This is a genomic window from Methylobacterium sp. WCS2018Hpa-22, from assembly GCF_031843785.1.
Taxonomy (GTDB): domain Bacteria; phylum Pseudomonadota; class Alphaproteobacteria; order Rhizobiales; family Beijerinckiaceae; genus Methylobacterium.
The window spans coordinates 1-55,390 of record NZ_JAVTJA010000021.1; the positions used below are offsets into that span (position 1 = coordinate 1).

The following is a 55,390-nucleotide window of genomic DNA, read 5'->3' on the forward strand; positions in this document are numbered from 1 at the left end:
GCCACCCCCACTCCTAGCCTCTCCCCACAAGGGGGAGAGGGACGCGCTCTGCCTGCACGAGCAGATGTGAGAACCCAGCAGCCCCGCGCTGCCCGCGAGAGGTCCGAAGCCCGGCCCCTCACACCGCGAAAAAAATCGACATCGCCCCGGAACCACATCCTACTATCGGCGTTATGCGCGTGCGAGGCCCGGATGGGCTCGCATTCTGGCGCCGGACACGGTGTCCGGCGCGCTTTGTCATCACGTTGCTCTTCAGGAGGATGTGGTCATGAGGACTTTGGATTTCGCACCGCTCTATCGCTCGACCGTCGGTTTCGACCGCATGATCTCGCTGCTCGACCAGGCGACCCGAATCGAGCCGTCGACCACCTGGCCGCCCTACAATATCGAGAAGGTGGCCGACGATGCCTATCGCATCACCATGGCGGTGGCGGGCTTCACCCCGGATGAGATCGACCTGACGCAGCACGACACCGTGCTTCAGGTGACGGGCCAGAAGGGGGGCCAGGACGGAGAGCGCGCCTATCTCCATCGCGGGATCGCGACCCGGCCCTTCCGGCAGACCTTCAACCTCGCCGACCACGTGAAGGTCACCGGAGCCAGCCTCGACAACGGGCTGTTGACCGTAGACCTCGTGCGCGAGGTGCCGGAGGCCTACAAGCCCCGCCGCATCGCCATCGGCGGCGCGGCTCAGGCGGTGGGCCAGGACAACGCGCCCGCCCAGGTCGAGGACCACGCCGAGGCCGCCTGATCGCCGACGCCGATCATGAGAGAGACCCTCGGGGGCCTTCAGGCCCGCGAGGGCCGCATCCCGTTCTCAGTCCTGCCTCACAGCCATAGGGAGGATCGATCATGTCGATGAGGGAAACGCACTTGTCCCGTTCCGGCGCCGGGCGTTCCGGCCTCATGAACCCCGCCGCCACGCAGCCAGCCTCGTTCGAGGCCTGGCAGGCCGTGGTCGCCCCCGGGGACGTGTTTCGTCATCCGCGCGAGGTGCTGGCGCACCCGCTCCTGAACCGCGAGGAGAAGCGGACGATCCTGGCCTCGTGGGTCTCGGATGCCTGCGCCCTCGAGAGCGCGCCGGGCCTGCGCTGCCTCACCGGGGCCAGGGCCGAGCCGGTCACCGTCGATGCCCTGCTCGCGGCGCTCGCCGAACTCGACGGCCCCGCCGCCCCGGAGAATACCGCCGCCGACGCGCCCCGGCCCGCGCCGCGCCGCCGGCCGCGCCTCGCGAACCTGCACCGCTATCTCCGCCCGCGCCGTCGAAACAACGACGACGACGACCCGCCGCCCTGCCCGGCGACGATCATGCCCCGCCCCCGGACGCCACCCAGCGCGGACGCGATCCCGGCTTGAGGGTGGAGGGCTGACGCGCGCCGCCGCCGGATTGACAGGCGCCACCGCCGCCACTGTCGAGAGGGCGGTGGCACACGGCGGGCGAGGTCGAGGCGGGAGAATGAGACTTCGTGAAGAGCGACTGTACAAGCGCAACTCAGTTGCAGCCTCTGCTCAAACCCTTGTTGCTTCTAACCAATAATTCTCTGGACACTTGCAATTGCATCCGCCCTTGTTTCCGAAGTCAGCCCGCGCTGTCGGCGCCACCCTGACGCGACCTGCTTCTCGACATGAAAGTGGCCACCAAACTGTATAATACGGTATGTACGATTGCGGTCGCGCAGTGTCAGGACGTCGTCATCGATTCGCCAGTCGAAAACACGACGCCTGATGTTGTTCAATGTCGCAAGCAAGTCAGCCGCGGTGGGATAGCGGCTGCCCTTATCTAAGTGGCACGCCTTTCGGATAACCCGTTTCAACAAGTCGGGGACATAATCTTGCAGACTGTCGAGATTCAGAACCCTACCTCTGCAGATGCGAGCCTCAATCGCTGAGTTGTAGAAAGCATTCCTAGCGGACCAGTCCATAGTCGCTCCTTCAGCGATCTGCCGTGGCGTCAGCCAGCTTTCGATCTCATAGGGGAGATCACCTCCCAATAACTGATAGAGGACCATCCCGAGTTGATAGATGTCTCCCTGCCGATAGAATCGGTTCCCGACGAAGTCTTCGGGAGGACGATAAATGATAGAGTGCTTGGAGAGGCTGTTAGCGAAATCCTCTCCGCCGATCTGCACAACCGACCCAAAGTCGCCAATCACCCTGTGGCCTTCGTCGGTCACGAACAAATTGGACGGCTTGAGATCACGGTGAACATACCCCTCACCATGTAGATAGCTGACCCCAGCACCGAACTGGAGAAGTGCGTCGATTGCCTCGACGGGCCCGAAAGATCGGGTTGCTAACTCATCATCCAGATCGCCCCTAGAACAGTATCTGGTAATGAAAAAAGCATCTTCCTCGTCTATCGCCTCGGCGTAATCAACCTTTAGGACATGAGTGGACTCCAGACGAGCTAGCATTGCTGGCTCGATATGGACGCCATCACCCCAATAGTAGAACTTAACCACCACTGCCCGGCCAAGAAGCCTATGGTGCCCGATCAGGACGTGACCGTTTGCTCCTTTCTCGATGCTATCGCTGAAGGTGATGCTCTCGCCCAACCGCGCCGCCGTCGATTGCAAACTGGCCGGCAAGGCCGTGATCTCGTACGGCACTAGCTGGCTCCGAGCTTCTTTAGCTGGAAAGCGCCAGAACGATAAGCTTCTGCGAGATAACCCTGCAGACCATTCGGCAGCCCCGCGACGTTAGTCTTTGCAAATTTCGAGAGCGCGACTGGATTCGCAAAATACGTTAAAACGTCAGGTACAAGTTGCATCATAGCCTCAACCTTAAAGGAAGGACCGCCAGCACTAAGGTTCCCGCGGGATGCACGCTGCTTTATACAGAAACCTTCTACCTGGTTCTCGTGGGCAAACGCCGTTATAGATTTAAGAAATACCCTTAGTGAGTCGCTAGACTTGTCGTTATCCAGCGTAATTTTCTTGGTATGACATGGATGATATATAACTCCGCCCGCGTCATCCGACGATACGACCGCAAGATTGGCGGTACTTCCGAGAATTTGAACGCCACAGATCCGCATATCCCCCCCACGCAGTGAAATGCATTTTTTGATTGAAACAACGCTGGTAGCAGGTTGTAGCTACGCGACTTCATGACATTTCGCCATGGGTAAACAGGAGGTGCGACACAACGAAGGAACTACCGGCGGTAGAGATTTTTCCGTAGCTCTGATTGAGAGCGTGCATCATGCGGGATATGGGCGGCTAACGTCCGTAATTAACGCGAAGCAGTCTGAGCTTCTCGATATAGGGCTGACTGATTCCCGTCAGCGCGATCACAATCGCTGTCTCACATGATGGCCTGAAAGCAGTCCTTCCCAGGGTCTGCCAAAGGCTATAACTAGGCGCGACCAAGCGTCAGGCGTCCCACCGCCTCCCCACTGGGCGTCCGCCTAAAAATCCTAAAATAGGAATTTATGATTGACAGCGTGACGCTCCTTCTGTATCAATGAGGACCGCTCAAGAAGTGTGACGAGAGGGGCAGCGAGATGGAGCTTCCCTTGGAGACACGAAAACTCGTCGAGCAGTTGATGCGGACGACGAGCATGACGAGCCGCGAGATCGCGGAGCGGACGGGGGTCCGCGCCCAGACGATCAGCACGTGGAACCGCCAGCATGGCTGGCGCGAGGGGGTGAGCGACGCGCAGCGTCGGCTCGACCCCGGGGCCTGGGCGCCCGCGCGGCGGCGTGCCGTGGAGACGCTCTACGGGATGATGGAGATCGAGCCCGCGATGCTGGCTCTGGCGCTGGGCGGCACCGTCGCCGGCGCGCCGGCCCTGTTCCGCGCCTGCGGCTTCGAGCGCAGGCCGCGCGCCCTCCCTGCGCCGCGCACGCCGAAGGCCGGGGCGGCGCCTCCGGCGGCGCGGGTGATGGACAATCTGGGCGAGGCCCTGCGCGCCCATATCGGCCGCCAGATCGCGCGGTTCGACGCGGCCTTGAGCGGCGAGACGCCGCCCGCGCTCGATTCCGCGAAGGTACTGCGCGACCTCGGCGGCCTGAAACGGCTGCTCGACGACCTCTCTAGCGAAGACCGGGAGCGGAGCGATGCGCAGCGCAACCTTGCGGACGGGGCTTTCGCAGAAGGGACCCGCGAGACGTCCCGCCCCCCGGCCGATGACAGCGACCTGCCCGCCCTGCGCGCGGCAATCGCGGCGCGCTATGCGGCATGCCTCGGCGAGCGGCCGGATGCCGGGTTTCCTGGCGAGCCTGCCGCCGCACCTGATCCGGGCGCTGGCCTCGGACTGGCTCCATAACGCCCGGACCGACCAGCTGCCGCCCTGCCCGTCGCGGGGGGACTGGACGACCTGGGCGGTGATCGGCGGGCGCGGCTCGGGCAAGACCCGCACGGGGGCCGAATGGGTGCGGGCGCTGGCCATGGGCGACCCCGCCTTCTGCGCCCGGGCGGTGGGCCGCATCGCCCTCATCGGCGAGACCTATGCCGACGTGCGCGACGTGATGATCGAGGGGCCGTCCGGCCTGCTGGCGCTCTCCGGGGCGCGGCCGCATTGGGCGCCCACGCGGCGGCGGCTCGAATGGGCCAACGGCGCGGTGGCGATGGCCTTCTCCGCCGAGGAGCCGGATTCCCTGCGCGGGCCGCAATTCGGCGCCGCCTGGTCCGACGAGATCGCCAAATGGCGCCGGCCGGACGCCACCTACGACATGATCCAGTTCGGCCTGCGCCTCGGTGAGCGGCCCCGCAACCTCGTCACCACCACGCCCCGGCCGATCCCACTGATCCGCCGCATCCTCGCCGATCCGCTCACGGTGGTGAGCCGCTCGCGCACCGCCGACAACGCCGCCAACCTCGCGCCCTCCTTCCTCGACGCCGTGGTGGGGCGCTATGCCGGCACGCGGCTCGGGCGGCAGGAGCTCGACGGCGAGCTGATCGAGGACCGGCCCGACGCGCTCTGGACGCGGGAAGGGATCGAGGCCGCGCGCCGGGACGGGATGCCGGAGCTTCGGCGGATCGTCGTGGCGGTGGACCCGCCCGCCTCCTCGAAGGCCGGGGCCGATGCCTGCGGGATCGTCGCCGCCGGGCTCGGGCCGGACGGGCATGCCTATGTGGTCGCCGACGCCACGTTGGGCCGGGCGAGCCCGCAGGCCTGGGCCGGCGCGGCCCTGGCGCTCTACCATCGCCTGGAGGCGGACAGCCTCGTGGTCGAGGTCAACCAGGGCGGCGAGATGGCCATCGCGGTCATCGCCGAGGTCGACGCCTCGGTGCCGGTGATCCCGGTGCGGGCGACGCGCGGCAAGTATCTGCGGGCCGAGCCGGTCTCGGTGCTCTACGCGCAGGGCCGCGTCCACCATGTCGGCAGCCTGCCGGCGCTCGAGGACGAGCTCTGCGATTTCGGGCCGGGCGGCCTCTCCAGCGGCGCCTCCCCCGACCGCCTCGACGCCCTCGTCTGGGCGTTGACTCACCTGATGCTGGGGCAGAGGGCCGAGCCGAGGATCCGACGGATGTGAGCGCATTCCCCTCTCCCCTCCGGGCGGGGAGACGGGGATGAGCGCCGGCCTTCGGGTCCAACAGCCTGAGGGCACGTCCCTATTCAAAAGAGGCTGATCCCCCTCTCCACGCCGGGCGGGGAGAGGACGTCGTCCTCCCCCTGTCGGGAGGCGACGTGAGCCCGCCAGGGCGAGGGTGAGGGGGTCTCTCCGGGTGTGGCTCATTCGGACGCGCCCCCTCACCCTCGGCTGCCGCCTCGCCGCGTCGACGACAAGGTCGTCGCGGCCCTCTCCCCGCATGCGGGGAGAGGGGACTGCGCACAGGCCTTTCGGACCAGAACTGATCGAGTCAGGACATCCCCATGCCGAACCTCCTCGCCCGCCTGGCGCGGGCCGCCTTTCCCGTGGCCGAGATTAAGGCGGCGCCGGTTTCCGGCCTCGGCATCGCCTTCTATGGCGAAGGCCGGGCGGTGTGGACCGCGCGGGATTACGGGGCGCTGGCGCGGGAGGGGTTTCAGCGCAACGCCATCGTCCACCGGGCGGTGCGGCTGGTGGCGGAGGCCGCCGCGGCGCTGCCCCTGGTGCTGACGGACCGGGCCGGGCCGCATCCGCTCCTCGCGCTGCTTGCCCGGCCGAATGCCCGCGAGGGCGGCGCCCGCCTGCTGGAGACGCTCTACGGCCACCTCATGGTCTCGGGGAACGCCTATCTCGAAGCCTTGAGCCTCGACGGCACCCCGCGCGAACTCCACGCTCTGCGTCCGGACCGGATGCGGGTGGTGCCGGGCCCGGACGGATGGCCCATCGCCTACGACCATACCGTCGGCGGGCGGGTCCTGCGGCACGACCAGACCCGCGAGGGCGTGCCGCCGATCCTCCACCTCACCCTGTTCCACCCGGCCGACGACCATTACGGCCTGTCGCCGATGGAGGCGGCGGCGGTGGCGCTCGACATCCACAACGCCGCCGGGGCCTGGAATAAGGCGCTCCTCGACAATGCCGCCCGGCCCTCCGGGGCGCTGGTCTACGCCACCTCCACCGGTGCGACCTTGAGCGACGCGCAATTCACCCGCCTCAAGGGCGAGCTGGAGGCGAATTACCAGGGCGCGGCCAATGCCGGCCGGCCGCTGCTGCTGGAGGGCGGCCTCGACTGGAAGCCGCTCTCGCTCTCGCCGAAGGACATGGATTTCGTGGAGGCGAAGGCCGCCGCCGCCCGCGAGATCGCCCTGGCCTTCGGCGTGCCGCCCCTGCTGCTGGGCCTCGCGGGCGACAACACCCACGCCAATTACGCCGAGGCCAACCGCGCCTTCTACCGGCAGACGGTGATCCCGCTGGCGCGCCGCACCGCCGAGAGTCTCGCCCAATGGCTGGAGCCCGCCTTCGGCCCCGCCCGCCTGGAGCCCGATCTCGACGCCATCGAGGCCCTGGCGCCGGAGCGGGAATCGCTCTGGCGCCGGGTCCAGGCGGCGGACTTCCTCACCGAGGCGGAGAAACGCGAGGCCGTGGGCTACGGGACGGCGTTATAGGTTCGTCAGTTCCAGGTGTGCAGCACCGTGCGCCAGTCCTTGCCCTCGCGCTCCAGGACGTTGACCCAGTTGCCCTCGAACGTCTTCTTCGCGCCCCCCTCGCCGGGGCCGGACATGGACCAGCGCCCGGTGACGAGGAGAACGTCCCCCTTCATCTGCGCCGAATTGACCTTGATCGCGTGCTCCTCGAACCCCTTCGCCTTCAGCCCGGCGAAGAAGGCGCCGATCTTGTCGGCGCCGGACACCGCTGCGCCCTTCGGGATCACCATCGCATCGGTGGCGTAGAGGGCCTTGAGGCCGTCCATGTCGCCGGAATTGTAGGTCTTGTCCCAGCGGGCCGCCGCGGCCTGGGCATCGGCAGTGGGATCCGCGGCCGAGGCCGGGATCGGACCAAGCAGGCACAGCAGAACGGATGCGATGCATAGCTTAATGCTCAAGCTCATGATGATCCCCCGTTTCCGATTCGCAGTCGATCGAAGTCGAATAATGTCACTGATCTGCGATCAGGAAAGCGAAATCTTGGTGTACCCGGGCGGATATTGCCAACCCGGACCATCGTCTCGATCGGGGCGCGACGGTTCGGGTGTCACGTCGACCGGCCGGTGGCTTATCCGGAAGGTCCGGCCCGAACGATATCCGTGAGGGTGAAATCCTCGCCCTTGAACAGCAGGACCGCCTGATGGGCTCTCGCGCAGGCATAGGCGTGGCAATCGCCCATGTTGAGGGACGCCGGATGCCGGCCCTTGCCGAAGCGCTCATAGGCTTCGACGGCGAGTTCGAACTCACGCCCGGCAATCGGAACGAGGCGGATTTCCGCCTCCTCGCAAGTCAGGCGAACCCGTTCGCGGGCCGCCTCGACCGTGAAGGCGTAGCTGCGCACGAGGCCCGCGATGGTTTCCCAGAGCGAGAGCGCCGAACACAGCCTGTCGGGATCGGTCTCCAGGATATCCGCGAACGCGTCGGCCTCCGCCTCGCCGGCGATGATCGCGATCAGGGCGGAGGCATCGACGAAGAGCGTCACTCTCCGCTCAGGTCGTCGAAGAAGGCCTTGTCGGCGGCCTGCCCCGTGGGCTTCGGCAGCGGATGACGGGCCCTCAAGGCGGCGAGGCGTTCGCGCAGCGGCACCGGAGGGGTCAGGCGGTTCAGTTCGGCTGTGACGGCCCGGCGCACGGCCTCGGATTTGGTGACGCCGGACGCCTTCGCGAGCTTCACCACCAGGCCCGCCGTCTCGTCGTCCTTGATGTAGAGCGGCACACGCACCTCCGGGATATCCTCGGCATGATGAGGATATCCCACCGCCTCACCCCAGTCACCCCACCCTTCGGGAGCCCGCCATGGACGGCTATTTCACCGGCTATGCCAGCCTGTTCGACGTGCCCGATCTCGGCAACGACGTCGTGTCCGCCGGCGCCTTCGCGGCGAGCCTCGGCGAGCGCGGGGCCGCGGGTGTGCGGATGCTGTTCCAGCACGATCCGGCCGAGCCGATCGGGCGGTGGCTCTCCCTGCGCGAGGATGCGCGCGGCCTGCGGGTGGAGGGGCTGATCAACCTCGCCGTCCAGCGCGGGCGCGAGGTCGACGCGCTGATGCGCGAGGGCGGCCTCGACGGTCTGTCCATCGGCTTTCGCACCCTGCGGTCGAGCCCGCAGCGCGGCGGCCTGCGCCGCCTGCTCGCCATCGACCTCTGGGAGATTTCCCTCGTCACCTTCCCGCACCTGCCCGGCGCCCGCGCCGCCGCGCCGGACGGGACGGTGACGCCCCTCGCCCGCGAGTTGCGCGCCTTCGCGCACCGGCTCGCGCCGCGTGGCGCGCCGTCCCCCCGGACGGCCTCCGCCCCTTCCCCCTTCACCCAGCAGACGAGGTTCGCATGAGTGTTCACGTTTCGCCGAGCGCCCCGGAGACCAAGGCCGATCCGCACGGCTTTCTGGAAAACCACGCCCTTCTGGAAAACAAAGCGGCGCGCCCCGCCTCCGACGCCGAAATCGGCGCCGCCATGGGCGAACTCTCCCGCGCCTTCGAGGCCTTCAAGGAGACCAATGACGGCCGGCTCGCCGAACTCGAGGGGCGCCGCTCGGGCGATGTCCTCACCGAGGAGAAGCTCGCCCGCATCGACGCGGCCCTCGACTCGACGCGGACCCGCCTCGACCGCCTGACCCTGGACGGCCGCCGTCCGCCCCTGGGTGGTGATGGGCCGACCCGTCCGGACCCGGCTTCCGTGGAGCACAAGGCCGCCTTCGACCTGTATGTCCGGGCGGGCGAGAGCGGCGGGCTGAAGCGCCTGGAGGAGAAGGCGCTCTCGGCCGGCTCCGGCCCCGATGGCGGCTATCTCGTGCCGCAGGCCATCGAGCGGGACGTGCTGAAGCGGCTCGCCAACCTCTCGCCGATCCGGGCGCTCGCCACGGTGCGCACCATTTCGGGCGGGCTCTACAAGCGCGCCGTCTCCACCACCGATGCGGTCTCGGGCTGGGTCGCCGAGACCGCGGCGCGGCCGCAGACCGACGCTCCGTCCCTCTCTGAACTGAGCTTCCCGGCCATGGAGCTCTACGCCATGCCGGCGGCGACCCAGACGCTCCTCGACGACGCCATCGTCGATATCGACGCCTGGCTCGCCGACGAGGTGGAGACCGCCTTCGCCGAACAGGAGAGCGTCGCCTTCGTCACCGGCAACGGGGTCAGCCGCCCGCGCGGCTTCCTCAGCGTGGACAATGTCGAGAATTCCGCCTGGGTACCGGGCAAGCTCGGCTTCGTCGCCACGGGCGCGGCGGGGGCCTTCCCCAGCGCCAATTCGTCCGACGTGCTGTTCGACCTCGTCTATGCCCTGCGGGCCGGCTACCGCCAGAACGCCAGCTTCGTGATGAACCGCAAGGTCCAGAGCACGATCCGCAAGATGAAGGATGCCGACGGAAACTACCTGTGGCAGCCGCCGGTCTCGGCCGACAGGATCGCGACCCTCCTCGGCTTCCCCGTGGCCGAGGCCGAGGCGATGCCGGATGTCGCGGCCAACAGCCTGTCCATCGCCTTCGGCGACTTCAAGCGCGGCTATCTCGTGGTGGACCGCGCCGGCCTGCGCGTCCTGCGCGACCCCTACTCGGCCAAGCCCTACGTGCTGTTCTACACGACCAAGCGCGTCGGCGGCGGCGTGCAGGATTTCGACGCGATCAAGCTGCTGAAATTTGCGTGAGGCGGCAGAGGCTGGTCGCGCCGTCTACCGGGCGCGACCAGCCTCTGCCTCATGGTCGTGCGGTGACGACTGAGCCATAAGGCCGTCCGACGCGCGTGGCTGCCAAGGGGAATGAGCGCGATTCTCACGTTACCCCGGTGACGAGGGCGATCATCGCCTCGTCACCGGATTCGACCGGGCGGAGCTTGACGGGCTGCTGACCGTGGAATCGCCATGCCCGCCCGTCGCGGTTCTGCCGTCCATCGAACGTGGCTTCCGTGGTGCGATATCCGGACAGTGTCAGGACGACGCCATGATGTCCTTCCGGGCAGGGGATTGCTACGGTTCGCCCCGTATCTTCCTTCCACAACGCCACGGACCGGGACCCGTCCTTGCGTCCGGTACGGTTCGCACGCTCGATCAAGGCAAGAGACGTAAAGGTGAGGACGGACGACCCAGGGTCGTCGGCCAGCACGGTAGCGTAGCGTGCGGGCCATCTCTCCGGTACCTGCGGCCCATCCATGAGCAGCGCGAAGACGAGGCTCGGGCCGATGGAACGCAGGACGGTGTGGCAGGGATCGACCCTGGCCATGTCCTCGCAGATCATCGTCGTAAACGTCGATGCTTCGCGAAATACGTTCACGTGGATTTCGCGCTTGGGGACCATGGTCTTCTCCCACCACGTCACGCGAGGATCGAGGGCGGAGGCCAGGGCATAGGTCGAGATCTGCGATTCATCGAGGCGCCAGCGATGGTGCTTCGAACGACTGGTCGTGATCGTGCGCGCCAACCAATCGGGATTGTCTGCCTTGAACACGCTCGAGAGCGCGACATTCGCGACCTCACCCTTGCAGTTCATGCTCGATCCCGCGACCAGAAATTCGATGGATGGAAAGCGGGTGGCGATAGCCTCGACGATCCTTTCGTAGATCGGCCAGTCGAGCGCGAGCTCGGGAAAGACCACGCCGTGGAGACGGCCGACATCGTCCATCGAGCGTTCGATGAGCTTGACCGTGAAGTCGATCAGAAGGTCGCGCCGGGTCTTTCCTTCCAGCTGCGTGGGCTCATTCAACCATTGCTGCTGAAGCTCGAACCACCCCCAGGGCAACGTATTCGTCACAGCCGACCTGTCGGCCTCTTCGGGGGTCAAGCGAACATGCCCCTGGAACCACTGGGCCGAGACCTGGAACGGGTACGGGATGAGCAACAGGTTGAGCGCGTCGTTGTCGTCGGATCCGAGCGGCCCGGGCGGCCGTTGCCAGCACGCACGGACAATCCCGCGAGGCGGGAGCGTCGCGAGGTTGTGACTGAAGGTCCGGAGCGTGCAGCCCATCGGAGGCGTGCGCGATTTGGGTTGAACGCAGACCACGTCTGGATCGGCCTGCATGCAGACGGTCGAGTGCTGGGGAAAGTACGTGATGTGGGCTTGCGCCTCGCCTCCGGCCTTCTCCAGCAGGCTCCGGTAGATCTGCTCCTGCGAGCTGTACCAGGCATCGTAGACCCAGCTTGTCGCCGCGCTCCCGGAAGGGACGACCTCGCGGGTCGTTCCGTATCCGAGATCGGCACAGGCTTCGTCTGCGATGACGAGGAGACCGATGGCCGGAAGCCACCACTCGGCAGGGGGCGCATGAGGGCGATGCTCGACGAACACCGGGTGGCCGGCACATTTACCGACCTCGCTCCATAAGCGCGTCACCAGTTCCGGAACGGCGGCATGGTCCATCCACGTCTGCCCGGACTTCACCCATTCGGCATGCTCGTCGAGGTCCATCAGCAGGGCCGACGCACTCCAATTCGCAGGTTCGTCTCGGGGCACGAGATAGTGGTAGGCGCCCGCCGTCTCCAGCAGATAGGCGGCGACGGCAAACAGATCCGCCGGGTAGTCCGGCACGGCAGGCCATCCCTCATGTCCTTTGTCCGAAAAGAAGGAGCGCGTTCCGTTGGGGAAAATGCGCGCGACAATTGTGCCGACACTGAGCGAGGCTGACATCGTAGCGCACTTGCAATTCGAAGGGAGACGCGTGAATGCTACCTATGCGTGTCATGGCAGCCTCCGCAAGCGCATCTCTCGAATCCTTTGAAGCGACGCGACATCCCGTGTGGCGCATCGCCGGGGAGCTACCCTGACATTCGCGTCGGATGCGAGTCACCAGAGGGCAAGATGTTGAGGAGAAGGAACTTTTCCTCTATCGCCACGAACCAAACGGCGCTATCGAAAGAATGATTTAACCGATTATTCGCTTATCTCATGCGAACCGTGGATGGTACGCCCGGTTGTGATTTTCAGATACCCATCGTCACCATTGCCAGGGACGCTCCGAGACGTTCAGCCCTGCAACCCAGCATGGAGCCGCAAATGTCAGCCGTAAGCCCGATCGCCTACCTGAAGGCGCAGCACGTCGCATCACAGGAGGCCAGTGCGCGGCTCGTCGAGCACCTGACACGAGCGGGGATTCCTGCCGAGACCGCTCACCAAGTGGTGGCTCAGCACATCGCGGGATCAGCTGAGCGTCTGCACTCGGAGAACGAGTCCATCTTGGACGCCAATATCCATTGGACGCAGAACGGTCACAACTGATCCAAAGCCGGAGGGCTGCGGAGCGCCGAGGACAGGCACTGCGCCCGGCGAGGCCACCTAGACCGGTGACGGCCGAGGCCGTCCGCCCTCAAAGCCCACCTCCGTTGAGCGCGTCCGGGAGGCTCGTTTCAAGGCATGACGCCGACGAACGAACGCCGATTGTGAAGAGAATCGACGCTCCGCCCCTCATCGCCGACCCGGCCGCGCCATCCAATCGGAGCGGTTGGAGCGGCGGAAGCTCGCGGGGGCTTCGCTCGGGGAGAGCTGGGCCATCTCGGCGGCGCGGGAGGTGATCCAGCCGGCATGCTGGCCCGTCGGGGTCACCGCCGTGAAGCCGCCGCAGGCGGTGCGGGCACGCTTGTCCTGGCGCATGGCGCCGCTCGACCAGCTGACCACGCCGACGATCTGGTAGCCGCCCGGACCACCGCGCAGGATCGGCCCGCCGGAATCGCCGAGGCAGGCACCGGCTCCCGCCGTTTCGGCGAGCTTACGCCGGTCCGTCACCACCGTGACCGTGTTGGCGACCTGGAGTGAGCCGATGGAGACGAGATGCGCCTGCCGCAGGGTGCGGGCGGTGTTGCGACGATTCTCGGCCACGACGCCGAACCCGGCGATGTCCACCGACTCACCCGTGCCGATGGCCCCGCCGCCGCGCGGATCGAGGGGCTGGAAATCCGCCCCTAACGGCTCGGACAGTTTGATCAGGGCCAGATCGATGCCCGGCTGATCCTCCGGCGTGGTGCCGGGCACGAAATCGGGGTGCATCGACGCCGCGATGGCGGAGATGCGGCGCTGGCGGAACGACCGGTCGACGGCAACGACGCTGTAGCCGGCCTGGTGCATGACGCAATGCGCGGCGGTGAGGACGAGATCGGGACCGATGAGCGTGCCCGAGCAGATCTCGCCCTGGGTGCTCTCGATGCGCACCACCGAGGCGCGCAAACCATTGGGATCACGGGAGACTTCGCCGTTGATCACGGCGAGCGCCGGAGCCGGGACGAGACCGACCAGCGCCGTGACGGCGACCCTTCGCAGCGCGGTCGTGAACATCGTGTCTCTCCCGCGCCCGGCATGAGCCCCGGACGTCCCTGGAATGAAGCCTAGCGTAAGGCAATCCCTCGGCCAAGCTCCGGTTCCGTCGCTGAGGCAGAGCGGCGTCAGGGGGTGGACCAGCCTGCGGAGCGGCCCCAGCCCGCGAGGGTCCGGTCGATCCAGTCGCGCTGCGGCCCCAGCAGGACGCCTTGTGAGATGCTACCGCAGGCCCCGCCCCCGACCCAGGCGGAGACGGCCAGCGGCGGCGCACCGGGCGCATCCGCGATCGGCCCGCCGGAATCGCCCTGGCAAGCGCCGGATGCGCCGCCGGACGGCTTCATCCAGACCAGGATGCGGCTCTGCCCATAGGGCTCGACCACGGGGAGGACGGCGCTGCGGAAGGTGCCGGTGGTGCGCGGCTCGCCCGGTTTCGACACCCCGTAACCGGAGAGGACGAGGCTCTCGCCGGCGCGCGGCAGCGCAGCGCTCAACGGGATGGGGCGAAAGCGGCCGGGAAGCGGCGTGGCGGTGCGGACGAGGGCCAGATCGATGGAGCGCCGACGCCCGGCGATGGCGCCGGCGTCGTAGCCGGGATGAACCGCGCGGGCGGCGAGATCGACCAGCACCGGCTGGCCCGCCTCGTCGCGAAAATGCACCCGGTGCTCCGCGCCGCCCTGGCGGGGGCCCGCCGCCACGCAATGGCCCGCCGTCAGCACCGAATCCTGCGCCACGACGATGCCGGTGCACACGCCGCCGTTCGAGGACAGCACCATCACGGCCGAGCCGGCCGAATCCGGCGCCTCCCGGCCGCCGACCACGGCACCGGCCGGCGCGGCGGCGAGGCCGAGCAGCAGCGCGATGCCCGCAGACCGCATGTCGAGATCCATTCCGCCCATCCCCTTCACCGTCCCCCCCGGAGACGACGATGATCCCGATACGCGTCGATGCCGCCATCGTCGAGCCGGTCACGTTGGCCGACATGCGCGCCCACCTGCGGCTCGACCCCGACGACGATGCGGAGGATGCGCTGGTGGAGGGCCTGATCGCCTCGTCCCGCGCCATGGTGGAGCTCGCGACGCGGCGCATCCTGGCGCCCGGACGCTACCGGGTGATGCTCACGGCCTGGCCCCGGGACCGGTTCGTGCCCCTTCCCCTGAGCCCCCTCGTCGCCCTGGCGAGCGCCGGCTCGGTGGATGCGACGGGCACCGTCACGGACTTTGCCCCCGGCCTCGTCCGCCTCGCGCCGGACACGGTGGAAGCGCCGGGGCTGATCGTCTCGCCCGCCCTTCCCTCCCTGTACCGGGCCGCCGCCCTGATCGAGGTCGATGCCGGGTATGGCGGATCGGGCCCGCCGATCCCTCCTGCCCTCGCCCAGGCGATCCGGCTCGTGGCGGCGCACGGGTTCGAGAACCGGGGCGACCTGCCGGTGACCCTCACCCCGATGGTGGAGGCGCTCGTCGCGCCGCACCGGCGCATGCGCCTCTAACCGTACCGTCCGGAGCTCTGCCATGACGCACCCGCCCATCGGCGCGCGGCGACGCCGCTACGTGCTCGAACGCTTCGTCGACGACCCGGACGGGTTCGGCGGGCACCTTCGCCGGTTCGTGGCCGGCCCGCTCCTGTGGGGCACGCTGGATTCCACCGGCCATGCCGAGCGCATGCGCGGCGGCCGCTCGGATGCGGTGGCGACCCACCGCATCCGCCTCGCCTACCGGGCGGACGTGACGCCCGCCATGCGGCTCGTCTCCGGCTCGCGCCGCTTCGCCATCCGCGCGGCGGGCGATCCCGACGGGCGCGGGCGCGATCTCGTCTGCGAGGTCGAGGAGCTGATCGACACGACGGGGGGCCTGACATGAGCGACGCCCTGTCCCTTCCGGCCAACCCGCTCCTCGCCCTGCGGGCCGCCATCCTCACCGTCCTCGGCGGCGACGCGGAGCTCGGCCGGCTCATGGGCGGCGCAGTCCGCATCCATGACGAGCCTCCACGCGGCGCGGCACCCGTCTACGCGCTGTTCGGACCCGCCGAGATGCGGGACGATTCCGTCGACGGCGCGCTGCGCCATACCCATCGGATCGGGCTGATCCTCTTCGCCAGGCCCGGCTCCAGCCGCGGCGCCATCGAGGCTGCAGGCCGGGCCGCCGCCCTGCTGCACGAGGCGCTGCTCTCTCCCGCCGGCCATGCGCTGTCGGTCCTGCGGGTCGAATCCCTCGCCTGCGCCCGCGACGAGCGCAGCGGCGAGACCCGCGCCATCCTCACCCTCCAGGCTGTCACCGAGCGGCTGCCGGCCTCCTGAGCGAGTTCTGCCCCGCAGAACCGGCGACCTCTCTTGCTAACCCGCTTTAAGGAGCGACCCCATGAGTGCCCAGAAAGGCAAGGACCTCCTCATCCGGATCAGCGAGGGCACGGGGTTCACTGCGGTGGCCGGCCTGCGCGCCCGGCAGCTCGCCTTCAACGCCGAGACCGTGGACGTGACCTCGGCCGAATCCGTCGGGCGCTGGCGCGAGCTGCTGGCCGGGGCGGGGGTGCGCCGCGCGGCCGTCTCGGGCTCGGGCGTTTTTCGCGACGAGGCCTCCGATACGCGCCTGCGCCAGATGTTCTTCGACGGCAGCATCGACACGCTGCAGATCGTGGTGCCGGCCTTCGGCACAATCCAGGGCCTGTTCCAGATCACCAGCCTCGAATATCGCGGCGACCATGCCGGCGAGGTGACCTTCGACATGGCCCTCGAGTCGGCCGGGCCCCTGACCTTTACGAGCCTATGATGGCGAACCGCAGGCGCGGAGAGGTCTCCGTCGCGATCGGGGACCGGCGCTACACCCTGTGCCTCACCCTGGGAGCCCTGGCCGAACTGGAGGAGGCGCTCGGCGCCACCGATCTCACTGGCCTGGCGGGCCGCTTCGCCGAAGGCCGCCTCGCCAGCCGCGACCTCATCGCGCTCCTCGGCGCGACCCTGCGCGGCGGCGGCCACGATCTCGACGACGGGGCGGTGGCGCGGCTGCCGCTCTCCGGCGGGATCGAGCCCATCGCGACGGCCCTCGGCGAGGCCCTGGCCGCCGCCTTCGGGGCCGAGACGCCGGACCCTTGAGCCCCACGGGCGGGATCGGGCCGGAGGCTCCCTCCGCCTTCCCGTGGGACGAGGCCATGGCCCTGGGCCTGAACGCCCTGCGCTGGAGCCCGCGCGACTTCTGGGCGGCGACGCCCCGCGAATTGATGGCCGCACTCGGAGGTTCTAGCCGCCGCGACGCGGCCAGCGCCGCCGACCTGCGGCGGCTGATGAATGCCTATCCCGACCCGTCGTGACGTGGTTCGGCCTTCGATGAAGCCCGGCTCCCCGAGAGCCGCGCTGCCTATGAGGGACCTCTTTTCCAAAAAACCACCTCCTCCTGAGGTGCGGCGATAGCCGCCTCGAAGGAGCCCTCCAGCCCCCTCTGCGGCTTCTGGAGCCCTCCTTCGAGGCCTTCGCTGCGCTGCGGCACCTCAGGATGAGGTCGATGGATAGGATGGGGCGGGGAGAACCGAGCCCCTGAAAAGCGGATGACAGGAGCCGACCATGGCCGAGACCGAGATCGACCGCGCCATCGCCGCGCGGACCAAGCAGTTGAGCACCCTGGACAATCTGGCCCAGAAGTTCGGCGACAGCCTGAGCAAGGCCTTCATCAGCACGGTCGGCCCGGCCAAGCAGCTCGATGGGGCACTGACATCCCTCGTCACCAAGCTCGCCGGCATGGCCGGCAAGGCCGTCCTCGATCCGGTGAAGGGCGGCATCGAATCCCTGGTGAAGAGCCTCATCAATTCCGGCGCATCGAGCGCGGCCTTCGCCAAGGGCGGCGTGATCGCTGGAGGCCGGGTGCGCCCCTTCGCCAGCGGCGGCGTGGTGGCCGCCCCCACCTACTTCCCGATGCGCGACGGGACGGGCCTGATGGGCGAGGCCGGGCCGGAGGCGATCCTGCCCCTCGCGCGCGGCAGCGACGGGCGGCTCGGGGTCGCCGGTGGCGCTTCGGGGCAGCCGGTCTCCGTCACCGTCCATATCGCGACGCCGGATGCGGAGAGCTTCCGCCGCTCGGAGGCGCAGGTGGCCGCCGCCCTCGCCCGCGCCGTAGCGCGCGGAAGGCGCGCGTCCTGAGCGAGAACGACGCGGGGCCGGCGCGCATCCTGAACAACCACGGCATCCTGAACACCATCCGGGGAGGCGCGTCATGGCCGGTGATTTCCACGAGGTCCGCTTTCCCCTCGACGTGGCCCTGCGCGGCAGCGGAGGGCCGAGCCGGCTCACCGAAATCGTGACCCTCGCCTCGGGGCGCGAGCACCGCAACAGCCGCTGGGCCGATTCGCGGCGGCGCTACGATGCGGGCCTCGGCATCCGCACCCTCGACGCCCTGCACGCGGTCCTGGCCTTCTTCGAGGAACGGCGCGGGCGCCTCTACGGCTTCCGCTATCGCGACCGGATCGACCATCGCTCGGGGCCGCCGAGCCAGGCGGTGGGGCCGGGCGACCAGCCTCTCGGCCTCGGCGACGGCGCGACGCGGGTGTTTGCCCTCGCCAAGACCTACGGCACCGGGCCGCTGCCCTATCGCCGCCTCATCGCCAAGCCGGTGGCGGAGACGGTGCGGGTGGCGGTGGCCGGTGTCGAGCGGCCGGCCTCTTCCTTCACCTGCGACGGCACCACGGGCCTCGTGACCCTGGCGACGGCCCCCGCCCCGGGCGCGCCGGTGACGGCGGGGTTCTGGTTCGACGTGCCCGTCCGTTTCGACACCGACGATCTCAGCGTGGACCTCCAGGCCTTCAGCGCCGGCGAGATCCCGAACGTGCCGCTCATCGAGATCGTGCCCTGACCGGAGCTTGGATTCATGCGCGACATCCCCGCCGCCCTCGCCGCGCATCTCGCCGGCGGGTCCACCACCCTGTGCCATTGCTGGTCTCTGACCCGGCGCGATGGCCTCACCCTCGGCTTCACCGACCATGACCGCGACCTCGCCTTCTCCGGCATCACCTTTGCCGCGCGCTCGGGGTTAGAGGCCGCCGAGGCGAGCGCGGAGCTCGGCTTCGCGGTGGGCGGCGGCGAGGTCGCCGGGGCGCTGACCTCGCTCGGCATCGCCGACGCGGACGTGGCGGGTGGACTCTACGACGCGGCCGGCATCGAGACCTGGCTCGTGGATTGGACCGATCCGGCGACGCGCCTCCTCCTCGATGTCGGGACCATCGGCGAGATCCGCCGGGCGGGCACCGCCTTCGTGGCGGAACTGCGCGGGCTGATGGACCGCCTCGACGAGGAGCGCGGCCGGACCTTCCGCGCCACCTGCGGGGCGGATCTCGGCGATGCACGCTGCCGCGTCGACCTCGCCGATCCGCGCTACCGCACCACCGGGACCGTTCTCGCGCCGGCGACACCGGGCGACCTGCCAGCCACCCTGGCGGGGATTTTCGCCGAGGGCACCTTCACGGGCGGACGGCTCAGCTGGGATTCGGGCGCGAATGCCGGCCTCGCCAACGACGTTCGGGCGCACCGGCAGGCCGAGGGCGGCGTCCGGATCGAACTTTGGCAGGAGCCGCCCCGCGCCATGGCCGCCGGGGACCGGTTCACCCTGACGGCCGGCTGCGACAAGCGCCTCTCCACCTGTGCGGCGGTCTTCGCCAATGCGGTGAACTTCCAGGGATTCCCCCACATGCCCGGCAACGATTTCGTCATCAGCGCCATCCCCGGCTCCAGTACCGCCCTCGACGGCGGCAGCCTGTTCCGTTGAGCCGGCAAAGGACTTGCTTATGCCAAGCTCCGACCGGATCGTCGCCGAGGCACGGGCCTGGATCGGCACGCCCTACCGGCATCAGGCCTCGCTCAAGGGCGTCGGCTGCGATTGCCTCGGGTTGATCCGGGGAATCTGGCGCGGGCTCCTCGGGCCGGAGCCAGAGACCGCGCCGCCTTATTCGGCCTCATGGGCGGAATCCGCCCTCCCCGGCAGCGACCCGATGGCGGAGGCCGCCCGCCGCCATCTCGCCGCCGTGCGCGATCCTCTGAGCGGCTACACACCGGAAGCAGGCGACGTCCTGCTCTTCGCCTTCCGCTCTCATTTGCCAGCAAAGCACTGCGCGATCGCGAGCGGGGATGGGACGATGATCCACGCCCATGACGGCGCGGCGGTGACGGAAGTCACCCTCACGCGATGGTGGCGCCGTCACCTGGCGCATGTGTTCCGGTTTCCGAATGCGTTCCCACCTCGGAAACTCAGGCTGCCTTGCTGACGCGCATCTCGACGTGAAGACCGACCGCGCCCAGCATGTTCACCAGGGAATCGATTGCGAACAGATCGATCTTGCCACGCATCAGATCCGAGACGCGCGGCTGCGTCACACCGAGAATTTTGGCGGCCTCAGTCTGGCTCAAACCTTCGCCCACGATGTGGTTCTGCAAAGCGATCATGAGCGAAGAGCGAAGCTTCATGTTTTCGGCCTCGGCCGAACTGTCCTCGATCGCGTCCCAGACGCTCGAAAATGCCTGTCCGATCATCGTGTCATATCCCTGATCAAAGTCTCGTAGCGGCTTTTGGCGACCGCGATGTCCTTGGGACTCGTTTTCTGTGTCGCCTTCTTGAAACAATGCAAGACGAAGACGGCGTCCGCCAGCTTGGCGATGTAGATGACCCGGTAGGCTCCCGTCGCCTCGTGCAGGCGAATCTCTCGGACACCAACTCCGATTGAAGTCATCGGCTTCCAATCATCGGGTTCGTGGCCCGCCTGCACTCTGTCGAGCTGGTGTCCAGCCTTGCGCCTAGCCGAAAGCGGAAACGCCCGGAGCTGATCGAGCGAGTTACCGACAAACACAACGTCTTTGCATCGCTCTGCCACGCCTCTCTATACAAGATTTTGTATGGCGAGCCAAGGAGAGCGGCCGCGCAAACACATCCCCTCCCTCCCGGAGCCCTCCCGCATGGCCACGCTCATCCTGCAGACAGCCGGGGCGGCTCTGGGGACCGCGCTCGGCGGGCCGATCGGCGGGGCCGTGCTCGGCACGCTCGGCGCCGTGGCCGGTGGTGCGATCGACAGCGCCCTGTTCGGAGCGCGGGCCGGGCCGCGCTTCGTCGAAGGCCCGCGCCTGACCGATGTGGCCGGGCTGTCCTCCACGGAGGGCGAGCCGATCAAGCGGGTCTATGGCCGCGCCAAGGTGGGCGGCACCCTGATCTGGGCGACGCGCCCGCTGGAAGTGGCCAATACCAGCGTCCAGCGCGCCGCGTCCGGGGGCAAGGGCGGCGCCGGCCAGAAGACCGTGACCACGACCTACGCGTATTTCGCCGACCTCGCGGTGGGGCTGTGCGAGGGCGAGATCGCCCATGTCCGCCGGGTCTGGGCCGATGGCCGCGAGATCGACCTCACCACCCTGAATTACCGGCTGTACCGGGGTGGGGCCGACCAGGCGCCCGATCCGTTGATCGTCGCCAAGGAGGGCGCGGACCGAGCACCGGCCTATCGCGGCCTCGCCTATGTGGTGTTCGAGCGTCTGGCGCTCGCCGAGTTCGGCAACCGGGTGCCGCAGCTGGCCTTCGAGGTGATCCGCCCCGTGGAGGGGCTCGCCGGGATGGTCCGCGCCGTCTGCCTCATCCCCGGCTCGACGGAATTCGGCCTCGACCCCCGCCTCGTCACCGAGGATGCGGGTTTCGGCACCACGCGGGCCGCCAACCGGTTCCAGTTCCAGGAGGCGAGCGACGTCACCGCCTCCCTCGATGCGCTCCAGGCCCTGTGCCCGCGCCTCGCCCGCGTCTCGGTGGTGGCGAGCTGGTTCGGCAGCGACCTGCGCGCGGGCCGATGCACGGTGACGCCCAAGGTCGACCGGCCGGACAAGGCGACCCTCGGCGACACATGGAGCGTCGCCGGGCTGACCCGCGATGAGGTGGAAACGGTCTCGACTGCGCCCATGGGAGGTGCGGCCTATGGCGGCACGCCCTCCGATGCGGGGCTCGGCCGCCTCGTCGCCGAGTTGCGCCGCCGCGGTCTCGAGGTCGTGCTCTACCCGTTCGTGATGATGGACGTGCCCGCCGGCAACGGCCTGCCCGATCCGCGCGACGCGGGCGCGCTCCATCAGCCGCCCTATCCCTGGCGGGGCCGCATCACCTGCGCGCCGGCCCCCGGCCAGCCCGGAAGCCCGGACGGGACCGCCGCTGCGTCCGCGCAGGTCGCGGCCTTCTTCCAGAACCCGGACGGATACCGCCGTTTCCTTCTCCATTACGCCGACCTCGCCGCCGGCTGGGCGGCCGACGGCGTTTCGCTCTCCGGCTTCATCGTCGGCAGCGAGTTTCCGAGCCTCACCCGCGTGCGGGGCGAGGCCGGGCGCTATCCGGCGGTGGAGGCGTTCACGGCGCTGGCCCAGGAGGTGCGCGCCCGCCTCGGGGCCGGCGTGGCCCTGGTCTACGCGGCCGACTGGACCGAATACGGCGCCCATGTCCGCGACGGCGGGGCCACCGTGCGCTTTCCTCTCGACGCGCTCTTCGCCGATCCCGCCATCGCGGCGGTAGGCATCGACTATTACCCGCCGATCAGCGACTGGCGCGACGGCGAGGACCATGCCGACCTCGCCGAAACCGACAGCCTCTACGACACGGCCTATCTCAAGCGCCGCCTCGGGGCCGGCGAGGCCTTCGACTGGTACTATGCCGACGACGTCGACCGGCGCGCGCAACGGCGCACGCCGATCACCGACGGCGCGGCGGCCAAGCCCTGGATCTACCGGGCCAAGGACCTCGTCTCCTGGTGGTCGAACCCGCATCGTGAGCGGGACGGCGGGGTCGAGACCGGCACGACGGCCTGGATTCCCCGATCCAAGCCGATCTGGCTCACCGAAATCGGCGTGCCCGCCGTAGACAGGGGCACCAACGGCCCCAACGTCTTTCCCGACGCGAAATCCTCCGAGAACGCCGCGCCGCCCTTCTCGGCCAATCGTCGCGACGACCTGATCCAGGCCCGTGGCCTCACCGCCATCCTGACCCGCTTCGATGCGGCGCTGTCGGGTTTCGAGCCGGCTCACAACCCGGTCTCGCCCGTCTATGGCGGCCCGATGGTCGCCGCCGAGTCGGTCTTCGTCTGGTGCTGGGATGCGCGGCCCTTCCCGGCCTTCCCGGATTTCGACACGGTCTGGGCGGATGCGGAGAACTGGTCCCTGGGTCATTGGATCACAGGACGGATCGAGGGGCTGGAGCTCGACCGCCTGATCCGCGCGATCCTCGCCGATCTCGGCATCACCGCGCCGGCCCGGATCACCGCCGATGCCTGGCTCGACGGCTACGTCATCGACCGGCCGATCTCTGCGCGCGGCGCCCTGGAGCCCCTGGCCCGGATCTACGGGCTCGACGTCTCGGCGGTGGGCGGCAGGCTCGACATTCGCGGCCCGCGCCGCGAGCGCCCGATCGCCCTCGCGGCCGCCGATCTGGTGCTGACGGAGCGGGACCGGGCGCCGCTCAGCTTCGTCCGCGCCGAAGAATCCGAGCTGCCGCGCGCGCTCACCCTCGGCTTCTGCGACGGGGAGAGCACCGATTACCGGAAAGCCAGCGCCTCGGCGATCCGTCCCACCGGCCTGAGACGGCGCGAAAGCAACGCCGACGCCCCCATCGTCACGCGCCGGGAGAGCGCGGAAGCGCTGGCCGAGGCGCTCCTCGACACGGCCATTGCCGGGCGCGACAGCGCGGGTTTCGCGGTGAGCCCGCGCCGGATCGACCTGGTGCCGGGCGACCTCCTGGCCCTGCCCGGCGCCCGGCTCCCCCACCGGATCGTGCGGATCGCCGACAGCGCCGGCGCGCGGCGGATCGAGACCCGTGCGGTCCCGGCCCAGGGGTTCCGCCGCGACGCCTATCGCAGCCCTGACGGGAAAGCCCACAGGCCGCCGCCATCCATGGCCGGGCGCCCCTTCGCCCGCGTGCTCGACCTGCCGGTGGACAGGGGCAGCCCGACCATCCTCCAATATCTCGCCGTCTCGGCCGATCCCTGGCCCGGTGAGATGGCCGTCTGGCGCTCCGCCGGCACGGACGGGCCGCTCGGCCTGCACCGCATCGTCGATTACCCCGCCTGCCTCGGCGAGACGCTGACCCCGCTGCCGCCGGGACCGCTCTGGCGCTTCGACCAGGGGACCCGGCTCGATCTGCGCCTGCGCCATGCCGGCGCCCTCTCCTCCATCGCCGAGAGCGACGTTCTGGCGGGCGGCAACCTCTTCGCCCTGGTGGGCAGCGATGGCGGGGTCGAGATCATCGCGGCGGCCGGCGCCGAGCTGATCGGGCCCGGCACCTACCGCCTCAGCCGCCTGCTGCGCGGCCTGATGGGGAGCGAGGATCTCAGCCGGCGCGCGAATCCGGCCGGCTGCCTCGTCGTGCGCCTCGACGACGGGGCGGTCGTCCCCCTGGTGGAGCGGCTCGACGAGGCCGGCCGGCCCTTCCGCTACCGGATCGGTCCCGCAGGCCGCGACCCCGGCGATCCGAGCTACGTGGAGCTGCAGGCGAGCGCAGGGCTGCTGCCGCTCCGCCCCCTCGCGCCGGTGCACCTGACCGCGCGCCGCGAAGCGGACGGGATCCGGCTCGCCTGGATCCGACGGGCGCGGCGGGACGCGGATGGCTGGGAGCCGGTGGAGATCCCGCATGACGAGGCGGGCGAGACCTACGAGGTCGCGATCCACGCGCCGGACGGATCGACCCTCCGGACCGCCCGGACGACCGAGCCGGTGCTCCTCTACCTCGGCTCCGACGAGAGCGCCGATTTCGGCGCGACGCAGACCCACCTCGACGTGAGCGTCGCCCAGATCGGCGCGCTCACCGGCCCCGGCCCCGGCCGCCGCGCCATCCTGCCCGTGCGCTCCGCCTGAGCGCCCACCGATCCGGAGCTCCACCATGTCGCAGATGACGGCCAACCTCGCCCTGCCGCTGATCGCGGCGGGGCAGGCGGGAAAGCACGTGACCCATAACGAGGCCCTGGCGGCCCTCGATACCCTCGTGCAACTCGCCTGCCTCGACAAGGACCTGACATCCCCGCCCTCCTCGCCCACCGAGGGAGACCGCTACCTCGTCGCCAGCGCTGCGCCCACCGGCGCCTGGACCGGCCTCTCCGGCCACATCGTCCATTTCCATGACGGCGTCTGGAACGGCCTCCCGCCGAGGGCCGGGTGGCTCGCCTATCTGGCCGACGAGGACGCGTTCTACCGTTTCGACGGAGCCGCCTGGATCGCCCTCTCCCGCACGATCTCGGCCCTGCAGAGCCTCGCCCTGCTCGGCCTCGGCACCGAGGCGGATGCGGAGAACCCGTTCGCGGCCAAGCTCAACAAGGCCCTGTGGACGGCGCGCGGCACGGCGGAGGGCGGCACCGGCGACCTGCGCTTCGCCCTGAACAAGGCGGCCACGGCCAACGTCCTGTCGCTGCTGCTCCAGACCGGATTCTCGGCGCGCGCCGAGATCGGCCTGATCGCCGACGATGGCCTGTCCGTGAAAGTCTCGGCGGATGGGACGAACTGGGCCCATGCCTGGCGGGCCCAGGCGAATAACGGCTTCGTCGGTTTCGGTTCGGCCGCGTCGCCGGGCGGCCCGGTGCCGGGTGCTCCGATCTCCGTCTCGGGCTCGTCGAGTGCCGCCCTGATCCAGCTCGAATCCTACAGCCTGGGCGCGCCGGTGGTGAACATCACGACGCGCATCGCCCGCGGCACCCCGGCCGCCCCGACGGGCATCCTCGCGGGAGACCGATTCTTCGGTTTCTTCGGCCGTGGCTACCATGCGGCGGGCGGGTTCTCCGGCTACATGGTCACCTTCAACGGTGTCGCCGAAGAGGATTTCACCGCCACGGCGCAGGGCACGTTCGTCGATTTCCAGACGACGGAAATCGGCACGAGGTCACGCCGGTCCGTGGTCAAGTTCAGGGGCAACGGCGCCCTCGAACTCATCCCCCGCACCGGCACGCCGAGCGCAGGGCTCGCACCCGGGCAGATCCTGTTCGACGGCACCGCCACCGCGTTCAAGGTCTATGACGGGACGCGCTGGTCCCGCCTCACCGACCTGCCCCGGTTCGCAGCCGCCATGGCCGCCGACATGACGATTCCGGCGGGCGCCTGGGCGAAGGTGGCGTTCAACACCGCCGAGGTGAACGACCAGGGCGCGTTCGTGCCCGCGACGAACCGGTTCGTCGCCCCCGAGGCCGGCACCTACACGTTCGGCGCGGGCCTCGCCTTCCGCAAAAGCGGCAACGCCGCGCCCACCGCGCTCCAGGCCCGGTTCTACCGCAACGGCGCGGCGTCCCCGCGCCACCGGGCGGGCGTGACCGGCCTGGTCGACGGCGTCTCGACCCTCGCTCTCACGGCGACCCTCGCCCTGGCAGCGGGCGACACCGTGGAGGTGTTCGCGCAATTCACCGGCGCCGAGGGCGGCATCCTCGCCGCCGACACGACGTTCTGGGGCCTCTCCGTGCCCTGAACCGCCCGGGAGGCGGTGCCCTCCCGGATCGCGCGTCGCCGGACGACGCCTCTCCCCCGTTCCAGACCCGGAGTGAACCATGGACCTCAGCGCCATCGGCAGTGCCGTGCTCGTCGCCCGCGAAGGCCGCCGCCTCGACGCCTATCGCGATTCCGTCGGCATCTGGACCATCGGAATCGGCCATACCAGCGCGGCGGGGCCGCCCGCGGTGACCCAGGGCCTGCGTCTGACCGCGGCGGAATGCGACGCCGTCTTCGCCCGCGATGTCGGCCGCTTCGTGCGCACCGTCGAGGCGGCGGTGCCAAGCGATCTACCCGACCATGCCTTCGATGCCCTGGTCTCCCTCTGCTTCAACATCGGCGAAGGCGCGTTCCGGCGCTCGACCGTGGTGCGCCGCCTGAAGGCCGGGGACCGCGCGGGGGCCGCCGAGGCGATCCTGATGTGGAACCGGCCCGCCTCCCTGATCCCGCGCCGGAGGGCCGAATACGACCAGTTCCGCACGCCCTACGCGGCATCCCTGCCGCGCGCCCGCTCCACCGATCCCGCCGTCATCCCGCGCCCGGCCGAGACGACCCCACTGCCCGCGAGCCCGGCGCGGGAGCAACCCGAAGCAGGGCCGGGACTCCTGACGGGCCCGGCCGTCGGCTCCGAGCGCCGCCCCCTCCCCCGCACGCCCTCGATTCGGACCGCGCCGCCGCAGCGGAGCGTCGCGCCCGCCAGTGCCTGGGCTCGGTTCACGGCGTCCCTCCGGGCCCTGTTCGGCCCGGGGGCCTGATCCCGAAAAGCCCGCTCCCCCGCCGCATCCCGGAGATCGTCATGAAACCCTCGTTCCTCGTCCTCGGCGGCCTTGCCGTGCTGCTCTCCTCCTGCGCCGCCTCGCCCTGCATGGCGGCGACGGCGGAAGCCGCCATCCTCCTGCCCTGGGGCGATGCCGCGATCGCCCTCGCCCAGATCGTCACCGCCTTCCTGGCGCCCCTGGCGATCACCGCGGCGACCGCCGCATTGGCACGGATCGCCGGCCCGTTGCAGGTTCTGATCACGACCACCCTGGTCGAGCGTCTCGTGCGCAATGTCGGCGATTACGCGATCAATGCCGTGGCCGGCGCCGTACGCGGACGGACCCTGTCGGTGCCGGTGGGCTCGGCCGTGATCGCACGCGCGGTTCAACGGGCCCTCGACCAGGCGCCGGCCTGGCTGGTGACGGCGGCGGGCGGGGCGGAGGGTCTCGCGGAGAAGGTCTTCCGCAGCCTGCCCCTCGATGAGGAGGCCGCGACCGGCAACACCCTGCCCCCCGCCCTCGATGCCCTGCGGGCGGGACAGGGCGCGGTGTCCCCGGCCTAAGCTGCGTTCCGTGGACCGAGGGCTGCGACATCCGCACATCTCGCGGGCTGCGCTGGCGAGCCCTCTCCTGGAAGGCAGGGCGATCGCATATGATACCACGCCGTCATTCCGGGTCGCCACAGGCGAGCCCGGACCCGGAGGGCCGCGCCGGAGGCGTGCAATCCAGAGCCGCCGACAGTGTAAAGTCCTGCATCACTTGTGTTTCTGGATCCCGGGCTCCGCGGCGCGGACCCGGGATGACGGGGTGGTGCAAGCGGGTTTCTGACAGGCAAATCGGCATATGCGGTCGCCCTGAATGCGAGGAGAGGGCACCCAGCGCGCCTTAGGTCGCGGACCTGCTTGGAAAGAGCGAACAGCCTTCGAGCAGATGGGTGAGCCCATTCGGGGCAGCGGAGGGGAGATTCCCATGGACAGGATCGCACTCGAAGCCGCCCGCCTGCTGTTCTCGGAGGAGGGCGCGGGCTGGATCGTCGCCGCCCTTCTCGGCTTCGCCTGCCTGCATCTCTACCGGGAGGTGGGTCGGGCGCAGGAAGCCCGGATCGGCGAGGCCGGCGCCACGGCGACGGCTCTGGAACGGGCCTCGCAGGCGAACTCGGCCGTGGCTTTGGCCATCGAGAGCCGCACGCGCGTGCTCGAGGACCTGTCCCGGCTGGCCGGCGAGATCTCACGCGGTGTCGATCGCGGCGACGAGCGGGCGCGGGAGAAGTTCGACGAGATCCTGCGCCGCCTCTCGGAACCCCGCCACGAGGGCCGATGACGCCCAGGCTTTCCCCTCCGCGCAGCGCTCATCGCGCCTCGTGCTTCTTTGCCCGTTCCCCTTTACCCATGGATGGGAGATCGCCCCGATGAACCGTCTCGCCCGCTTCTTCCCGCCCTCCCCGCGCCTGCGCGCCGCCTCCGGGCGCCTCCGGGCGGCGGAGACCGGATTCGAGCTCTCGATGACCGACCTGCGCAGGGCCGCCCTTGAACACGTCGATTGTCACCGCCTCCTCGGCATCGCCTTGCGGGCGAGCCTGCAACCTCCGGTTCTCCACGGCGAAGGCCGCTCGTGACCGCCCGTTTCGGGAACCGGAGGGGGCACGATCGGCTTGCCCGCTCTCATCTCGCCGCGCCACGATCCGATCGTTCGGGATCGGGGCCCGGCCGAACCCGCATTCAGGGCGCATTCAGTGCCCGAAGACCATTGACTCATCCCATGCGCATCCTCCTCGCCCTGCTGTTCATCGGCCTGACCGTCGCGGCTTTCGCGACGGGGCCGATTCGCACGCTGGCGGAAGAGACGATGACGCCCGGTACGGCCGAGGTCTCAGCGCCGATGCACGTGGTCCCGCCGAGCGAGAGCTGTCTCAGCCCGGCGGACCTGCGCGAGGCGGTGGCGGACAAGCGGGTGATCGAGCCGGTGGCCGCGATCCGCGCCGCCAGGACGGTGATCTCCCGGGCCGAGATCCAGCGCGCCCGGCTCTGCCGGCACGGGGAGGGCCTCGCCTATCTCCTGACGGCCTTGCGCCGGGACGGACAGTTCGTCCACGTGTTGGTGGATGCCACCACCGGACGGGTTATCGGCAAATAAAGGCGGGGGCGCCTATCGTTCTCCGCGACGGGGGCTTCACCGCCGCCTCATCTTGGGAGTGAATCGCAGTGCGTCTGCTCGTCGTCGAGGATGACCGGGACATCAACCGGCAAGTGGTCAGCGCGCTCGAGGAGGCCGGCTACGTCGCCGACAAGGCCTTCGACGGCGAAGAGGGCGCCTATCTCGGCGAGAGCGAACCCTACGACGCGATCATCCTCGACATGGGCCTGCCAAAGGCGGACGGCGTCACCGTGCTGCAGAAATGGCGCCGCGCCGGCATCAAGACGCCGGTCATCATCCTCACCGCCCGCGACCGCTGGTCGGACAAGGTCGACGGGTTCGATGCCGGGGCCGACGATTACGTGACCAAGCCCTTCCACATGGAGGAGCTGATGGCGCGTGTGCGCGCGCTCCTGCGCCGCGCCACCGGCCACGCCACGAGCCAGATCTCCTGCGGGCCCGTCGTGCTCGATACCCGCTCGGGCCGCGTCTATGTCGACGGCAACCCGATCAAGCTCACGAGCCACGAATACCGCCTGCTCGCCTACCTGATGCACCATACCGGCCGCGTGGTCTCCCGCGCCGAGTTGACGGAGCATCTGTACGACCAGGATTTCGACCGGGATTCCAACACGATCGAGGTCTTCGTCGGCCGCCTGCGCAAGAAGCTCGCGGTGGACCTGATCCAGACCGTGCGCGGCCTCGGCTACCTCGTGGACCCGAACCAGCCCGCGCCGCGGGTGTAGGGGGTAGAACTTCGGCGGATCTTGCCCCCGTCTCATCTGAGCCCCATAATCGGCTCAGATGAGACGGGAGTGCGACATGGCGAGCTACGACATGGACAGCGGGGTGGCTATTGCCGACGTTCTCGGATTCGAAGGACCGAGGTCCGGCGAAAGCACGGACGCGAATGTCATCGCGCAGGTCACGGCGGGGTTGCCGGTGGCTTCCGTCGATCGGCTCGCCTCCGCCGTCGCTCCCGACGATCGGACATTCGCCTTCAACTTCGTGGCACGTGCTACGCTCAACCGCCGCCGCGCGGAGGCGAAGGCGAGGCTGACGCCGCATGAGAGTGCGAAGGTGGTGCGCCTGGCGAAGGTCTGGGCGTTGGCCCGTGATGTCTGGAAATCGGATGACGCCGCCCGGGACTTCCTACACCGCCCTCATCCTCTCCTCGAGAACCGGCCGCCCCTCGAAGTCGCGCTGGAATCCGAGTTCGGCGGACCACGCGTGGAGGCCGTCCTCGGCCGGCTCAAATATGGCTCCGCTGCGTGAGCGGTCAGACGCTCGCGCAGGCACAGAAGGCCTATCGAATCGGGGATCCCGACGGCGAGTACGCAATCTTCGATCCGACGGGGTCACGCCTTTTCCCCGGCCGATGGAACACACCGGCAAGCCCGATGATCTATGCGTCGGCCGACTACTCCACATCCATGCTCGAAAAGCTCGTCCACGGCAGCGGACGGCTTCCACCCAACCAGCACTACGTCGAGATCCTCCTGTCGGCCGGTCTCTCCTACGAGGTGCTGTCCCAACCTGCGGTGCCGGGATGGGATCATCCCGATTGCAACGCGTCGCGGACCTTCGGCGAAACTTGGCACCGCTCTCGCCGGTCGCTGCTTCTGTTCGTCCCGAGCGTCGTGGCGCGCGTGAGCACCAATATCCTCATCAACCCGGACCATCCGGATTTCGGCAGGATTACGGTGGGGCTTCATCAGCCATGCTGGTGGGACAACCGCCTGTTCGAGCGGCCGGGCAACCCTGCTTCAACACCAACGGCCTCATCGCGGCCGGTCCAATCCGCCGGGCCGCACGACGCCCTCTCCGCTATCGGCGAGTTCGGCGACGGTCCGACCCTGGATCCGTGACGTCTCTTGCGGTGACGTCTCTTGTAACTCGCGGGCAACCGCACGCCTGATCGCCTCGTCGGACGAAACGCCCCAGCGCTCCGCCAGGGTTCTCACAAGCAGTTCGGTCTCGGGATCATCGATGTCGAAGGCCATCGCCGCATCTCCATTCGGATGATGGTACAGACGGTACGACACGTCTTTCAACCAGAGCGAGACCGCCGCCCCATCATGACGACGAGACGAGTGTGATCGCCTTTCCCTCCTGGCTGCCGTTCCGGCGGCGCTCCATCGCCGTGCGCCTGGCGGGCTCGGCTCTGATCGCGAGTTCGGCGATCCTGCTGATCGCGGCCTGGATCCTCACCACGCTCTACCGCGAGAACACCGAGCGTTCCTTCGACAGCCGGCTCCTCGTCTATGCCAACAACCTCGCCACCGATCTCGTCTCCCCCAACGATCCCGAGAGCCGCTCCTTCAACCTGAGCGACCCGCGCTTCGACCTGCCCCTCTCGGGCTGGTACTGGCAGGTGGGGCGGCCGGATGCGCGGCCGCGCGACCTGCGCACCTCGCGCTCCCTCGTCGGCGTGCCGCTGAAGCCGGCCGGCACGCCGGACAACAATGCCGGGATCGGCCAGATCCGCCAGGGCTACGGCAAGGCCCAGGACGACCGGCCGCTACGCATCATCGAGCGCGACGTCGATCTCGGCGAGGAGGGACGCTACACCGTGCGCGTCGCCGGCCCGGCCGACGAGATCGAGAACGATGTCGGCCGCTTCCGCTTCTCGCTGATGGTGACGTTCGGCCTGCTCGGCCTGTTCCTGGCGCTGACGACGCTGCTGCAGATCCGCTTCGGCCTGGCGCCCCTGGCCAAGCTCCGCACGGCCCTCGGCGCGATCCGCCGAGGCGAGGCCGACCGGATCGGCGGCGAGTATCCCCGCGACATCGCCCCTCTCGCCGGCGAGGTGAACCTCCTGATCGAGACCAACCGCGAGATCCTGGAGCGGGCGCGCACGCAGGTAGGCAACCTCGCCCACGCCCTGAAGACGCCGCTATCGATCATCGTCAACGAGGTCGGCGCCAGCGACGCGTCGGACGACCTCGCCGCGAAGATCCGCGAGCAGGCGGCGGTGATGCGCGACCAAGTGAACTACCATCTCGACCGGGCGCGGGCGGCGGCTTTGGCCGGCACCCTCGGCACCTCCACCGAGGTGGAGCCGGCGCTCGCGGGCCTCGTGCGCACCTTCGGCAAGATCTACCGCGACAAGGACATCGCCTACGAGGTCCATGTCCCGCCGGGTCTGCGCTTTCGCGGCGAGCGCCAGGATTTCGAGGAGATGATCGGCAACCTCGTCGACAACGCCTCGAAATGGGCGCGCAGCCGCGTCTCGATCCGTGCGGAAACGGTGAGCGAGCACCATTATCCCCACCTTCTCGTCTCCATCGAGGATGACGGGCCGGGCCTGCAGCCGGAAGACCGGGCGGCGGTACTGGGCCGTGGACAGAGGCTCGACGAGACCAAACCCGGCTCGGGCCTCGGCCTCTCCATCGTGGCCGATCTGGCGGCCCTCTATCGGGGCCGTTTCCGCCTGGAAGAAGCCCAGCTCGGCGGCGTCCGGGCCGTGATCGAGGTGCCCGGAGACGCACCGAATGCCAGCGCCGGATGAGCGCCGGACTATGCGAAACGCCCCGAATGGTGTTTCAGACGGGCGTGCCCCTCGGGTCGGCGACTTCCGACACGGCACAGGTTCACGTGACACCGTGTCGCCGAACCGGTCCCTGCGTTCAGGCTCGTCCGGCGCTTACATGCGATGCTGCGAGTTTGGGGTGCGATGACGGCGATCTGGTTCATTTTGGCGGTGATGACGGGGGGCACCGTGCTGGCATTGCTCTGGCCGATGTCGCTGTGGTCCAAGGCACGGCGGGCGGATGCCGCTCCCCCGCCTCCGGCCGGAGCGCTGTCCACCGAAACCGCGTTCTATGAGGACCAGCTCCGCGAGATCGAGCGCGACCTGACGCGCGGGCTGATCGCACCCGCCGAGGCCGACGCAGCCCGCACCGAGGCGGCCCGCCGCCTCCTTCGTGCCAGCCGGGAGAACCCCGAAGCCGTCTCCGATGGGATGGCCGAGCCCGCCCTGCGCCAGCGCCGCGCGGCCTCGGCCTTCGCACTGTCGACGATCCCGCTCGTGGCGCTCATCGCCTACGGGCTCTACGGCTCGCCGCACATGCCGTCCCAGACGGCCTCCGACCGGCAGGCGGTGCAGTCCGGCGGGCAGGACATGCTGAAGGCCATCGGGCAGATCGAGGCGCGGCTCGCCAGCGACCCGAGCGACGGCCGCGGCTGGTCGGTGCTCGCCCCGGTCTATGTCCGCCTCGGACGGTTCGACGATGCGGCCCATGCCTACGAGGCCGCGACCCGCCTGCTCGGCGAGTCGCCCCAGCGTCTCTCCGATTGGGGCGAGGCCCTCGTCGCCGGCGCCAACGGGACCGTGACGCCCCGGGCGAAGGAAATCTTCGAACGCGCGGCGAGCCTCGATGCCGGCGCCGCCAAGCCGCGTTTCTACCTGGCGCGCGCCGCCGAACTCGAGGGCGACATCCCCGGCGCGGTCCGCCAGCTGACCACCCTGATGGAGAGCGCCCCGGCCGATGCGCCCTGGTTGCCCCTGGTGCGCGAGACGCTCACCCGCCTGAACGGCGAGGCGCCGGCCACGGCCGCCAAGCCCGGCCCATCGGCCAAGGCTCCCGATTCCAGCGCTGCGGCGGACCTGCAGGCGATGCCCGCCGCCAATCGCGACGCGGCGATCCGGGGCATGGTCGACGGGCTCGACCGGCGCCTGACCGAGAAGGGAGGCACCGCCGACGAGTGGGTCCGCCTCGTCCGGTCCTACGGCGTGCTGGGAGATCGCGAAAAGATGAAGGCGGCCCTCGACCGGGCGCGGAACGCGGTCGGCAGCGAAGCTGGGGCCGGGGCCAAGCTCGATGAACTCGCACGGGAGTTCGGCCTCGCCTCGGCACCGGCGGCTCCGCCAGTGACCGCCGCCGATGCGGCAGAGCGCGCCGGGACGGATGCCGCCGTGGCTGCCGTGAAGGCGATGCCGGCGCCCGAGCGGGACGCCGCCATCCGCGGCATGGTCGCCGGCCTCGACCGGCGGCTCGCCTCGAAGGGCGGCACGGTGGATGATTGGCTGCGTCTCGTGCGTTCGTACAGCGTATTGGGTGAACGCCAGCAGGCGAGCCATGCCCTCGATCGCGGTCGCATGGCCCTCAGCCCGGATGCCCGCGCGATGGAAAAGCTCGACATCCTGGCCCAGGAACTCGGCCTGCGCGGAGGCAACGACAAGCCGTGATCCGGGCCGCGACGAAGGACGCCCCCTGACAATCCGCCCCGGCCACGGGCCTTGACCCGGACTGTCATGGGGCCGAAACCCGAGTTACGCCAGAAACCTAAATTATACCGGACCACTGGCCAGACGACAGGACAGCCGGATCTGCCCTTCCGCGCCGACCGAGCGCCCGTTCACGAGGCGCCGGAACAGAAACGGGACGAAACTTGTGACTCGCAAGAGCCGCCGCCTGATCCTGATCGCCGCCTGCGGTGCCGTGCTCGCGCTGGCCCTCGGCCTGATCCTGTCCGCCATGAGCGGGTCGATCGTGTTCTTCCGGTCACCCACCGAGGTGACCGCGCAGGGCGTGGCGCCGGGCACCCGCTTCCGCCTCGGCGGGCTGGTGAAGGAAGGCTCGCTCCAGCGCGGCCCCGACCAGAACATCGATTTCGCCGTGACCGACACCAACGCGACGGTCCAGGTGCAGTATCGCGGGTTGCTTCCCGACCTGTTCCGCGAGGGCCAGGGGATCGTCGCCGAAGGGCGGCTCGAGCCGGGCGGCATCTTCCGCGCCGACACCGTGCTGGCCAAGCACGACGAATCCTACATGCCCCGCGAGGTCGCCGATGCGCTCAAGGCGCAGGGCCGGTGGCAGGAGGGCGGCTCCAAGGGAGCCCCCGCCGGGAAAGCCGCCGAGGGCGTGAAGACCGCCGACGGCGAGCCGACGCTCGGACGACGCAGCGAACGATGACCGGTATGACCCTGAGGAAGGACAATCCGACGTGCTGATCGAAGTCGGACATTTCGCGCTGGCATTGGCGCTGGCGCTTTCCCTGGTCCAGGCGGTGATGCCGGTCTGGGCCGCCCGCTCGGGGGACGCGGCCCTGCGCGCCGTGGCCACTCCGGCGGCGCTCGGCACCTTCGCCTGCATCCTGTTCTCGTTCGGGGCGCTCACCTACGCGCATGCCACGTCGGACTTCTCGGTCCAGAACGTGATCGAGAACTCGCACACGGCCAAGCCCTTCCTCTACAAGCTCTCGGGCGTGTGGGGGAACCATGAGGGCTCGATGCTGCTCTGGGTCCTCATCCTGGCCCTGTTCGGCGCCCTGGTCGCGGTGTCCCGGAACTCGGTCCCGCCGGTGCTCCGCGCCAACACCCTGGCGGTCCAGGGTCTCGTGACCTTCGTCTTCGTGCTGTTCATCATCACGACCTCGAACCCGTTCATGCGGGTGAGCCCGGCGCCGATCGAGGGCAACGACCTCAATCCGCTGCTGCAGGATTTCGGCCTCGCGATCCATCCGCCCCTTCTCTACGTCGGCTATGTCGGCTTCTCGATCACCTTCGCCTTCGCCATCGCGGCGCTGATCGACGGCCGCATCGACGCGGTCTGGGCGCGCGCCGTGCGCCCCTGGACGCTGATCGCCTGGAGCTTCCTGACCCTGGGTATCGCGATGGGCTCGTACTGGGCCTATTACGAACTCGGCTGGGGCGGCTGGTGGTTCTGGGATCCGGTGGAGAACGCCTCGCTGATGCCCTGGCTCGCGGGCACGGCGCTGCTCCATTCCACCGTGGTCATGGAGAAGCGCGATGCGCTCAAGGTCTGGACGGTGCTGCTCGCCATCCTCACCTTCTCGCTGTCGCTGCTCGGCACCTTCATCGTCCGCTCGGGCGTCCTCACCTCGGTGCATTCCTTCGCCACCGACCCGACGCGCGGCGTCTTCATCCTCGCCATCCTGATCCTGTTCATCGGCGGCTCGCTTAGCCTCTTCGCCTGGCGCGCGCCGATGCTGCGGCAGGGCGGCCTGTTCGCGCCGATCTCGCGCGAGGGCGCCCTGGTGATGAACAACCTGTTCCTCGCCGCCGCCTGCGCCACCGTCTTCGTCGGCACGCTCTACCCGCTGCTGCTCGAATCCCTGACCTCCGAGAAGATCTCGGTGGGGCCGCCCTTCTTCAACTACACCTTCATCCCCCTGGCGATTCCGCTCCTCCTCATCGTCCCCTTCGGCCAGACCCTGGCCTGGAAGCGCGGCGACGTGCACGCGGCCTCGCAGCGCCTGTTCGCGGCCATGGGTGTCGCCCTCGCCATCGGCCTCGCGGTGCTCGCCTGGACCTGGGGCGGCCCGATGATGGCGCCCATCGGCATCGGCCTCGGTGCCTATCTGGTCGTCGGCTCGGCCATGGAGATCGTGTCGCGGGCCCGCGGCTACGGCAACAGCCGGGCACGGACGGTCAGCGCCGTGATGCGACGGGCCATCGGCCTGCCGCGCTCGGCCTGGGGGACCGCGCTGGCCCATGCGGGCGTCGGAATCGTGGTTCTGGGCATCGCGGCGCAGGGTTGGGCCACGGAGGCCCTGAGCACGGTGAAGCCGGGCGAGTCCCTCACCTCCGGCCCCTACGTGGCGACGCTCGACCGGGTCGGCCCGCGCACGGGCGAGAATTACGAGGAGACGACGGCTTTCCTGACCATCCGCAACACGGCTAGCGACTTCATCGGCACCGTGGAGACGGGCAAGCGCTTCTATCCCAGCCGCAAGATGAACGTGACGGAATCCGGGTTGCTCACCGTCGGGGTCAGTCAGGTCTATGCCAGCCTCGGCGAGATGGTCCCCGGCGGGGCCATCGGCCTGCGGCTCTACTACAAGCCCCTGGTGCTGCTGATCTGGCTCGGTTCCGTCGTCATGGCGCTGGGCGGGGCGGTGTCCCTCACCGACCGCAGGATGCGGGTGGGCGCGCCCGCACGGGCAAAGGAGAAGGCCAAGACCATGCCCGGCACCATGGCCCCCGCCGAATGAGCGCGGCTCGTCTTCCCCGCCTGCTCGTCGCCCTGGCGCTTCTCGCCGGCTCGACGGGCACCACGCTGGCCGTCCAGCCGGACGAAGTCCTACCGGACGCGAAGCTCGAAGCGCGGGCGCGAGATATCTCCTCGGGCTTGCGCTGCCTCGTCTGCCAGAACCAGTCCATCGACGATTCCGATGCGCCCCTGGCGCGCGACCTGCGGTTGATCGTGCGCGAGCGGCTCAAGGCGGGCGACGACGACAGGCAGGTGCAGGATTACGTCGTCGGCCGCTATGGCGAGTATGTCCTGCTGCGCCCGGTCCTTGCCCTGCACACGTTGCTGCTTTGGCTGACGCCCCTGATGGCCCTCGGCCTCGGGGTTTTCGGCCTCTGGCGTCTGTCCCGTCGGCGTGCGGAACACGAGACCAAGCTGAGCCCTGCGGAAGAAGCCGAGATCGCCGCCCTTACCCGACGCGACTGACGGAACGCTCGTGCTGCATTGCAGCATAGGATGCTTCTACCTTAAGCGCGGAGGGGATCGCCTTCCGCCTGACGAATATTTCCCGGCTGAGGAGTAGCAGTTTCAATCGCTCACACTTCAGACCTATGTAATTTTGACATGCACCGAGATATTTTTTGCCGAGTCATGCAATTCAAGCATTGACGCATTGCAACATTCATCTCTTCGCAGCGCAGCATAAAATCGACATATGTCGGTCTCCCGGTGCAACCGGCTCTCCGAACGGGCACTCCCGGCGGACAGTAACCGCACAGGTTCCCTCATCATGCGCATCTCGTCCAAAGCCCTCCTCGCCGCCGCGCTCACCCTCGCTTCCGCTACGGCCTCCCAGGCGGCCGAGCTTTCGCCCGCGAGCGCCCAGAGCGTCGACCTCGGCACCTATCGTGGTTCGGCCTATTACACCGTCGAGAATGGCCGCTACCGCGTGGTCGCCACCCTCGCCAGCGTCAATTCCGGCCATGATCTGCCCCAGGTCATCCGCCTCGTGACGACCCTGAATCCCGAACAGACCGTCCACCTTTCGGTGCCGGGCACGCTTGGCTCCGACGGACGCGAGACCACCATCGCCTTCTCGCGTACCGGCGACAGGGTCGATGTCGCATCGGCCGATTCGACGGCCTACTGAACGGCTCTTTCCTCGGTCATCCGTATCCATCGATGCCTGGGGACGCTCCCTCACGGACGGCCCCAGGCGTTTAATCCAATACTTTCAATTTGTTAGCCGCCTCGATTTAAACTCCCGGCAAGGTTCGGGCGTCATCAGCTTCACGATAGCTTTAGATGACGGAACACATTGATGCGCCTATCCCTCGGCAACAAACTCGCGGCGGTGATGGGGCTTCTGGCACTCGGTGCCTGCGCCCTGTCCCTGTTCAACGACCGCGTGGTGCTGCATCAGCAGGCGCGGGCGGCCGAAATGGACTCGGTCTGGGAACAGGCCCTGTCGGCGCAAAGCCTCGCTCTCGCCATCGAACGGACGGTGGTGGCGGCGGGCGCGGTCTACACGGCGGACGATACCGATGACGCCAAGGCCAAGTTCGGTGGCCTGAAAACCGCCCTCGCCGAAGTCGGCGAGCAGAAGGACGTGTTCCTGAGCCGGATCGTCGGGCAGGTTCCCGATGCGGATCGCCTCAAGCTCGATCTGATGCTGAAGGAGTTCCTGGCCTATCAGACCGATACGGCGGAACTCGGCCTCACCATCTCACCGAAGGCCGCGCTCATCCAGGGCACCGACGAGGCCACCGTGGCGAGCCGCGCCAAGATGGTGTCCGCGATCACACGCATCGGCAAGGACACGCTCACGCGTCTCGGCAGCGAACGCGCGGAGACCGTGGCGGAGATCGAGCAGACCCGCATCATCAGCCTCGTAGCCTCCGGGGCGGTGATCCTCTTCACCTTCGGTTTCGCACTCTGGCTCGTCCTCAAGGAGATCCGCCAGCCGCTGGCCCGCCTCGGATCGGCGATCGATGCCCTTGCGGCCATGGATCTCACCCGGGCCATCCCGTTGCTGGAACGACGCGACGAGATCGGAACCATGGCCCGCTCCATTGCGGTGCTGCGGACCGTCATCGTCGACAAGGTCGAAGGCGATGCGCGTGCGCTCGCTCATTCCGCTCTCGAAGCCGAGCGGGCCGCGCGCCTGGAGGCAGCCGCCCAGGCTTTCGAGGAGGAAGCTCAGCGGGTGGCGCAGGATCTGTCGAGCGCCGCCACTGCCATGGCGGGCGCGGCGGAGGCGGTGTCGGACGCCGTGCGGCTCACGCGGGATCAGACCACCATCGTTTCGGAAGGTGCGGCCGGCGCGGGGCAACAGGTGCGCAGGGCCGCAGCCGCCAGTGCGGATGTCGCGGGTGGTGGCGAGGCGATCGACCGGCAATCGCGGATCCGCGACGGTTTGGGCGCCCTGGCACACCGCGAGGTCACCGCGACGCGCCGCGCCGCCGCCCTCCTCACCGAAGCGGGGCGCGAGATCGGCACCGTGGTCGAGACCATCGCAACGGTCGCCGTGCAGACCAATCTCCTGGCCCTCAATGCCACGATCGAGGCGGCGCGCGCGGGTGAGGCCGGACGGGGCTTCGCGGTGGTCGCCGGCGAGGTGAAGGCGCTCGCCGCCCAGACGGCCGGTGCCACCGAGGCGATCAAAGGACAGATCGAGGCGATGCGGGGCGCGGCTCAGGACACGCTCCGGGCGGTGGAAGCGATCGGCGGAACGATGGATCAGATGGCGGGCGCGGATGCGGCCGTTGCCCTCGCTCTCGAGGCTCAGCGGATCGCGGGCGCTCGCGTCGCCGACAGTGTCGCCGATGCCGAAGCCAGCGCCGACGCCGTGTCCGGCGGCATCGCCACGGTCGAGGAAGCCGCCGCGTCCAGCGCACAGGCCGCCGAATCGGTGAGGAGTGTCGCCGGCCGCGTGGCAGCAGCGAGCCTCGCCCTCGACGAAAGCATTGCGGGGTTTCTCGCCAGCGTGCGGGCCGCTTGACGGAAGGTCGCGCCTCGCTTTCGCCCCACTGAAATCGGAGGAGATCGAGGCGGCGGCCGGACTCCCGGCCCCCGTCGCAGCACCCGTTCAGACTTTCTTTACCCTGACTCGCGAGCGTCCAGCATGGCTTCGCCGACCGCTCTCCTCTCCGCTCGCTCCTTCGTCGCGTCCTCTTTGGCGGCGCTCGCCCTCGGCCTCGGGGCCGCCGCTCCGGCATCGGCCCATCCGCATGTCTGGGTGACCTCGAAGGCCGAGATCGATTACGGCGAGGGCAGCAAGGTGACGGGCATCCGTCACGCCTGGACCTTCGATGCGAGCTACTCGGCCTCGGCGATCCAGGGGCTCGATGCGAACGGCGACGGCACGGTCTCTCCCGACGAACTCGCGGGCCTCGCCACGGACAACACCGCCAATCTCGCGGAATTCGCCTATTTCACCAAGCTCAAGATCGGCGGCAAGGAGCAGACCTTCGCCGATCCGATCGAGCCGCGCATGAGAATGGACGGCGACAGGCTGACGCTCAGCTTCCTTCTGCCACTGAAATCGCCGGTGGCGCAGGGGCGCGGAGTCGCGGCGTTGGAAGTCTTCGACCCGACCTATTTCGTTGCGTTCAGCCTCTCGGAAGATGCGGACACCGCGCGCCTCGTCGGCTCGCCGGCCGGTTGCGCCGCCACGATCACCCGGCCCAAATCCGAGCAGGCGAAGACCGCGGATGCCAAGACTGCCGATGCCAAGCCGGGTCTGTCGGAGGCGTTCTTCGAAGCGCTGACCAACGCCTCGAGTTACGGCGTCCAGTTCGCGAACCGGATCATCGTCGCATGTCCGTAGGCGTGGCCGCCGCATGGGCCGATCATCCGCGCGGCCGGATCGCCTTACGGATCGCCCTGGCCCTCGCAGCGATCGCCTGTGTCGCCCTCGTCCTCACGGCGCTGTCGTGGCTCCTCGGCTCCAGCGTGGCTCCACCGCCGCCCCGCTCCCCATTCGGCGTCGGATTTCGCGAGGCGGCGCCCTCGGCCACCGGGATCGGCGGCTGGCTGCTCGCCATGCAATCGAGCTTCTCGCGCAGCCTGCAAGCCACCGTCGCCGCCATCAAGCAGGGTGGAAGCTGGGGGCCCATGATCCTCATCGGCTTCAGCTATGGCGTGTTCCACGCCGCCGGACCGGGCCATGGCAAGGCGGTGATCGCCGGCTACATCATGGCCGGGGAACGGGCGCTGGCACGCGGCTTCTCGCTCAGCGCCGCCGCTGCCTTGCTGCAAGCTCTCGTCGCCATCGCCATCGTCGCCATCGGCAACCTCCTCCTCAACGCCACCGCCGCCGGGATGACGCGGGCCGGTACGGTGATCGAGACGGTGAGCTTCGCCCTCGTTGCCCTCCTCGGCCTCACGGTGACGTGGCGGAAGGCCGGACGACTGGCGGGGCTCGTTCACGGCGGTAACGCGGCCGCCTGCGCGCCCGGTTGCGGGCATGTCCACCTCAGCGACGCCACCGCCTTCGGCCGCCTCGATTCCTGGCGCGAGCGGGCGGGCGTGGTACTGGCGGCCGGCTCGCGCCCCTGCGCCGGCGCGATCCTCATCCTGGTCTTCTCCGCGTCGCAGGGCATTCTGGCGGCGGGCATCGCGGCGACGTTCGCCATGGCCCTGGGCACGGCCCTGACCACCGGGGTGCTGGCGAGCCTGGCGGTCTTCGCCAAGGCCCTGGCCCTGCGTCTCGCGGGAGGGCGCGGGTCCATGGGGGCAATCGCCGTAGGTGGGCTCGAACTGCTGGCCGGCGCTTTCGTCTTCGTGCTCGGGATCGCCATGCTGGCGGGGCTCGCCGTGGGCGTGGGCGGATAAGATTTTCCTCGTCACGGATTGCCGTCCTGTGGCAGATTTCGGGTGACCCGCCGGTTCGCGGCTGCGTTTTCCCGTGAAACCGACGGAGCCGGCCCGCATGGCATCAGGTTTCGAGCACATCCTTCACTGGCGGTTGCTGTCCGGCTCGCACCCCTTCCCCGGCCCGGATGGCGGGACCTGCATCAACGAGGCGGCGGTCGTCGCGGCCGGCCTACCCTACCGGTCGATCCGCTCCTCTTCGGATTGTCCGCCGTGTTTCTCGAAACCCCTCGCCGCCTACGCGCTCGGCCTCAACGACGCGATGCCGGACGACCAGCGCTCTCGCTTGATGGCCTTCGTCCTGCGCCTCTCCGGCTCCGCTGATACGGCGGAGATAGAGGAGCAACGCACCCGCTTCCTCGCCCTGGAAAGCATTCGTCGGATCCTGCCGCCTCTCCTCGACCGGGCAGGTTTTGCTGATCTTGCCGCTCGCTGTGACGAAGCCCAGGATCTCGAGGCGGGTCTTTTGGCTGCGCAGGCCGCTGCGTGGCGCGGTGGGACCGTGGCCCAGGCCGCGTCGCAGCAGCGGGACTGGCGACGGGGCGCCCTCGCCTCCGCCATCGCTCGCAGCGCGGTGGCCGCAGTGAAGTCGGCCACCGATGCCCGGTCAGCGGCGGAGATCGCCGAAGGTGCATCACCCTTCACCGAGGGCGTCTGGGACAGCGCAGCGACCATCCTCGACGAGGCCCTGACCATCGGACGGCAGGCATCGGACATCGATCTCGTTCAGGCGCAGGAACGATTGGATGCGGCGCGGGCGAGCGCGTCCTGAGCCTGGGCCGACAGGTTCGACAAGGCGGGTGATTTCCGCCGCGTCGGCTCAGACGGCCACCGGCCCCGATGCGAGGTCGAGTTCGGTGGTGGCGCAGTTGTCGAGCCAGATGCCGGTGAGGTGAAAGAAGAACGTGCCGTGGCCGACGACGGCGATGGTCCGCTCACGCCGCTCGGTCAGCCAGTCGCGGAACGTCGCCACGCGACGATCGAAGAGGTGGCGCGGCTCCACATGGACGCCCTCCGCGATCGGCTCACCCTCGGCATGCCACCAGATTTCGGGCAGGTGATCGATATCGAGATGCGGGAATTCCGCCTTCAGCACGGAGGCGGCGCGCCCGACATCGCAGCTGCTCTCCTGGCATTCGCGATGGAGCACTTCCACCAGGATCTCGGGCTTGGCCGGATGATGGCCGAAAATGCCGGCGGTGGTCTGAATGGCGCGGGTGAGCGGGGAGGTCACCACCAGATCGAACGGAATGTCCCGTAGCCGATCCTGGGCCGCCGCGACCTGGGCGAGGCCCCGCTCCGTCAGCCGGGCATCGATATGGCCGGGATCGCGCCCGGTGAGGCGGTGGGCTGCGTTGAAGGTGGATTCGCCGTGGCGGATGCAGACGATGCGTGTCTCGGGCATGCGGGCTCGGATCGGGAGGGACGACAGGGGTAGGATGCGATGATCAAGCGCTGAGCCGCTGCGCCGTTCCGTGAAACAGCCGACCACCGCCACGATCTCCTCGCCCCGTCGGCAACGCTCCGTCAACCTCGGTGGCGTTGAGTGGGCTTTTCGCTCCCGGATCACCGCGCGATGCTCCACGTTCCGCCTCCACCTGCCACTGCCAGCACCATCGCCTTTCCCGGTGACGAGGCAGTCCGGTCCGTCGCCATGGCGTGGCAGGACAGTTTGCTGCGCGAGCGCCGGATGGCCGCGAACACGGTGGAAGCCTATGCGCGCGACCTGCGGCAGTTCCTCGACCACCTGCAGAGCCGGCACGGCACGGTCGGAATCGCCGGGCTCGTCGCATTGAAGCCCCGCGACATCCGTGGATTCATGGCAGCGCGCCGGGCCGAGACGGTGAGCGGTCGATCGCTGATGCGCGCGCTCGCCGGTTTGCGCTCCTTCGCGCGGCACCTCGAACGGGACGGTCACGGCAGCGTGTCCGCCCTCGGGGCGATCCGCTCGCCCAAGGTCGAGCGGCGCTTGCCGCGCCCGATTCCCATCGCCGCCGCCCGCGCCTTGACCGATATCGACATCCGCGCCGGGGAATCCCGCGAGCCCTGGGTTCTGGCGCGTGACGCCGCCGTTCTCGCTCTTCTCTACGGTTCCGGCCTGCGCATTTCCGAAGCCCTCGGCCTCACCCGCCGCGATGCGCCCGTACCGGGAGTGGAGTCGGTGACGGTGATGGGCAAGGGCGGCAAGGAGCGGATGGTGCCGATCCTTCCCGTCGTGGCCGAGGCGGTGGCGGCCTATCTCGCCGCCTACCCCCATGCGCTCGATCCGGAAGGGCCTCTCTTCGTGGGCGTGAAAGGCGGCAAGCTCTCCCCACGGATCATCCAATATGCGGTGGCCTCCCTGCGCGGCGCGCTCGGCCTGCCGGACAGCGCCACGCCCCATGCCTTGCGGCACTCCTTCGCCACGCACCTCCTCGGCCGCCAGGGCGAGTTGCGCGCGATCCAGGAATTGCTCGGCCACGCCTCGCTCTCGACGACGCAGCTCTACACCAAGGTCGACGCCGCCCGCCTGATGGATGCGTTCGAGCAGGCCCATCCGCGTGCGGGTGCGCGCGCTACAGGTCGAGTTCGGGATAGCGTCGGAAGATCCCCTGCTGGTTGAAGGGGATGCGGCGCGGGCTCGCCAGATAGGCGGCGATCCCGGGCCGTTGCCGCACCGCGTCGTGAAGGGCGGCGACGTGGCGGTTTTCGGCGAGGGTCCGCTCCGTCGCGTGGGGGAACGCGTAGAGCAACCCGTCCACGAGTTGGAACAGGGACAGATCGGCGTAGGTCGTGGACCCGCCGACGAGATGGTGGCCGTCGTTACGGCCGAGCACATGGTCGAACCAGGCGAGATATTCCGGAATCCGGTTCGCCTGAAAGTCCTTCGCTCGCCGAAGCGCTTCCGGCTTCTGGTCCTCGTAGGTGAGGCTCACCGCGATGGGATGGTGCGTATCGTGAGCTTCCGCCACCACATCGGCGACGGTCAGCTGGATCTGATGGGTCCAGAGGCGGTCGGTTTCGTCCGACGGCGCGAGGCCGAGCCGGGGACCAAGATAGAGCAGGATCGCCGCCGTCTGGCCGACCACGACGTCGCCATCTCGGAGGAAGGGCGGCGCATAGGACGGCCGCGCCACCGAGGGATCGCCGAGAAAAGCGGTCATGGCGCCGAGGCCCTGGCCCTCCTCCTCTCGCCCGCGGGCGATATCGACATACTCCGCCCCGGCATCCTCCAGAGCGAGGCGGACGAACTCACCGCGTCCCTGGATCGTCGGCCAGTAATAGAGTTCGTAGGGCATCCGGCGCTCCGCTGCGGAAGGTGTGAGACACCTGTTCCAACACGGGCACCCCGTCCGGGGTGCCGAGCGAAGCGACGTTCCCGGACGGCGGCCTACGTCGAACCCGCCCTCCGGCTCATTGCCAAGACGGGGGCGGTAGCCCGTCTCAGATGTGGATCGCCCGCTTGCCGACGGCGAGGGCGGCTTCCTTGACCGCCTCGGTCAGCGTCGGGTGAGCGTGGCAGGTCCGGGCCACGTCCTCGGCGCTGGCACCGAACTCCATGGCGACGGCCACTTCCGCGATGAGGTTGCCCGCATCCGCGCCGACGATATGGACGCCGAGCACCCGGTCGGTCTTGGCATCGGCCAGGATCTTCACGAACCCGTCCGTGGTGTGGTTGACCTTGGCGCGACCATTCGCCGTGAAGGGGAACTTGCCCGCATTGTAGGCGATACCGTCCTTCTTCAGCTCCTCCTCGGTCTTCCCCACCGAGGCGACTTCCGGATAGGTGTAGACCACGTTCGGGATCACCCCGTAATTCACGTGGCCCGATTGCCCGGCGAGGAGTTCCGCCACGGCGACACCCTCGTCCTCGGCCTTGTGAGCGAGCATCGGCCCCGCGATCACGTCGCCGATGGCGTAGATGCCGGTGACGTTGGTGGCGTAGTGGCTGTCGGTCTGGATGCGGCCCTTGTTGTCGAGCTGCACGCCCACGGTTTCGAGACCCAGCTTCTCGGTGTAGGGCACGCGGCCGATGGCCACGAGCACGACGTCGGCCTCGAGCTTCTCGGCTTCGCCGCCGGCGGCCGGCTCCACCGAGACGGTGGCGGCGCCGTCCTTCACCTCGACGCCGGTGACCTTCGACGACAGCTTGAAGACGATGCCCTGCTTGCCGAGGATGCGCTGGAACTGCTTGCCGACCTCACCATCCATGCCGGGTAGGACGCGGTCGAGATATTCCACCACGGTGACCTCCGAGCCGAGGCGACGCCAGACGGAGCCGAGTTCGAGGCCGATCACGCCCGCGCCGATGATGAGGAGCTTCTTCGGCACGGACTGAAGCTCGAGGGCGCCGGTGGAGGAGACGACGATCGTCTCGTCGATCGTCACGCCGGGCAGCTTCGTCACGTCGGAGCCGGTGGCGATGACGATGTTCTTCGTCTCCAGCATCTGGTTGCCGCCATCCTCGGACAGCACCTCGACGCGGCCGGCACCGGCGACCCGGCCAAGGCCGTGATAGGCGTCGATCCCGTTCTTCTTCAGCAGGAACTCGACGCCCTTGGTGTTGCCGTCGACGCCGTCCTGCTTGAACGACATCATCTTCTTGAGGTCGAGTTCGGGCGCGCTGACGATGACGCCCATGTCGGCGAAGTGTTTCGAGGCCTCCTCGAACGCCTCGGAGGCGTGAAGCAGGGCTTTCGACGGGATGCAGCCGACATTGAGGCAGGTGCCGCCATGGGTCGCCCGCTTCTCCACCACGGCGGTCTTGAGTCCGAGCTGGGCGGCGCGGATGGCGCAAACATAGCCGCCGGGGCCGGTACCGATGACGACGAGATCGTAGGACATAGGCTGGTGACTCGCTTGAAGGTTCGGCAGGTCAGGCCCCACCATCGAAGTTCACGCACGCGGAAGCGTCCGGCCGCCCTGCGGCGGCCGGCGGACGGCAGCTGCCGGGTTGTTTCAGAGGTCCAGCACGAGGCGTGCCGGATCCTCCAGCGCCTCCTTGACGCGCACGAGGAAGGTCACGGCCTCCTTCCCGTCGACGATGCGGTGATCGTAGGAGAGCGCGAGATACATCATCGGCCGCGCCTCGATCTTGCCGGCGCGGACTACCGGACGCTCCTCGATGCGGTGCATGCCGAGGATGCCCGATTGCGGCGCGTTGAGGATCGGGGTCGACATCAGCGAGCCATAGATGCCGCCATTGGTGATGGTGAAGGTGCCGCCCTGCATCTCCTCGATGGACAGCTTGCCGTCCCGCGCCTTCTTGCCGAAACCGGAGATCGTCTTCTCGATACCGGCGATGGAGAGGTCGTCGGCATTGCGCACCACCGGCACGACGAGGCCCTTATCGGTGCCGACGGCGATGCCGATATGGTAGTAGTTCTTGTAGACGAGGTCGGTCCCGTCGATCTCGGCATTGACCGCTGGCACGTCCTTGAGCGCTCCGATCACCGCCTTGGTGAAGAAGCCCATGAAGCCGAGCTTGGTGCCGTGCTTCTTCTCGAACATGTCCTTGTACTGGGCGCGCATGGCCATCACGGCCGACATGTCGACGTCGTTGAACGTCGTCAGCATCGCCGCCGTGTCCTGGGCGTCCTTGAGCCGGCGCGCGATGGTCTGGCGCAGCTTCGTCATCTTCACGCGCTCTTCGCGCGCGGCATCGTCGGGCTTCGAGGCGGGGCGCGGCGGCGAGGGAGCCTTGGCCTGCCGGGCCGGCTCCTGAGCCGGGGCCGGGGCCGGGGCGGAGGGCGCCTTGGAGGTCGCTTCGATCATGTCACCTTTGGTGACGCGACCGTCCTTGCCGGTGCCGTTCACCGTCGACGGGTCGATACCGGATTCCCGCGCCATCTTGGCGACGGCGGGGCCGTTATCGCCGGCCTGACGATCGGATTTCGGCGCAGCGGCCTCGCCGTGGTTGCCGTAGGCCGCCGAGGATTCCTCTGCGGGTGCCCTGTCCGCGCCCTCGGATTTCGGAGTTGCTTCTTCCGTGCGGGTGTCGGCCTTGGTCTCGGTCTTCTTGGCGGCGGGAGCCTTGGCGCCTCCGCCGGCGCCGGCCTCGACGATGGAGCCGAGCAGGGCGCCGGGCTCCACGGTCTCGCCGTCCTTCACCAGGATCTCACCGAGTTCACCGGCGGCGGGAGCGTTGACTTCGAGGGTGACCTTGTCGGTCTCGAGCTCGACAAGGGGCTCGTCCGCCGCCACCGCGTCGCCCGGCTTCTTGAACCAGCGGCCGATGGTGGCCTCGCTCACGGATTCGCCCAGCGTAGGAACGAGGATGTCGGTTGCCATGGTGCTCTGTCCGCCCGAATGGTTTGGTCGCGTCGGAGAAGGGGATACCGGGGTCGTCAGACCGCCAGCGCCTCGTTGAGGAAGGCCTGGAGCTGGGCCTGATGCTTGGAAAGAAGGCCGACCGCCGTGGAGGCCGAGGCGGGGCGGCCGACATAGCGCGCCCGCTTCACCTGCGACTGAGCCTGGCCGAGGACCCATTCGAGATACGGATCGACGAAGGACCAGGCGCCCATGTTCTTGGGCTCCTCCTGGCACCAGACGACCTCCGCATTACGGAAGCGCGCCATCTCGTTGGCCAGCGCCTTGAGCGGGAACGGATAGAGCTGCTCCACGCGCATCAGGTAGACATCGTTGACGCCACGCTTCTCGCGCTCGTCGTAGAGGTCGTAATAAACCTTGCCCGAGCAGAGCACGACGCGACGGATCTTGTCGTCCTTCACGAGCTTGATCGTGTCGTCTTCGTGCTCCGCATCGTCCCAGAGCACGCGGTGGAAGGTCGATCCCTCCGCCAGCATGTCGAGGTTCGACACCGCCCGCTTGTGCCGCAGGAGCGATTTCGGGGTCATCAGCACCAGCGGCTTGCGGAACTCGCGGTTGAGCTGCCGGCGCAGGATGTGGAAGTAGTTCGAGGGAGTCGTGCAGTTGGCGACCTGCATGTTGTCCTCGGCGCACATCTGCAGGAAGCGTTCGAGGCGGGCCGAGGAATGCTCCGGCCCCTGTCCCTCGTAGCCATGCGGCAGCAGCAGAGTCAGGCCGGACATGCGCAGCCACTTGCGCTCGCCGGACGAGATGAACTGATCGATGACGACCTGCGCGCCGTTGGCGAAATCGCCGAACTGCGCCTCCCACAGGACCAGGGAATTGGGGTCGGCCAGGGAGTAGCCGTATTCGAAGCCGAGCACGGCCTCCTCGGAGAGCATCGAGTTGATGACCTCGAGATTCGCCTGCCCCTCGCGGATGGAGTTGAGCGAGGTGTAGCGCTGCTCGTTCTCCTGATCGATCACCACGGCATGGCGCTGCGAGAAGGTCCCGCGCTCCACGTCCTGGCCCGACAGCCGGACCCGATGGCCCTCGATGAGGAGCGAACCGAAGGCCAGGGCCTCGGCCGTCGCCCAGTCGATCCCCTTGCCCGTCTCGACGGCCTTGGCGCGGTTGTCGAAGAAGCGCTGGATCGTGCGGTGGAGGTGAAAGCCGGGCGGCGGCGTGGTGATGCGCTGGGCGATCTCACGCAGGATATCGGCCGGCACGCCGGTCTTGCCGCGGCGCGGATCGTCCACATCCTCGCGCACGGCCTTGAAGCCGGACCAGCGCCCGTCGAGCCAATCGGCCTTGTTGGCCTTGTAGTTGCCGGCGACCTCCAGCTCCCCGTCGAGCATGGCGCGGAACTCGGCCTTGCGCGCGTCGAACTGCTCCTGCGTCAGCACACCCTCGGCGATGAGCTTCTTGGCGTAGGTCTCCAGCGCCGTCGGGTGCTTGCGGATGCGCTGGTACATCTTCGGCTGGGTGAAAGCCGGCTCGTCGCCCTCGTTATGGCCGAAGCGGCGGTAGCACAGCATGTCGATGACGACGGGCTTGCCGAACTTCTGGCGGTACTCGATGGCGATCTTGGCCGCGAAGGTGACGGCCTCCGGGTCGTCGCCGTTGCAGTGGAAGATCGGCGCTTCCACCATCTTGGCGACGTCGGACGGATAGGGCGACGAGCGCGAGAAGCGCGGATCGGTGGTGAAGCCGATTTGGTTGTTGATGATGAAGTGGATCGACCCGCCGGTTCGGTGCCCCTTGAGGCCCGACAGGCCGAGGCACTCGGCCACCACGCCCTGGCCGGCGAAGGCCGCATCGCCGTGGATGAGCAGCGGCACGACGCTGGTGCGCTGGACATTCGGCTTGGCCCGCTGGTCCTGCTTGGCGCGCACCTTACCCAGCACCACCGGATCGACGATCTCGAGATGGGACGGGTTGGCGGTCAGCGACAGGTGGACGTTGTTGTCGTCGAAGGTACGGTCCGACGAGGCACCGAGATGGTACTTCACGTCGCCCGAGCCCTCGACTTCGGCGGGAGAGGCCGAGCCGCCCTTGAACTCGTTGAAGATCGCCCGGAACGGCTTCGACATGACGTTCGAGAGCACGTTGAGCCGGCCGCGATGGGCCATGCCGAGCACGATCTCCTTCGCGCCCAACGCGCCGCCGCGCTTGATGATCTGCTCCAGCGCCGGGATCATCGATTCCGACCCGTCGAGGCCGAAGCGCTTGGTGCCGGTGTATTTGAGGTCGAGGAACTTCTCGAAACCCTCCGCTTCCACCAGCTTGTTCAGGATCGCGCGCCGGCCCTCGGGCGTGAAGGAGATCTCCTTGCCCTTGCCTTCGATACGCTCCTGAATCCACGCCTTCTCCTCCGGGTTGGAGATGTGCATGAACTCGACGCCCAGCGTCTGGCAGTAGGTGCGCTCCAGAATCTCGACGATCTCGCGGATGGTCGAATATTGGAGGCCGAGCACGTTATCGAGGAAGATCGGACGGTCCCAATCCTTCTCCTCGAAACCGTAATGCTGGGGGTGCAGCTCCTCGTGGTCGCCGCGCGGGGCGAGGCCGAGGGGATCGAGCTTGGCGTGGAGATGGCCGCGCATGCGGTAGGCGCGGATCAACATGATCGCGCGGACGGAATCCTTGGTCGCCTGCTCGACCGAGACGCCGCTGGCGGCGACGACGGCCGCGCCGTTGGCAGCCTTGGCGCCATCGATCTTCGCGGTGTCAGACTTCGCGCGGATCTTCTCGCCCACCGCCTTCTCGACGGTGGCCCAGTTGCCGTCCAGGGCCGAGACCATCTCGCCGTTGGCATGGACCGGCCAGTTCGGCTTCTGCCATGAGGCGCCGGCGGCATTCTTCTCGGCAAGGCCGCTCTCGTCACCGAGGGATTTGAAGAAATCCTGCCACTGCGGATCGACCGAATGCGGATCGCGGGCATAGGCCGCCTGCAATTCCTCGAGATAGGCGGCGTTGCCGCCGGTGAGGAACGAGGTTTCGAGAAGCGCGTCCTGGCGAGCCATCTTCGATCATCCTACCGCTTGGCGGAGTGGCCACCCCTGCGGCGGCCCCCTGCTCCCCATGGCGCCGACGGGCGCTTCGATGGGGATGTTCGTGGCGGGGCGGCGATCAAGCCGCGCCGTTTCCTAGATAGATGCTGCGGAGCCATTTTGCACCGCAACACAAGTGACAGATTCCCGAGAACCTCACCCCTTGAGGACGTCGACCAGCGTGCTGCCGAGGCGCGCCGGAGACGGCGATACCCGGATGCCGGCCGCTTCCATCGCGGCGATCTTGTCCTCGGCTCCGCCCTTGCCGCCTGAGATGATGGCACCGGCATGACCCATGCGGCGGCCCGGAGGAGCCGTGCGCCCAGCGATGAAGCCGACCATCGGCTTGCGACGGCCGCGCTTGGCCTCGTCGGCAATGAACTGCGCCGCCTCTTCCTCGGCGGAACCGCCGATCTCGCCGATCATGACGATCGATTCGGTCTTGTCGTCGGCCAGGAACAGTTCGAGCATCGAGATGAACTCGGTGCCCTTCACCGGATCGCCGCCGATGCCGACTGCCGTGGTCTGCCCGAGACCGGCATTCGTGGTCTGGAACACGGCCTCGTAGGTCAGCGTGCCGGAGCGCGAGACGATGCCCACCGAGCCCGGCTTGAAGATGTTGGCGGGCATGATGCCGATCTTGCATTCGCCGGCCGTGACCACGCCCGGGCAGTTCGGCCCGATGAGGCGCGACTTCGAGCCTTCGAGGGAGCGCTTCACCCGCACCATGTCGAGGACCGGAATCCCCTCGGTGATGCAGACGATGAGCGGAATCTCGGCGGCGATGGCCTCGCAGATGGCGTCGGCCGCGCCCGGCGGCGGCACGTAGACGACCGATGCGGTCGCGCCGGTGGCCTCGCGGGCTTCGGCCACGGTGTCGAAGACCGGCAGGCCGAGATGGGTCGCGCCGCCTTTGCCGGGCGAGGTGCCGCCGACCATCTTGGTGCCGTAGGCGATCGCCTGTTCAGAATGGAAGGTCCCGTTCTTGCCGGTGAAGCCCTGGCAGATGACCTTGGTGTTCGCGTCGATCAGGATGGACATGGGTACTCTCAGCCCTTCTTCACGGCGGCGACGATCTTCTGCGCGGCATCGTCGAGGTCATCGGCGGGAATCACGTTGAGGCCGGAATTCCGGATGATCTCCTTGCCTTTCTCGACATTGGTGCCTTCCAGACGCACCACCAGGGGCACTTCGAGGCCCACAGCCTTCACCGCCGCGATCACGCCGTTCGCGATCACGTCGCATTTCATGATCCCGCCGAAGATGTTGACGAGGATGCCCTTCACCTGCGGATCGGCGGTGATGATCTTGAAGGCCGCCGTCACCTTTTCCTCGCTCGCGCCGCCGCCGACATCGAGGAAGTTCGCCGGCTCCTCACCGTAGAGCTTGATGATGTCGAGGGTGGCCATGGCGAGGCCCGCGCCGTTGACCATGCAGCCGATGGTGCCATCCAGCGCGATATAGGCGAGGTCGTATTTCGAGGCCTCGATCTCCTTGGCGTCCTCCTCGGTCTCGTCGCGGAGCGCCAGGATGTCGGGATGGCGGTAGAGCGCGTTCGAATCGAACGAGATCTTGGCGTCGAGGCACTTGAGATGGCCATCGCCGGTGAGGACCAGCGGGTTGATCTCCAGCATGCTCATGTCCTTGGCGGTGAACGCCTGGTAGAGCTTGGTGGTGAGGTCGCCCGCCTCCTTGGCCTGTGCGCCGGTGAGGCCGAGAGCCTTGGCGACGGCCCGGCCGTGATGGGGCATGATCCCGGTGGCCGGATCGACCGAGAAGGTGATGATCTTCTCAGGCGTGTCGTGGGCCACGGTCTCGATATCCATGCCGCCCTCCGTCGAGACGACGAAGGCGACCTGCCCGGTCTCGCGGTCCACCAGCATCGAGAGGTAGAACTCGGCGGCGATCTGCGCGCCTTCCTCGATGTAGAGGCGGTTGACCTGCTTGCCAACTTCGCCGGTCTGGATCGTCACCAGCGTCTCGCCCAGCATCTCGCCGGCGAATTGCTTGACCTCGTCGATGGACTTGGTGACGCGCACGCCGCCCTTGGCGCCAGCGGGCGCGCCCTTGAACGTGCCCTTGCCACGTCCGCCGGCATGGATTTGCGACTTCACCACCCAGACCGGACCGCCTAGCTCCTTGGCGGCAGCCTCGGCCTCTTCCGGCTTGAAGATCGGAACGCCGCGGGAGACGGGCAGGCCGAACTCCTTGAGCACCGCCTTCGCCTGATATTCATGGATGTTCATTAGGACATTTCCTCGCCTCGTCCCGCGGCAGCGCGCGGGATTGGAAGACACGACACACCGGCCTCGTTCACGCCGACGGGACACCCGCCGGCGCGCGACGCTTCTTGTGAGATTTCAGGCCAGCGCCGGGTTCACGGTCTTGCAGGCTTCGATCAGCGTCTTCACGGCGCCCACCGACTTGTCGAACATGGCCTTCTCGTCGGCATTGAATTCCACCTCGAGGACACGCTCGACACCGCCGGCGCCGATCACGATCGGGACGCCGACATACATGCCGTCGATGCCGTACTCGCCGCTGAGATAGGCGGCGCAGGGCAGCACCCGGCGCTTGTCGCGCAGGTAGCTCTCGGCCATGGCGATGGCGGAGGCGGCCGGGGCGTAGAAGGCCGAGCCGGTCTTGAGCAGGTTCACGATCTCGCCGCCACCCTTGCGGGTGCGCTCGACCATGGCGTCGAGCTTCTCCTGGGTGGTCCAGCCGAGCTTGACGAGGTCCGGCAGCGGCACGCCGGCGACGGTGGAGTAGCGCACCAGCGGGACCATGTCGTCGCCGTGGCCGCCGAGCACGAAGGCGGTGACATCCTCCACCGAGACCTTGAACTCGTCGGCCAGGAAGTGGCGGAACCGCGCCGAATCCAGAACGCCGGCCATGCCGACGACCTTGTTGGTGGGCAGGCCCGAGAACTTCTGCAGGGCCCAGACCATGGCGTCGAGCGGGTTGGTGATGCAGATCACGAACGCGTCCGGAGCGTGCTCTTTGATACCGGTGCCGACGGCTTCCATCACCTTGAGGTTGATGCCGATCAGGTCGTCGCGGCTCATGCCGGGCTTACGCGGCACGCCGGCGGTGACGATCACCACGTCGGCTCCGGCGATGGCCGAATAATCGCTGGCGCCCGTATAGGTCGCATCGAACCCGTCGACCGGAGCGGATTCCGCGATGTCGAGGGATTTGCCCTGGGGAACGCCGTCGACGATGTCGAACAGGACGACGTCGCCGAGTTCCTTCAGGCCCGCCAGATGCGCGAGGGTTCCGCCGATCTGCCCGGCGCCGATGAGCGCGATCTTGCTGCGTGCCATGGAAAACGAACCTCCAGTATCAGTGCCGATCCGCGATGCTCCGTCCCGACGGACGGGCTGCTTGCCGAGGTCGCGATCGCACGTTGATTTCGCCGCGACGGTGTGGCGGAAAAGTCCCCATGCTTCAACCCGACGTGGTCGGCGCTAAGCAGAGTTCGGGCCACAGACGTACCGCGACGCTGGAGGATGCCTTCCAAAAAAGTCTTTCGCCAGAGCATTTTAGACCAACGAACCCCTCTCCGGTTCGACGGCAAAGCTTCGGTGACAGGTCCAAAATATTGTTACTTCGCTTAAAGTGCGCCGATCCGCAGCACTTTCTGGATCGCCTGGATGACGGCTCCGAAGCGCGCCTGGATCAGGTCGACGGGCAGATCGGAATCGTGTTGCATCGCCAGCGGATGGGTGAAGCGGTAGCTCGCATCGAAGATGTAGGCGATGGCCCGCTCGCGATCCCGAGCCACGAAGGCTCCCGCAGCGATCCCCTCCTCCACCACACGCTCTACGAGACTGCGCAGGCGAACCCGGTGACGCCGAGCGATGGGCCGTGCCGCCACCGTCGCATCGAGATGGACCGCGAACAGATGGGGCTCCCGTGCCAGGACTTCGCGCTGCGCGCTCGCCAGGGCCATCAGGAGGCGCTCGATCTTGTCGTCTGCAGGGTCGGGCGCATCGGCGATGCGGGCGAGTTCCGCCTCTACATCTCTGAGCCAGCGGCCCGCGACGGCATCCAGAAGGGCGTCCTTGGATGGAAAATACCGATAGACATTGGCGTGGGTCATGCCGGCCTCGGCGGCCACCGCGACGACCGTCACCCGTTTGTGCCCGAGCCTGG

58 protein-coding genes and 1 pseudogene (1 of these 59 cut by a window edge) are annotated in these 55,390 nt (G+C 68.4%); 39 read left to right on the forward strand and 20 right to left on the reverse strand.

Going from position 1 to position 55,390, the window contains the following annotated elements; translation table 11 throughout:
- Positions 1-268 precede the first annotated feature (268 nt).
- Positions 269-751 (forward strand): Hsp20 family protein, encoded by a 483-nt coding sequence (locus RQI43_RS21685; protein ID WP_056426748.1) that lies wholly within the window; start codon positions 269-271, stop codon positions 749-751.
- Positions 752-852: 101 nt separating this feature from the next.
- Positions 853-1,356 (forward strand): hypothetical protein, encoded by a 504-nt coding sequence (locus RQI43_RS21690; RefSeq protein WP_311276558.1) that lies wholly within the window; start codon positions 853-855, stop codon positions 1,354-1,356.
- 170 nt (positions 1,357-1,526) lie between these two features.
- On the opposite strand, the gene RQI43_RS21695 is transcribed toward RQI43_RS21690, so the two are convergent.
- Complete coding sequence (locus tag RQI43_RS21695) at positions 1,527-2,609, reverse strand: protein kinase domain-containing protein (RefSeq protein WP_311276559.1); 1,083 nt, start codon at positions 2,607-2,609, stop codon at positions 1,527-1,529.
- The gene (locus tag RQI43_RS24610; protein WP_405030686.1) at positions 2,609-3,037 is read right to left on the reverse strand and encodes a DUF3010 family protein; all 429 of its coding nucleotides are present in this window, start codon (positions 3,035-3,037) and stop codon (positions 2,609-2,611) included. The genes RQI43_RS21695 and RQI43_RS24610 overlap by 1 nt, the downstream gene beginning before the upstream one ends.
- A gap of 480 nt (positions 3,038-3,517) precedes the next feature.
- Here RQI43_RS24610 and RQI43_RS21700 point away from each other — a divergent pair, with 480 nt between their 5' ends.
- From RQI43_RS21700 to RQI43_RS21710, 3 genes are all read left to right on the forward strand, one after another.
- Positions 3,518-4,270: a hypothetical protein gene (locus tag RQI43_RS21700; protein WP_311276560.1), complete on the forward strand. Its 753-nt coding sequence runs from the start codon at positions 3,518-3,520 to the stop codon at positions 4,268-4,270.
- The gene (locus RQI43_RS21705; RefSeq protein WP_311276561.1) at positions 4,203-5,480 is read left to right on the forward strand and encodes a terminase large subunit domain-containing protein; all 1,278 of its coding nucleotides are present in this window, start codon (positions 4,203-4,205) and stop codon (positions 5,478-5,480) included. The genes RQI43_RS21700 and RQI43_RS21705 overlap by 68 nt, the downstream gene beginning before the upstream one ends.
- A gap of 341 nt (positions 5,481-5,821) precedes the next feature.
- Positions 5,822-6,982 carry a phage portal protein gene (locus RQI43_RS21710; RefSeq protein ID WP_311276562.1) on the forward strand — a complete coding sequence of 387 codons (1,161 nt, stop codon included), beginning with the start codon at positions 5,822-5,824 and terminating at the stop codon, positions 6,980-6,982.
- A gap of 5 nt (positions 6,983-6,987) precedes the next feature.
- Here the strand turns inward: RQI43_RS21710 and RQI43_RS21715 are convergent, their stop codons facing one another.
- The 3 genes from RQI43_RS21715 to RQI43_RS21725 all read right to left on the reverse strand — a co-directional run bounded on the left by RQI43_RS21715 (position 6,988) and on the right by RQI43_RS21725 (position 8,242).
- Positions 6,988-7,425 (reverse strand): DUF4440 domain-containing protein, encoded by a 438-nt coding sequence (locus tag RQI43_RS21715; protein ID WP_311276563.1) that lies wholly within the window; start codon positions 7,423-7,425, stop codon positions 6,988-6,990.
- 164 nt (positions 7,426-7,589) lie between these two features.
- Positions 7,590-8,003, reverse strand: coding sequence for a type II toxin-antitoxin system VapC family toxin (locus tag RQI43_RS21720; protein ID WP_311276564.1), 414 nt, complete (start codon positions 8,001-8,003; stop codon positions 7,590-7,592).
- Positions 8,000-8,242, reverse strand: a complete 243-nt coding sequence (locus RQI43_RS21725; RefSeq protein WP_311276565.1) for a type II toxin-antitoxin system VapB family antitoxin — start codon at positions 8,240-8,242, stop codon at positions 8,000-8,002. Before RQI43_RS21725 ends, RQI43_RS21720 begins: the two co-directional genes overlap by 4 nt.
- Positions 8,243-8,316: 74 nt before the next feature.
- Here RQI43_RS21725 and RQI43_RS21730 point away from each other — a divergent pair, with 74 nt between their 5' ends.
- Positions 8,317-8,850, forward strand: a complete 534-nt coding sequence (locus RQI43_RS21730; RefSeq protein WP_311276566.1) for an HK97 family phage prohead protease — start codon at positions 8,317-8,319, stop codon at positions 8,848-8,850.
- Positions 8,847-10,160, forward strand: coding sequence for a phage major capsid protein (locus RQI43_RS21735; protein WP_311276567.1), 1,314 nt, complete (start codon positions 8,847-8,849; stop codon positions 10,158-10,160). The genes RQI43_RS21730 and RQI43_RS21735 overlap by 4 nt, the downstream gene beginning before the upstream one ends.
- A gap of 124 nt (positions 10,161-10,284) precedes the next feature.
- Here RQI43_RS21735 and RQI43_RS21740 read toward each other — a convergent pair whose 3' ends face one another.
- Positions 10,285-12,030: a hypothetical protein gene (locus tag RQI43_RS21740; protein WP_311276568.1), complete on the reverse strand. Its 1,746-nt coding sequence runs from the start codon at positions 12,028-12,030 to the stop codon at positions 10,285-10,287.
- A gap of 465 nt (positions 12,031-12,495) precedes the next feature.
- On the opposite strand from RQI43_RS21740, the gene RQI43_RS21745 reads away from it, so the two are divergent.
- The gene (locus RQI43_RS21745) at positions 12,496-12,717 is read left to right on the forward strand and encodes a hypothetical protein (protein WP_156467747.1); all 222 of its coding nucleotides are present in this window, start codon (positions 12,496-12,498) and stop codon (positions 12,715-12,717) included.
- Between the two features lie 186 nt (positions 12,718-12,903).
- Here the strand turns inward: RQI43_RS21745 and RQI43_RS21750 are convergent, their stop codons facing one another.
- Entirely contained in the window at positions 12,904-13,767 is an 864-nt protein-coding gene (locus RQI43_RS21750) for a trypsin-like serine protease (RefSeq protein ID WP_056426786.1), read from the reverse strand.
- A gap of 107 nt (positions 13,768-13,874) precedes the next feature.
- Positions 13,875-14,645 (reverse strand): trypsin-like serine protease, encoded by a 771-nt coding sequence (locus RQI43_RS21755; protein WP_311276569.1) that lies wholly within the window; start codon positions 14,643-14,645, stop codon positions 13,875-13,877.
- A gap of 29 nt (positions 14,646-14,674) precedes the next feature.
- Between RQI43_RS21755 and RQI43_RS21760 the strand changes: the two genes are divergently transcribed.
- From RQI43_RS21760 to RQI43_RS21805, 10 genes are all read left to right on the forward strand, one after another.
- The gene (locus RQI43_RS21760) at positions 14,675-15,235 is read left to right on the forward strand and encodes a phage head-tail connector protein (protein WP_311276570.1); all 561 of its coding nucleotides are present in this window, start codon (positions 14,675-14,677) and stop codon (positions 15,233-15,235) included.
- 22 nt (positions 15,236-15,257) lie between these two features.
- On the forward strand, positions 15,258-15,605 hold the full coding sequence (locus RQI43_RS21765) for a phage head closure protein (RefSeq protein ID WP_311276571.1): 348 nt from the start codon (positions 15,258-15,260) through the stop codon (positions 15,603-15,605).
- Positions 15,602-16,042 (forward strand): DUF3168 domain-containing protein, encoded by a 441-nt coding sequence (locus RQI43_RS21770; protein ID WP_311276572.1) that lies wholly within the window; start codon positions 15,602-15,604, stop codon positions 16,040-16,042. The genes RQI43_RS21765 and RQI43_RS21770 overlap by 4 nt, the downstream gene beginning before the upstream one ends.
- A gap of 61 nt (positions 16,043-16,103) precedes the next feature.
- Positions 16,104-16,511 (forward strand): phage major tail protein, TP901-1 family, encoded by a 408-nt coding sequence (locus RQI43_RS21775; protein WP_311276573.1) that lies wholly within the window; start codon positions 16,104-16,106, stop codon positions 16,509-16,511.
- The gene (locus RQI43_RS21780; protein WP_311276574.1) at positions 16,511-16,834 is read left to right on the forward strand and encodes a gene transfer agent family protein; all 324 of its coding nucleotides are present in this window, start codon (positions 16,511-16,513) and stop codon (positions 16,832-16,834) included. Before RQI43_RS21775 ends, RQI43_RS21780 begins: the two co-directional genes overlap by 1 nt.
- On the forward strand, positions 16,831-17,049 hold the full coding sequence (locus RQI43_RS21785) for a phage tail assembly chaperone (protein WP_056426805.1): 219 nt from the start codon (positions 16,831-16,833) through the stop codon (positions 17,047-17,049). The genes RQI43_RS21780 and RQI43_RS21785 overlap by 4 nt, the downstream gene beginning before the upstream one ends.
- A 250-nt stretch (positions 17,050-17,299) precedes the next feature.
- Positions 17,300-17,872: a phage tail tape measure protein gene (locus tag RQI43_RS21790; protein WP_311276575.1), complete on the forward strand. Its 573-nt coding sequence runs from the start codon at positions 17,300-17,302 to the stop codon at positions 17,870-17,872.
- Positions 17,873-17,945: 73 nt separating this feature from the next.
- Positions 17,946-18,581: a DUF2460 domain-containing protein gene (locus RQI43_RS21795; RefSeq protein WP_311276576.1), complete on the forward strand. Its 636-nt coding sequence runs from the start codon at positions 17,946-17,948 to the stop codon at positions 18,579-18,581.
- A 15-nt stretch (positions 18,582-18,596) separates the two neighbouring features.
- Entirely contained in the window at positions 18,597-19,490 is an 894-nt protein-coding gene (locus RQI43_RS21800; RefSeq protein WP_311276577.1) for a DUF2163 domain-containing protein, read from the forward strand.
- Positions 19,491-19,509: 19 nt separating this feature from the next.
- Positions 19,510-19,986 carry an NlpC/P60 family protein gene (locus tag RQI43_RS21805; RefSeq protein WP_311276578.1) on the forward strand — a complete coding sequence of 159 codons (477 nt, stop codon included), beginning with the start codon at positions 19,510-19,512 and terminating at the stop codon, positions 19,984-19,986.
- Here RQI43_RS21805 and RQI43_RS21810 read toward each other — a convergent pair.
- Both RQI43_RS21810 and RQI43_RS21815 read right to left on the reverse strand, forming a co-directional pair.
- A complete protein-coding gene (locus RQI43_RS21810; protein ID WP_311276579.1) occupies positions 19,970-20,251 on the reverse strand; it encodes an XRE family transcriptional regulator in 282 nt (93 codons plus the stop codon). The genes RQI43_RS21805 and RQI43_RS21810 overlap by 17 nt on opposite strands.
- Positions 20,248-20,565: a type II toxin-antitoxin system RelE/ParE family toxin gene (locus tag RQI43_RS21815; RefSeq protein WP_082470588.1), complete on the reverse strand. Its 318-nt coding sequence runs from the start codon at positions 20,563-20,565 to the stop codon at positions 20,248-20,250. The genes RQI43_RS21810 and RQI43_RS21815 overlap by 4 nt, the downstream gene beginning before the upstream one ends.
- Before the next feature lie 106 nt (positions 20,566-20,671).
- Between RQI43_RS21815 and RQI43_RS21820 the strand changes: the two genes are divergently transcribed.
- The 10 genes and pseudogenes from RQI43_RS21820 to RQI43_RS21865 form a co-directional block, all read left to right on the forward strand.
- Entirely contained in the window at positions 20,672-24,580 is a 3,909-nt protein-coding gene (locus tag RQI43_RS21820; RefSeq protein ID WP_311276580.1) for a glycoside hydrolase/phage tail family protein, read from the forward strand.
- 25 nt (positions 24,581-24,605) lie between these two features.
- The gene (locus RQI43_RS21825) at positions 24,606-26,171 is read left to right on the forward strand and encodes a DUF2793 domain-containing protein (protein WP_311276581.1); all 1,566 of its coding nucleotides are present in this window, start codon (positions 24,606-24,608) and stop codon (positions 26,169-26,171) included.
- Positions 26,172-26,250: 79 nt separating this feature from the next.
- On the forward strand, positions 26,251-26,946 hold the full coding sequence (locus RQI43_RS21830) for a lysozyme (protein WP_311276582.1): 696 nt from the start codon (positions 26,251-26,253) through the stop codon (positions 26,944-26,946).
- A 41-nt stretch (positions 26,947-26,987) separates the two neighbouring features.
- Complete coding sequence (locus RQI43_RS21835) at positions 26,988-27,512, forward strand: hypothetical protein (RefSeq protein ID WP_311276583.1); 525 nt, start codon at positions 26,988-26,990, stop codon at positions 27,510-27,512.
- Positions 27,513-27,918: 406 nt separating this feature from the next.
- Positions 27,919-28,269: a hypothetical protein gene (locus tag RQI43_RS21840; RefSeq protein WP_207410814.1), complete on the forward strand. Its 351-nt coding sequence runs from the start codon at positions 27,919-27,921 to the stop codon at positions 28,267-28,269.
- Positions 28,270-28,357: 88 nt separating this feature from the next.
- Positions 28,358-28,564, forward strand: a complete 207-nt coding sequence (locus tag RQI43_RS21845; protein WP_311276584.1) for a hypothetical protein — start codon at positions 28,358-28,360, stop codon at positions 28,562-28,564.
- Positions 28,565-28,707: 143 nt separating this feature from the next.
- Positions 28,708-29,082, forward strand: a complete 375-nt coding sequence (locus tag RQI43_RS21850) for a PepSY domain-containing protein (RefSeq protein WP_056426845.1) — start codon at positions 28,708-28,710, stop codon at positions 29,080-29,082.
- A 68-nt stretch (positions 29,083-29,150) separates the two neighbouring features.
- Positions 29,151-29,828: a response regulator transcription factor gene (locus RQI43_RS21855; protein ID WP_056143225.1), complete on the forward strand. Its 678-nt coding sequence runs from the start codon at positions 29,151-29,153 to the stop codon at positions 29,826-29,828.
- 76 nt (positions 29,829-29,904) lie between these two features.
- Positions 29,905-30,357, forward strand: a complete 453-nt coding sequence (locus tag RQI43_RS21860) for an antitoxin Xre/MbcA/ParS toxin-binding domain-containing protein (protein ID WP_311276585.1) — start codon at positions 29,905-29,907, stop codon at positions 30,355-30,357.
- Positions 30,354-30,827 (forward strand): annotated as a pseudogene (locus RQI43_RS21865) (RES family NAD+ phosphorylase); the annotation flags it as partial. The gene RQI43_RS21860 and the pseudogene RQI43_RS21865, both read left to right, overlap by 4 nt.
- A 36-nt stretch (positions 30,828-30,863) precedes the next feature.
- Here RQI43_RS21865 and RQI43_RS21870 read toward each other — a convergent pair.
- Complete coding sequence (locus tag RQI43_RS21870) at positions 30,864-31,085, reverse strand: type II toxin-antitoxin system VapB family antitoxin (protein ID WP_207410810.1); 222 nt, start codon at positions 31,083-31,085, stop codon at positions 30,864-30,866.
- A gap of 92 nt (positions 31,086-31,177) precedes the next feature.
- On the opposite strand from RQI43_RS21870, the gene RQI43_RS21875 reads away from it, so the two are divergent.
- From RQI43_RS21875 to RQI43_RS21920, 10 genes are all read left to right on the forward strand, one after another.
- Positions 31,178-32,593: a sensor histidine kinase gene (locus RQI43_RS21875; protein WP_207410809.1), complete on the forward strand. Its 1,416-nt coding sequence runs from the start codon at positions 31,178-31,180 to the stop codon at positions 32,591-32,593.
- 165 nt (positions 32,594-32,758) lie between these two features.
- Entirely contained in the window at positions 32,759-34,273 is a 1,515-nt protein-coding gene (gene ccmI, locus RQI43_RS21880; protein ID WP_311276586.1) for a c-type cytochrome biogenesis protein CcmI, read from the forward strand.
- A gap of 205 nt (positions 34,274-34,478) precedes the next feature.
- Complete coding sequence (gene ccmE / locus RQI43_RS21885; protein ID WP_311276587.1) at positions 34,479-35,000, forward strand: cytochrome c maturation protein CcmE; 522 nt, start codon at positions 34,479-34,481, stop codon at positions 34,998-35,000.
- Positions 35,001-35,031: 31 nt separating this feature from the next.
- Positions 35,032-37,041, forward strand: coding sequence for a heme lyase CcmF/NrfE family subunit (locus tag RQI43_RS21890; RefSeq protein WP_311276588.1), 2,010 nt, complete (start codon positions 35,032-35,034; stop codon positions 37,039-37,041).
- Entirely contained in the window at positions 37,038-37,505 is a 468-nt protein-coding gene (locus tag RQI43_RS21895; RefSeq protein WP_311276589.1) for a cytochrome c-type biogenesis protein, read from the forward strand. The genes RQI43_RS21890 and RQI43_RS21895 overlap by 4 nt, the downstream gene beginning before the upstream one ends.
- A gap of 304 nt (positions 37,506-37,809) precedes the next feature.
- On the forward strand, positions 37,810-38,169 hold the full coding sequence (locus tag RQI43_RS21900; RefSeq protein WP_207410806.1) for a hypothetical protein: 360 nt from the start codon (positions 37,810-37,812) through the stop codon (positions 38,167-38,169).
- Positions 38,170-38,340: 171 nt separating this feature from the next.
- Complete coding sequence (locus RQI43_RS21905; RefSeq protein ID WP_311276590.1) at positions 38,341-40,020, forward strand: methyl-accepting chemotaxis protein; 1,680 nt, start codon at positions 38,341-38,343, stop codon at positions 40,018-40,020.
- A gap of 123 nt (positions 40,021-40,143) precedes the next feature.
- Positions 40,144-40,848, forward strand: a complete 705-nt coding sequence (locus tag RQI43_RS21910; RefSeq protein ID WP_311276591.1) for a DUF1007 family protein — start codon at positions 40,144-40,146, stop codon at positions 40,846-40,848.
- A complete protein-coding gene (locus RQI43_RS21915) occupies positions 40,839-41,855 on the forward strand; it encodes a nickel transporter (protein ID WP_311276592.1) in 1,017 nt (338 codons plus the stop codon). Before RQI43_RS21910 ends, RQI43_RS21915 begins: the two co-directional genes overlap by 10 nt.
- 97 nt (positions 41,856-41,952) lie before the next feature.
- Positions 41,953-42,666 (forward strand): hypothetical protein, encoded by a 714-nt coding sequence (locus RQI43_RS21920; protein ID WP_311276593.1) that lies wholly within the window; start codon positions 41,953-41,955, stop codon positions 42,664-42,666.
- A 48-nt stretch (positions 42,667-42,714) separates the two neighbouring features.
- On the opposite strand, the gene RQI43_RS21925 is transcribed toward RQI43_RS21920, so the two are convergent.
- Positions 42,715-43,299 carry a histidine phosphatase family protein gene (locus tag RQI43_RS21925; RefSeq protein ID WP_311276594.1) on the reverse strand — a complete coding sequence of 195 codons (585 nt, stop codon included), beginning with the start codon at positions 43,297-43,299 and terminating at the stop codon, positions 42,715-42,717.
- Positions 43,300-43,470: 171 nt separating this feature from the next.
- Between RQI43_RS21925 and RQI43_RS21930 the strand changes: the two genes are divergently transcribed.
- Positions 43,471-44,496, forward strand: a complete 1,026-nt coding sequence (locus RQI43_RS21930; protein WP_405030687.1) for a tyrosine recombinase XerC — start codon at positions 43,471-43,473, stop codon at positions 44,494-44,496.
- On the opposite strand, the gene RQI43_RS21935 is transcribed toward RQI43_RS21930, so the two are convergent.
- From RQI43_RS21935 to RQI43_RS21970, 8 genes are all read right to left on the reverse strand, one after another.
- Entirely contained in the window at positions 44,450-45,172 is a 723-nt protein-coding gene (locus RQI43_RS21935) for a glutathione S-transferase (protein WP_311276595.1), read from the reverse strand. The genes RQI43_RS21930 and RQI43_RS21935 overlap by 47 nt on opposite strands.
- Positions 45,173-45,317: 145 nt before the next feature.
- The gene (lpdA, locus tag RQI43_RS21940) at positions 45,318-46,718 is read right to left on the reverse strand and encodes a dihydrolipoyl dehydrogenase (protein WP_056426886.1); all 1,401 of its coding nucleotides are present in this window, start codon (positions 46,716-46,718) and stop codon (positions 45,318-45,320) included.
- A 114-nt stretch (positions 46,719-46,832) separates the two neighbouring features.
- Complete coding sequence (gene odhB / locus RQI43_RS21945; RefSeq protein ID WP_311276596.1) at positions 46,833-48,164, reverse strand: 2-oxoglutarate dehydrogenase complex dihydrolipoyllysine-residue succinyltransferase; 1,332 nt, start codon at positions 48,162-48,164, stop codon at positions 46,833-46,835.
- A 56-nt stretch (positions 48,165-48,220) separates the two neighbouring features.
- Entirely contained in the window at positions 48,221-51,208 is a 2,988-nt protein-coding gene (locus RQI43_RS21950) for a 2-oxoglutarate dehydrogenase E1 component (RefSeq protein ID WP_056426891.1), read from the reverse strand.
- Between the two features lie 183 nt (positions 51,209-51,391).
- On the reverse strand, positions 51,392-52,276 hold the full coding sequence (sucD, locus tag RQI43_RS21955) for a succinate--CoA ligase subunit alpha (protein WP_056426894.1): 885 nt from the start codon (positions 52,274-52,276) through the stop codon (positions 51,392-51,394).
- A gap of 8 nt (positions 52,277-52,284) precedes the next feature.
- Entirely contained in the window at positions 52,285-53,481 is a 1,197-nt protein-coding gene (gene sucC / locus RQI43_RS21960; protein WP_311276597.1) for an ADP-forming succinate--CoA ligase subunit beta, read from the reverse strand.
- Between the two features lie 114 nt (positions 53,482-53,595).
- On the reverse strand, positions 53,596-54,558 hold the full coding sequence (gene mdh / locus RQI43_RS21965; RefSeq protein WP_018045796.1) for a malate dehydrogenase: 963 nt from the start codon (positions 54,556-54,558) through the stop codon (positions 53,596-53,598).
- 290 nt (positions 54,559-54,848) lie between these two features.
- Positions 54,849-55,390 carry the 3' portion of a TetR family transcriptional regulator gene (locus RQI43_RS21970; RefSeq protein ID WP_244478182.1) on the reverse strand. Its footprint extends 109 nt past the window's final position, so the window shows 542 of its 651 coding nt (coding positions 110-651); its start codon lies off the right edge, out of view; its stop codon occupies positions 54,849-54,851.

What these genes read in the sequence shown, in the direction of transcription:
- RQI43_RS21685 (WP_056426748.1), top strand. Translation starts at nt 269, where the DNA reads ATGAGGACTTTGGATTTCGCACCGCTCTATCGCTCGACCGTCGGTTTC.
- RQI43_RS21690 (WP_311276558.1), top strand. Translation starts at nt 853, where the DNA reads ATGTCGATGAGGGAAACGCACTTGTCCCGTTCCGGCGCCGGGCGTTCC.
- RQI43_RS24610 (WP_405030686.1), bottom strand. Translation starts at nt 3,037, where the DNA reads ATGCGGATCTGTGGCGTTCAAATTCTCGGAAGTACCGCCAATCTTGCG.
- RQI43_RS21705 (WP_311276561.1), top strand. Translation starts at nt 4,203, where the DNA reads ATGCCGGGTTTCCTGGCGAGCCTGCCGCCGCACCTGATCCGGGCGCTG.
- RQI43_RS21710 (WP_311276562.1), top strand. Translation starts at nt 5,822, where the DNA reads ATGCCGAACCTCCTCGCCCGCCTGGCGCGGGCCGCCTTTCCCGTGGCC.
- RQI43_RS21715 (WP_311276563.1), bottom strand. Translation starts at nt 7,425, where the DNA reads ATGAGCTTGAGCATTAAGCTATGCATCGCATCCGTTCTGCTGTGCCTG.
- RQI43_RS21730 (WP_311276566.1), top strand. Translation starts at nt 8,317, where the DNA reads ATGGACGGCTATTTCACCGGCTATGCCAGCCTGTTCGACGTGCCCGAT.
- RQI43_RS21735 (WP_311276567.1), top strand. Translation starts at nt 8,847, where the DNA reads ATGAGTGTTCACGTTTCGCCGAGCGCCCCGGAGACCAAGGCCGATCCG.
- RQI43_RS21745 (WP_156467747.1), top strand. Translation starts at nt 12,496, where the DNA reads ATGTCAGCCGTAAGCCCGATCGCCTACCTGAAGGCGCAGCACGTCGCA.
- RQI43_RS21750 (WP_056426786.1), bottom strand. Translation starts at nt 13,767, where the DNA reads ATGTTCACGACCGCGCTGCGAAGGGTCGCCGTCACGGCGCTGGTCGGT.
- RQI43_RS21755 (WP_311276569.1), bottom strand. Translation starts at nt 14,645, where the DNA reads ATGGGCGGAATGGATCTCGACATGCGGTCTGCGGGCATCGCGCTGCTG.
- RQI43_RS21760 (WP_311276570.1), top strand. Translation starts at nt 14,675, where the DNA reads ATGATCCCGATACGCGTCGATGCCGCCATCGTCGAGCCGGTCACGTTG.
- RQI43_RS21765 (WP_311276571.1), top strand. Translation starts at nt 15,258, where the DNA reads ATGACGCACCCGCCCATCGGCGCGCGGCGACGCCGCTACGTGCTCGAA.
- RQI43_RS21770 (WP_311276572.1), top strand. Translation starts at nt 15,602, where the DNA reads ATGAGCGACGCCCTGTCCCTTCCGGCCAACCCGCTCCTCGCCCTGCGG.
- RQI43_RS21775 (WP_311276573.1), top strand. Translation starts at nt 16,104, where the DNA reads ATGAGTGCCCAGAAAGGCAAGGACCTCCTCATCCGGATCAGCGAGGGC.
- RQI43_RS21780 (WP_311276574.1), top strand. Translation starts at nt 16,511, where the DNA reads ATGGCGAACCGCAGGCGCGGAGAGGTCTCCGTCGCGATCGGGGACCGG.
- RQI43_RS21790 (WP_311276575.1), top strand. Translation starts at nt 17,300, where the DNA reads ATGGCCGAGACCGAGATCGACCGCGCCATCGCCGCGCGGACCAAGCAG.
- RQI43_RS21795 (WP_311276576.1), top strand. Translation starts at nt 17,946, where the DNA reads ATGGCCGGTGATTTCCACGAGGTCCGCTTTCCCCTCGACGTGGCCCTG.
- RQI43_RS21800 (WP_311276577.1), top strand. Translation starts at nt 18,597, where the DNA reads ATGCGCGACATCCCCGCCGCCCTCGCCGCGCATCTCGCCGGCGGGTCC.
- RQI43_RS21805 (WP_311276578.1), top strand. Translation starts at nt 19,510, where the DNA reads ATGCCAAGCTCCGACCGGATCGTCGCCGAGGCACGGGCCTGGATCGGC.
- RQI43_RS21810 (WP_311276579.1), bottom strand. Translation starts at nt 20,251, where the DNA reads ATGATCGGACAGGCATTTTCGAGCGTCTGGGACGCGATCGAGGACAGT.
- RQI43_RS21820 (WP_311276580.1), top strand. Translation starts at nt 20,672, where the DNA reads ATGGCCACGCTCATCCTGCAGACAGCCGGGGCGGCTCTGGGGACCGCG.
- RQI43_RS21825 (WP_311276581.1), top strand. Translation starts at nt 24,606, where the DNA reads ATGTCGCAGATGACGGCCAACCTCGCCCTGCCGCTGATCGCGGCGGGG.
- RQI43_RS21830 (WP_311276582.1), top strand. Translation starts at nt 26,251, where the DNA reads ATGGACCTCAGCGCCATCGGCAGTGCCGTGCTCGTCGCCCGCGAAGGC.
- RQI43_RS21835 (WP_311276583.1), top strand. Translation starts at nt 26,988, where the DNA reads ATGAAACCCTCGTTCCTCGTCCTCGGCGGCCTTGCCGTGCTGCTCTCC.
- RQI43_RS21840 (WP_207410814.1), top strand. Translation starts at nt 27,919, where the DNA reads ATGGACAGGATCGCACTCGAAGCCGCCCGCCTGCTGTTCTCGGAGGAG.
- RQI43_RS21845 (WP_311276584.1), top strand. Translation starts at nt 28,358, where the DNA reads ATGAACCGTCTCGCCCGCTTCTTCCCGCCCTCCCCGCGCCTGCGCGCC.
- RQI43_RS21850 (WP_056426845.1), top strand. Translation starts at nt 28,708, where the DNA reads ATGCGCATCCTCCTCGCCCTGCTGTTCATCGGCCTGACCGTCGCGGCT.
- RQI43_RS21860 (WP_311276585.1), top strand. Translation starts at nt 29,905, where the DNA reads ATGGCGAGCTACGACATGGACAGCGGGGTGGCTATTGCCGACGTTCTC.
- RQI43_RS21870 (WP_207410810.1), bottom strand. Translation starts at nt 31,085, where the DNA reads ATGGCCTTCGACATCGATGATCCCGAGACCGAACTGCTTGTGAGAACC.
- ccmI (WP_311276586.1), top strand. Translation starts at nt 32,759, where the DNA reads ATGACGGCGATCTGGTTCATTTTGGCGGTGATGACGGGGGGCACCGTG.
- RQI43_RS21895 (WP_311276589.1), top strand. Translation starts at nt 37,038, where the DNA reads ATGAGCGCGGCTCGTCTTCCCCGCCTGCTCGTCGCCCTGGCGCTTCTC.
- RQI43_RS21900 (WP_207410806.1), top strand. Translation starts at nt 37,810, where the DNA reads ATGCGCATCTCGTCCAAAGCCCTCCTCGCCGCCGCGCTCACCCTCGCT.
- RQI43_RS21905 (WP_311276590.1), top strand. Translation starts at nt 38,341, where the DNA reads ATGCGCCTATCCCTCGGCAACAAACTCGCGGCGGTGATGGGGCTTCTG.
- RQI43_RS21910 (WP_311276591.1), top strand. Translation starts at nt 40,144, where the DNA reads ATGGCTTCGCCGACCGCTCTCCTCTCCGCTCGCTCCTTCGTCGCGTCC.
- RQI43_RS21915 (WP_311276592.1), top strand. Translation starts at nt 40,839, where the DNA reads ATGTCCGTAGGCGTGGCCGCCGCATGGGCCGATCATCCGCGCGGCCGG.
- RQI43_RS21920 (WP_311276593.1), top strand. Translation starts at nt 41,953, where the DNA reads ATGGCATCAGGTTTCGAGCACATCCTTCACTGGCGGTTGCTGTCCGGC.
- RQI43_RS21925 (WP_311276594.1), bottom strand. Translation starts at nt 43,299, where the DNA reads ATGCCCGAGACACGCATCGTCTGCATCCGCCACGGCGAATCCACCTTC.
- RQI43_RS21930 (WP_405030687.1), top strand. Translation starts at nt 43,471, where the DNA reads ATGCTCCACGTTCCGCCTCCACCTGCCACTGCCAGCACCATCGCCTTT.
- RQI43_RS21935 (WP_311276595.1), bottom strand. Translation starts at nt 45,172, where the DNA reads ATGCCCTACGAACTCTATTACTGGCCGACGATCCAGGGACGCGGTGAG.
- lpdA (WP_056426886.1), bottom strand. Translation starts at nt 46,718, where the DNA reads ATGTCCTACGATCTCGTCGTCATCGGTACCGGCCCCGGCGGCTATGTT.
- odhB (WP_311276596.1), bottom strand. Translation starts at nt 48,164, where the DNA reads ATGGCAACCGACATCCTCGTTCCTACGCTGGGCGAATCCGTGAGCGAG.
- RQI43_RS21950 (WP_056426891.1), bottom strand. Translation starts at nt 51,208, where the DNA reads ATGGCTCGCCAGGACGCGCTTCTCGAAACCTCGTTCCTCACCGGCGGC.
- sucD (WP_056426894.1), bottom strand. Translation starts at nt 52,276, where the DNA reads ATGTCCATCCTGATCGACGCGAACACCAAGGTCATCTGCCAGGGCTTC.
- sucC (WP_311276597.1), bottom strand. Translation starts at nt 53,481, where the DNA reads ATGAACATCCATGAATATCAGGCGAAGGCGGTGCTCAAGGAGTTCGGC.
- mdh (WP_018045796.1), bottom strand. Translation starts at nt 54,558, where the DNA reads ATGGCACGCAGCAAGATCGCGCTCATCGGCGCCGGGCAGATCGGCGGA.